We start from the raw sequence: 40,721 nt of genomic DNA, 5'->3' as shown, positions 1-40,721 counted from the left end.
CGCCAGTGCCCGCTACCCAGGGTGCACAGTCGCGCTCGTCGGCGACACGGCACTCGCCGAGCTCATACTGGCCGGAGCAGGCGGCCTCGCGACCGCACTGTTCTCACCGGATTCTTGGCGGGGTGCGGTGACGATGTTGTGTCCGGAGCAGGGCGATCCGCGGCTCCGCTCGCATGCTGCGGGTCAGGGCTTGTCGCCCACGAGAGCGATTGCGCGCGTCTCGGGAACTCCCAGCATCAGCAGGCTCGTGATCGTCGCTGCTCGGGCGCCGAGAGTCTCGTTCGACAGGTCGCTGTCCGCGATGGCGAACACGACGCCGTAGGCAACCTGGCTCAGAATGCCTGCCGGCAGGTGCTGTGCGAACACGTCGCTGTCCTGGCCCCGTTTCACAAGGTCGGCGAGGAGCTCATCGACTGGCCCGAGCAGGCCGTGGATCGCCTCGCCGTACTCGCCACGGCGCAGCGCCAACAGCACTCGGTACCGGTGTGCCACCGGCCAGACGCGGGCGATGAATTCGACCCACGTCGCGTCCGCTTCTGCGTCGGAGGCGGCGACTTCGATGAGCACGGCTGTCACCTCTGTGACGGCCCGTTCCGTGAGTGTCCGAACCAGGTCGAGGCGCGAGGGGAAATGGCCATAGACCGTGCGACGGACGACGCCGGCAGCGGAGGCGATGTCGCCCATTCCCGCGTCGGGGTTCTTCCCCAGCACATCGAGGCCGACGTTGAGGATGCGATCGCGTGTCTCGTTCATCGAGCGCGCACGGGAGGACTCGGTAGGCACAAAGCCATCATTGCACACCTCCGTGCAGCGAAGTAGGCTGCACAGTGGTGTGCAACGGAGGGTTGCGCCGTACTTCGACGCCGAAGGGAATAAGGCCATGACCGCACCGACAACCTCGGCCCTCGTCCGCCCGTTCACCGTCTCGATCGCGGATGCGGAGATCGACGACCTGCAGCAGCGACTGGCCAGAACCCGATGGCCGGACCCGGAGACGGTGGGCGACTGGTCGCAAGGGGTCCGCGTGGACAACGCCAGGTCTCTGGTCGAGTACTGGGAGCGCGGCTACGACTGGCGGCGCTTCGAGTCCGACCTCAATCGCCTCCCCCAGTTCCTGACCGAGATCGACGGGCTGGACATCCACTTCATCCACGTCAGGTCCAAGAATCCCGACGCCATGCCGCTGATCCTCACGCACGGATGGCCGGGCTCGATCGTCGAGTTCCTGAAGCTGGTCGGCCCGCTCACCGATCCGGTCTCGTTCGGAGGAGACGCCGCCGATTCATTCGACGTCGTCGTCCCGTCGCTCCCCGGGTTCGGGTTCTCCCAGAAGCCCAAGGAGACCGGGTGGAACGTGGCGCGCATCGCAAGCGCGTGGGTGGAGCTGATGAAGCGACTCGGCTACACGAGATGGGCCGCGCAGGGCGGCGACTGGGGTGCTGTCGTCACCACCGCCCTCGGGGCCATGCAGCCCGAGGGGCTGCTCGGAATCCATCTGAACACCCAGTACGCCTTTCCCGCGCAGATACCCGACACCCTGTCGCCCGCACAGCGCCACGCGGTGGAGACCCTCACCCTGTACACCGACGGTCTCGGCGGGTCGAACCACCTCCAGCGCACGAAGCCGGAGACCGTCGGATTCGCCCTGGCGGACTCTCCGGCCGGCCAGGCAGCTTGGATCTACGAGAAGTTCCAGTCCAAGACCGACAACCAAGGGCTCGCCGAGGACACCCTCAGCATGGATGACATGCTCGACGCGATATCCCTCTACTGGTTCACCAACAGCGCGGCGTCGTCCGGCCGCATCTACTGGGAGAACAGTTCGGGCACGCTCGCCGGCCCGAAGTTGGCGCTTCCGGTCGCGGTGACCGTCTTCCCGAAGGACATCCCGCTCCTGCCGCGAAGCTGGATCGAAGACACCTACAGCAATCTGATCCACTACGGCGAGGCCGACAAGGGCGGGCACTTCGCGGCCTTGGAACAGCCCGAGATTCTGGTCAGCGAAATCCGCACCGGCCTGCGCACTCTTCGTTCCTGACACCAACGCGCGAGCTCACGAGCGCGCCATGCGTGATCATGTCCCGTCCTCGTCGTCCTCCATGGCGTCCGGGTCCCGGAAGGGCCGCAGGCCCTGGCCGGGACCGCTGGCCTTGATGGTGAACAGGCAGCGGCCCAGGAAGTTGATGTGCCGGTCCTTGAGCGGGGAGAGGCGGGCGACGTCCTCGTCCTTGATGTCATGGCCCTCGGCGCGGAGCTGGACGACGGCGGCGTCCAGGTAGCACGTGTTCCACAGCACGACTGCGTTGAGGACCAGGCCGAAGGCGGCGAGCTGGTCCTCCTGGCCCTCGCGGTACGCCTGGCGGATCTGGCCGCGGCCGCCGCGGCCGATCGCGCGGGCGAGGCGGTGGCGGGACTCCTGCACGGTGAGCTGCCGGCTCATCAGTCGGCGGTAGGTGTCGTCGACCGGGTCGACCAGGGCGAGCAGGCGCATCGTCTTGTCGATGCGCCCGTACTCGGCGAACGCGGCACCCAGCGGGGTGGGGTGGCCCTCGCGGCCGAACATCCGCAGCAGGTCGCTGGATATCAGGAACGGACCCGGTCCGCGGGCGCGGGCGCGGTCCAGCCGGTGGAGCGGATCCACTCGGCCAGGTCCCAGATGGTCGGCTCGATCGCCCGCACCGCTGCGCGGTCCGACGGGTAGTCGGACGCCTTGGCGAACTCGCGGAACATCGCCTTGTCGAGGTCGTTGCCGAGGACGCTCAGTGGCAGGGCCTCGTAGCGTGACGGTAGCCCGGCTCGCGCGCCGAACGCGGCGGCGATCTGGGGGCCCGTCGACTCGTCGCCGATGACCTCTATGGCTCCGCCGGGCACGTCCGCGGCCTCGAGCAGGATCGCGGCGGCGACCTGACCGATGTCCTTGATCGCGATCATCTTCAGGGCGATGTCGTCCGGCAGCGGCAGCCTCAGCACGATCATTCCGTCCTCCAGGCTCGGCGCCATCACGGTCGCGAAGTTCTCCATGAAGGCGGTCGGGCGAACCATCGTGGCCCTCAGACCGGAAAGCTTCAGGTATTCCTCGATCCGGTGCTTCGAGTCGTGGTGCGGCACGCCCGTTTCGCGATCCGCTCCGAAGACCGAGTTGAACACGACGTGTGGCACGCGCGCCGCGGCCGCCGCATCGACGAGGGCGGTGCACTCGGACCTCCTCCTCGATCTCCTCAAGGCTGTTCGCCTCCGGGGTCATGAAGTAGAACGCATCGACCGCCTCCAGCGCGGCGACTGTTGACGCCGGATCGTCGATCCGGACGGTCGACAACTCAACGCCTCGGGCGGCCAGCGCCCGCGCCCGGTCGGACTCGGGGGTGCGGACGAGGGCCCGCACCCGCGCTCCTCGGGCCAGGAGCGCGTCGACGACCGCCCCGCCCTGCTGCCCCGTCGCGCCGAAGACCGCGATCGCGCATTTTTCCCGCGTGATCATGTCGTCACCTCTCGTTAGGACATGCCATGAACCTCGACTAGTTCATGCCGTGAACCAGATTAGTTCATGCCATGAACTTAGGCTAGACATGGGGGCGCCGAGGAGGACTGCGCGGTAGGTCAGGACGATGTGGACGCCGAGACGCCTGCTGCGTCCACGATGGCGGTGGCGAGGCGTTCGAGGTCGCGCTGGCCGTCGGCGTCGAGGCTCCCCGCGACATCGGGCAGGCGCTTGACGGTCTCGGCGAACACCGCCTCGGCGAGCACCTTCCCCGCCGGCGTCACGCCGAGCATGATGACTCGCCGGTCCTGCTCTGAACTCGCCCGGCTGACCAGGCCGCGCCGCTCGGTGCGGTCGACGAGTTGACTCAGCGCGTTCTTGGTCATGCCGAGCGAGGCGGCAAGGTACGCCATCCGCCGCGGCTCGTCCTTGACCGCGCACAGCAGAGTGGCCTGCGAGGGCGTCAGGTCGTGCTCGACGCAGATCTGGGCGTACCTGCGCTGGATCAGGACCGAGAGCCAGAAGAGCTTGTCGCCGTAGTCCACGCCCGCCGCCCCTCATCTGGTGCCCAGCCGCTAGTCTACCGACGCCGACCGGTCGGCCCGACCGTCCGACCGACAGCGAAATTCGCCTCGCCTTGCCTGGCCTGGAGCGCCGCGTGATGCCCGATGCCATGCGGGCCGATACAGGCCCGCCGCCCCGATGTCCTGTCGCAGTCTGTCTGACAGATGGTGGGGGCCCTGACCTGCTGGGTTGCCATGTTGTTTGGGAACGCCGAGGGTCGGCGTTCCCAAACAACGTGGGCTTTCACGGAAGTGCGCCGACGTAAGGGCTGCCCCGTGATTGATCTACCAGCGTCCACTCGCGCGTCAACCCATGTTGACATTGCTCAAGGTGTCAACATAGGTTGACGTCATGGGTGATCAAGTGTTACTTGCCTGCGGGGTGGCTGCCGGCCCTCTCTTCACCGTCGTATATCTCTTGGTGGGTGCCAAACGGGTGGACTACAAGCCGCTCCGCCATCCCGTCAGCTCGCTCGCCCTCGGCCGTGCGGGGTGGGCGCAGACCGCCAACTTCCTCTTCGCGGGTTTGCTGTCGTTGTTCTTCGCTGTGGGCCTGTGGCGGATCGGGCCTTCCCGCTGGGGTGCGGTGCTGATCGGCGTATGGGCGGTCGGTCTTCTGGGTGCTGGCATCTTCCGGACGGATCCGGTGCGCGGTTACCCTCCTGGCACTCCTGATCAGCTTCAGCGGAGCACTCCTGCAGGGGGTGTGCACGACCTGCTATCCCTCATCGCATTCCTCGCACTTGCCGTGGCCTGTTTCGTATTTGCGCCGTCCGACTCGCTGGGGTGGGCCGCCTACTCGATCGCCAGCGGCGTGTTCTTCGCAGCGACGATGGTGCTGGCCAGTGCCGCATTCGGCCAGAATCAACGCTTGGCGGACCTCGGCGGACTCATCCAACGCATCGCCATCACCATCGGCTGGACCTGGCTGGCTCTGCTCGCCGTTCGCGCTCTGCACGCTTAGTACTGCAACGGTCTTTGTTCTGGTGTGTGGGTAGTTCCTGGTGGTGTGTGGCCGCGTCGTTTGTAGTGGCTGATCCGGGCTTGGAACTGTCGTCTGCGGCGCCAGTGTGACCAGTGCAGGACATGGTCGATGAGGTTGGCGGGGGGGCCGGGTCAGGCGGGTGGTCAGTCGCCGGATCTCGGGGAGGGTCAGGGCGATGAGCTGGGAGGATCCGTTTCTGCTTTGTCGGTGTCGAGTGCGCGGGCTCGCAGGACGGTGAGGCAGGCGTGGGCTGCCATGGCGAGGATGATGTGGCGGGGCCAGCAGGGGTAACCGGCCTTGGGGACCAACGGAACAGCCATTAGCGCTGAGCACTTGATCTTGGTCGTTTAGCACACGTGATCGGCTCGTCGGGGGCGTTCGGCGGCAGATCCACGTTCGCTCGCCGCGGCTGGTTACGTCCGCGATATGCCCGTGGAATTTCTGACTGATGAGCAGGCGACCGCGTTCGGATCGTTCGCGGATGAGCCGACGAGACCTGAGCTGGAGCGGTTCTTCTTCCTCGATGACGAGGACCGGAAGCTGATCGCGAAGCGGCGTGGTGACCACAATCGCCTCGGCTTCGCCCTCCAGATGTGCACGGTGAGGTACATCGGGCTGTTCCTGGAGGACCCCTTGGCCGTGCCGTGGCCGGTGGTGGAGCACCTGGCCGCGCAGCTGGAGATCGAGGATGCCTCACAGATCAAGCGGTACACCGAGCGGCAGATGACAGCGTACGAGCACGCGTGGGAGATACGTGAGGCGTACGGCTATGGCCCGTACGAGGACCACGCTCAGGGCCGGAAGTTCCGGGCGTTCCTGCACGGGCGGGCGTGGACGGCACACGCCGAGGGGCCGAAGGCCCTGTTCGATCATTCGGTGGGCTGGCTGCGCCGTAACCGGGTGCTGCTGCCTGGGGTGAGCGTGCTGGCCCCGGAGGTCGCCGAGGTCCGCAGGATCGCGGAGGAATGCCAGTCGGCCCCAGCTCGCCACCACGCACGGGAAGCAAGAACCCGCCCGTCAGCTGGACTGGCTGGCAGGAAACCTGGCCAACCGCGGGACCAGACTCTTTCCCACTGCCGCTCTGGCAGTACTCCACGCGGCTCTGTGCGACACCACCACCGCCCAGCGAATGGCCGCGCTGCCCGCTGCCCCGCACCAGAAGGCGGCGGCACTGACCGCAGTGGCATCACACCTCGCCCGCGTCCCCTCCCGCCCCTGCCCCGTCCCTGACTCCATCGGCACAGACCGCTTCACCCACGCCATCCAGCACCTGGCACTGAAGGTGACCTCAGCCACCCGCCCCGACAACGAGGCGCCCATCAAGCTTCTTCGCCACGCCCTGGCTACTGCCGGCTGGCATCACGCGATCCCAGTTCTGGCTCGTCTCGCCCCTGAAGCGATTGCCGCCCTCCGAGACATCACCGTGGCACACCTCCACGCGTTGCAAGGCTTCCGAAACCGATGACCTGGCGCAGCCTGCAGGCGGTACAGCCAGAGCAACACCAAGGTTGACCACACTAAGAACGCAGCGTGGCCGGGCCCCCCACGGGCATAGGAAGCACGCATCGCCCTTCTCCTCTCGAGCCCATCCCCGCACGCGCGGGGAGCACCCGCAGCGCCGCAAGTGGCACATCCGGGACCTCGGACCATCCCCCCACGTCACGGGGAGCATGTGTACTCCGTGTCGCGGTAGCGCACGTGAGGGGACTATCCCCGCGGGCGCGGGGAGCACGTGTCGGCATCGTCGCCCAGGGCTTTGCGGCTGGGATCATGCCCGCGGGTGCGGGGAGCACTAGGTCGTGTCGTCAAAGTGTCTTACCCACATTTGTAATGAGGCGAAGGCGACGGCTGCCGTGGGTCCGAGTGGTGGGAGGCGCCGAAATGCTGATCTGGAGGACCGGCCCTGGCAGACTGCGGGCATGGAGGACACACAACTGCCCCACCGGGGCCGGGGGAACGGCACGGTTCCCGTCAGTCACGCTCCGAAAAATGAGACCACAGTGGTAGAGATCAAGGGCGGGACTCTCGCCGGTTTCTACGTCTACGGACTGATCAACACCCCTGATCGGCTCGAACAGGGCCGCATGCTCGTGACGCACAACCTCGGCGGTCACCGTGTACGGGCGATCGTGCCCAGGGAGTACACGCACCTGAAGGTGAAGAAGATGTCCAATGGTTCGCTGTTTCCCCGCTGGAAAATCGGCTTTCGCGCCGCAGGGTCGCTGCCCGAGTTGATGAAGATCGTCGAGGGCCGTCATCCAGATGTCCTCCTGTATACCGGGGAGCGCACCACATTGAAGCTGGAGGTGGGCAAGGGGTACGCAGGCTTCTCACACCGGCCACTCAATGGTGGGGAAGCGACGCCCCTGGAGGGATGTAACGGGCCTTTCCGCGGCACCGTCGAGCTTCCGGGCCCTGGCCTGATCGAGGTGGACTGCCTCGTCCGCTGGTCGGCCACCTTGCACCAGAGGGCGGTGCCAACGTGAACGGTTTAGTGGATCATGGTCTCGTGATTTATCGCCACGAACTGTCCGATGCCGAATGGCGAGGTGTCCTGGTCCACCCAGGATGCCCTTGAGCACCTGCGTCCTCGCACGCTGGATCGAGGAGTGCGGGGTCGAGAGGCGACCTTGATCGCGCGCAGCAAGCGACTCTGCCTCAGGAGCAGAGCCACAGCCTGATCCGGCGACTGCCGTGCAGCTACTGCGTCTCGCCGAACCGCGGAACATCGGCTTCGGCTGCGTCCAGGCGGAGCCGTTCGTAGCGCAACGGGTGGCGCCACACGCCGTGGTCCTGTGAAACGTCGGCGCTGAACTCCGCGACGAGGACGGGAGTGACCGGGACCGGCTCCAAGGGGGTACGGCTGTTCCAGGACGCGGTGAAGCGGACACCGGTCCACGGGTGGTCCGGGCCGGCCGCGATGAGGTGGCCGGCGAGCTCGCGGGCCGGGGCGGGTTTCAGCGGAACGGTCTTGCCCACGAGCCGTAGGCGGCCGGTGGTGTCGTAGCGGCCCAGCAGCAGAACCTGGAGGCGGTGCAGGGAGCCGGTGACGGCGCCGATGAGTGCTTCGGTGGAGTCCCTGCGGCGGACCTTGGACCAGCCGCGCACGCCCAGGCGGTAGCGATCGCGGGGTCCGTGGTCGACGGGCACAGCGTCCACGGAGGTGCCGGCCGGTACGAGGTGAACAGGGCTTCCAGAACCTCGCGGCGGCGCGCGAAGGGCTCGTCCGGGAGCTCCTGGCCGTCACTCTGCAGGACGTCGAACGCGATGAAATGGGCAGGCATCTCGGCAGCCAGGGTGCGGGCGTTGCGGCCGGCGGTCGCGCGGCGTTGCAGGGCGGTGAAGCTCAGCTGCCCGTGGTGGTCCAGGACGGCAAGCTCGCCGTCGAGGACGAGACCGTTCGGCAGGCTGCGGGCCGCGGCGGCAAGGTCGGGGAAGCGGTCCTGCACCAGTGAACCGCGTCGGGTCTGCAACAGCACCGGGTCACCCGTCTGGCCCTAGGCACTGTTTCTCGGATCATGTTCGGAGCCAGATAACGAGGGCTGCGAGTGTGACGGTGCCGAGGTAGATGTAAGCGCGCTTCTCGTAGCGGGTGGCGACGGTCCGGAAGCCCTTGAGCCGGTTGATGGCGCGTTCGATGGTGTTGCGCTTCTTGTAGCGCTCGCTGTCGAAACCGGTGGGTCGACCGCCTCGGGACCCTCGGTTCCTGCGATGTCTCTGCTGGTCGAGTCGCTCGGGAATCGTGTGCCGGATGCCGCGTCGTCGCAGGTAGCGACGGTTTCCGCGGGACGTGTAGGCCTTGTCCGCCAGGACATGATCGGGCCGGGTGCGAGGCCGGCCGACTCCGGTTCGGGACACCGAAACCTGCTCCAGCACCCGCTCGAGCTGGGGCCCGTCACCGTAGTGTCCGGGTGTCAGGACGAACGCGAGGGGCCTGCAGCGCCCGTCGGCGACGAGGTGGATCTTGGTGGTGAATCCACCGCGGGACCGTCCCAGACACTCGCCGACCTGACCACCTCCTCCAGGCGGGCTGCCAGTTTCCGCAGTACCGGATCGACCTGGTTCGTCCCCCGCCCGGCCCCCTTTTGAGGAACGGCGGCCGGGGCGGCCGTCCTGGCACCGGCCGCGTGCTGGGGGGCTCTCACGGCTGTCGAGTCCACCGACACATCCCAATCGATCGCGCCCAACGCGTCCTCGGCCGCCTGGACGCGAGACAGCAGCATCTGCCACGTTCCGTCGGCCGACCAGCGGCGATGTCGTTTATAGACCGTTTCCCACGGACCGAACCGCTCCGGCAGATCCCGCCACTGCACGCCGGTCCGCACCCGGTAGAGAACACCGTTGATGACCCGGCGATGGTCGCTCCACCGACCACCACGCGCACCACCAGGAGGCAAGAACGACTCCAGCCGATCCCACTCCGCATTCGTCAGATCATCGCGGCCCATGCACCCAGCCTGCCCCAACGCCCCACCCACGTCACGAGATCCAAACAGTGCCTAGTTCGCCGTGATGTGGAAACCGCCTTCCTTCTCTCGGGCCGGTTGTCTCGGGAGAATGTCGTCATGACGATGATCTCGACGGTCGCCGTCGCAGTCGACACCCGGAGCCGCGAGGGGTTCGCCCTGGTCGCGCTCGACGGCATGGGGGGTTCCGGGAAATCGACCATGGCGGAAGCCCTTGCCGAGTTGCACGGCGCCGTGGTGGTGCACGGTGACGACTTCTACCACCCCATGAACGCCGAGGAGCGAGCCAGGCTGAATCCTGTGCAGGGTTACCACCGTTACTTCGACTGGCAGCGGTTCCGTGACGAGGTGCTCGCCCCGCTCGCCGCCGGCCGTGATGCCGCCTACCGGCGCTACGACTGGGAGACCGGGACCCTGGCGCCGGACGAGACACACACCCGTCTCCCGCTGCGGCATCGTCGTCGTCGAGGGGGTGTACACCGCCCGGCCCGAACTCGCTGACTACTACGACCTGATGGTCTACGTCGACACTCCCCGCGAGGAATCCCTGAGGCGACTTCGCGAACACAGCCATGACCACGGCCCGATCGACTGGGAATCCCGCTGACGCCTGGCCGAAGAGCACTACCTGGCCGTGACCCGCCCTCGGGAACGAGCCCACCTGGTGGTCTCTGGGCACTGATCCGCATCTACCAGGTTCTACCGGGTCTGCCGATAGCCTTGAGGTTCTCGGGGCGTTTGACGGTCTTGCCGACGTCGTAGCGGGGCGCGGGACGACGGTTCTTGCTTCCGAGTGGCCGTCCGGGACCCGCGCCTCGAGGTTGGGGAACACGGGCGGGGCGGAGGAGGCGGGCTCGGATGTTCCGGAACCTCGGCGGACCCGGGCCGGGGTGAGGCGTTCGAGTTTGGCCGGCTTCTCCCAGGGACGGCGGAGGTCGGCGGCCAACAGCCGGGCGAGGCGGAGCTGGGTGTGCGCGACGATCAGGAGCCAGGTCCACCGGTCCGCGGCCTCGGGCGTGCGCAGTTTCGGGGTGGTCCAGCCGAGCGTCTGTTTTATGAACCTGAAAGTGTGCTCCAGGTCGAATCTGCGCAAGAACATCTGCCAGCAGCGGTCCACGTCCGCGGGGGCGGCACCGGTCTTCGAGGACCACAGCCAGACCGGGGGCGCTTCCCGCTCCTTGGAGAGGTGTTCGACCTTCAACCGGAGCAGGGTGCCCTCGACGATGGGGAGTTCACCGTCGTGCTCGAGCCAGGCCGAGCGGTGGGTCAGCCGTGGGTGGACCCGGTCCCACGCCTGAGCCTCGGCCCGGTCCGCCGAGCACGGCGCGTCCGAGCGCAGCCACGGCGACACGTCGACCGCGAGCACCAGGCATCCACCGTCGAAGCGCGGCAGGGGCATGCCGGCCAGCAGGGCCCGCAACCTGTCGACACCGATCCGGCCGCGGTTGAGAGCTCCGTACAACGCGCCGTGACCACGCGGGTGCTCGGGTATCAGCGTCAACTCCACCGGTGAGGTGACCGGCCCGTCGGCACACAGCAATGCGTCGGCGAGCTCGAACAACTCATCTCGCCGGGCGGTCAGACACTCGTAGAACTCTCCCCGGAAGCGTGACGCTTCCTGCCGGACATCGTGATGCAGCAGACTCACCCCTGGCGGCCCTGTGACGTGGTGAAACTCGTGCTCTGGTCAGCACGAAGGATCACGCCAGGGCCGCCCCTACGTCCGCTGAACCCCCTCCTGAGTAATCAAGTTCGGGGGCGCCATTCGAGGCCGGAAGAAAAAGAACAAGCTGAGAACTCGGTCTCGGAACCCCCATCAAGGGTTCCGGGACGAGTTCTGTGTGGTCGGACAGGCCCTAGCAGGTGATCGACTTGGTGGGGCCTGTCCTGCTGTCGGTGTTCTCCCCGTCGATCCACACTCGCCAGGTGTCAGTACCACTGCACTTGTTCCTCACCGCAACGTTGCCGGAGCTGTCGCCGCTGGCGTCCCAGCCGTCGCTGTTCGCGGTGACCCAGATCCCCAGTACCTTGCGCTGAATCTTGATCTTCATGTCACCGCAGCCGCTGCCGGTCCAGGCACCGTAGCCGGTGACCCAGGAATCTCCGGTGGAAACTCCGGTCTTCAGCACATTGCCGGCCTTAGGGCTGCAAGAGGCTGCGGCAGCCGGTGCCCCTCCCGCGAGGACGAGTCCCCCGGCCATGAGGCCACCAAGCACAGCGGACACAGTCTTGTTCTTGAAGTTACGCACAGCGATTCCTCCTACGAGCAGTGATGAGGTGACCCATGACACGCCCTCTGGAGATCGCCCCAGACGCACTGGCGGACCGGGTGAAGCAGACTGTAGGGAGGGCTGTCGCTGGCGGGCAATGCGCACGGTGCGCAGTTGCGGGATGGCGGCTGTTCACGGTGCACGGTCAGCGATGCGGAGTGCGTGGACGAGTTCGTGGGTGCCGGGGCCAGGTGTCTGGAGGCTGCGCTTCAGGAGCTGTTCGGCGGCGCGCAGGTGGGCGCGGACGGTGGTGCGGCTGATGCCGAGGTTGTGGGCGGTTAGCTGAGCATCGGTGTCGGCCTGGATCCAGGCCCGCAGGGTCTGGTGCACAGCGCGGTCTGTGCCGGGCCGCAGGGGTTGGAGGAAGGCGTGGGCCCAGGTGATGGCCGCTTCCGTGGACAGCAGACTGTCCACCGACGGCGCGGGCGCATGCTCGGCTGCGGCGTTGCCGTCGGGTGGCGGGAGGTCGTTGACCGACAGGGCCAGGGCGAGCTCGGCGCGGCTGCGGGGGTCTTGCAGGTTGAGGCCGAGGGCGTCTTGGACACGCCTCAGGTGGGCGGTGACGGTGTTGCGGCTGATGTCGAGCAGCCGAGCGACACCGGCGCGGGGGAAGTTCAGGGCAAGGCTGGTGATGTCGAGGGTGAGCCGGGGGGCTGTGCTGATCGGCTCGAGGAAGGCGTGGGCCCAGGCAAGGGCTTGTTGACGGGGGAGCAGTCCTGCTAGCGGTGGCTGGTCGTGGTAGTGGGCGATGCGTTCGGGCGTGTGGCGGGCGACGGCCAGGGCATGGCGGGCTTGATCATAGGCCCGCGCAGTGGCCGGTAAGGGCACGGGGGCGCCGATGCCCAGCGCGTAGCGCGGATTGTCTCGCACCAGCGCCCGCAAGGGCACGGCCAGGCCGCCGTCCACATTGTCGTTGTGCTCCACGGGCAGGAGACAGATGAGGTGATGGTCGTAGACCGGACAGCGCACCATCAAGCCGCGGCCGTGATAGCCGGACGCATCCTCGTAGGCGGCGATGAGCCTGCCGCGGTCTGCGGGCGGGCAGCGCAGCAGGTGGATACACAGACGCTCCGCGTCCAATAACGGCGGAAGGGCGCCGGCCGTCATCCGGCGAGCCAGCGTCGGTTCTCCGGCCATCAGGGCCATGAAGACTGCCAGGCGCAGCCGTGATGCCACCTGCTGGTAGCGCAGGGCGAGGTCGTCGGCCTGACTGGCTTGTCGCAACACCTCGACCAGGGCGCCTACATGAGACGCTAGCGCCAGCGCCTCACGTGTCACCGGCAGGAGACTGCCCACCACCAGCACCGGACGCGGCACGTGCCGTCCCAGCGCTTCGCACCGCACATGGAATCCGCCCCGCTGTGAGGCCGCAGCGGCCAACTGTCCGCGGGACAACTGCGTCAGCACCGGCTGGAGACCGGCAAGGATGTCCGGCGCAAGGAGGGCAGTGGACACCTCCACCTCGCCCGCGCGGTCGACCAGGGCTATCTCCGCGCCGAGCTGCCGCCCCAACCAGTCGATCAATCCCTGCGGATCAAGACTGACGTCCTGACCGCCACGAGGTCTCAGCTGACGCAACAACTCATCGAGCACCTGAGGTATCGGCACGGCTCTCCCCCGCCAGCTCATCGGCCGCCTTGCCCTAGTCAGCCGACGCGCACCCGCGGATCCTGAAGTAACCGCGGATTTTAGCGCGGTCATCCTTGAGTACCTGGTCGGCCGCTCACGCGGCGCCCGCTCCAACAGTGAAACCATCCACTACCAGGACGACGAAGGCTCCACCCGCAGGTGCACCACGCCGGTCCGCCTTGATGCTCCCACCGAAGCCCCTCCCAACCACTCCGGCTCGCCTGAACCGCTGCCCTGTAAGAGAGCGTTTTGTCCCGGCGGGTGTGTTTGATATGTCGCGCGCTAAAAGGCGGGTTGGGGCACACGCGGGGGCGTGTGAGGATCCGTCCGTGGAGTGCGATGTGTGTGGACGTGAGATGTGGCGATGGCCGACACCGCCGACAGTCTGGGAAGAGGAAATCTGGTCATGTTCCTGGTGCTACGCCTCCACCCATGTGGGTGGCGAGTGGTTCGAGGTCGCGCGGCCGCCGTACTTGCCCGTGGACATGCGTTGGGAGCGGGCCGTCGCGGACGGCCTCACCGCCGACGTCTCCCATGCTTTCGGCATCTTCGACAGGACGCTGTGCGGAATCCAGGTAGCCGGCATGTCGCCGTCGGAGTACTGGTGGCTGCCAGAGCGGGAGAACGCCTGTGGCGCCTGCCGGGATATGGCGGGTGTCATCGATGGCCGCTGGCCGCAGGCCTTGAGGGGTGAGGACGCGCGGGCCAGCGTGGCTCGGCGGCTATGAGTCCTTCCAGTTCGGAGTCGACTCTCGTGTGAGCCTGCGGCTCATCAGGTCGATCATCGCGAGGCGGATCATGGCTTCGGAGCGGTGGGGGTGAGTTTCGTAGTCGCGGGCGAGGCGGCGGTGATTCATGAGCCAGCCAAATGTCCGCTCGACAACCCAGCGCCGGGGGATGACCTTGAAGCCCTTCTGGCCAGGGTCGCGGCGGGTGACTTCGACGTCGATGCCGAGGGTGGCGCCATGGTCGATGGCTTTGGTTCGATAACCGCTGTCGGCCCATGCCTTGGTGATTCTGGGGTGGGCCTTGGCGATGCGCGAGAGCAGGTGGATCCCGCCGGCATTGTCGGAGACGCTGGCCGCGGTGACGCAGACCGCGAGGAGGAGGCCGAGGGTGTCGACGCCGATATGGCGCTTGCGGCCCGCGATCTTCTTGCCCGCGTCGATGCCCTGGCCGGTGGCCGGGACGTTGGCGGACGTCTTGATGCTCTGGGCGTCCAGGACGCATGCGCTCGGTTCGGCGTCCCGGCCAGCGGCCTCCCGGACAAGTCGGCGCAGCAGGCCGTTGAGCTGGTCAAACACGCCGTCCTTCTGCCAGGCAGCGAAGTATCCGTAGACGGTTTCCCACGGCGCGAAGTCGTGGGGAAGATAGCGCCAGGGGATCCCGGTCCGGTCCACGTACAACACCGCGTCCATGATCCGGCGCAGGTCGTGCTCGGGCGGTCGCCCGATATCCAGGCCCTTCCCTCGCCGCTCGGCCCGCCAGGCCGACACCATGGGCTCAAGCAGTTCCCATCGGGCATCGGACAGGTCACTCGGATACGGCCGCTGTCGAGACATGTTTCGATAGTTCCGTCGAGCGACATCCCGCCACAGGGCGCAAACAGGTGTGAGTGGGGGCGCCTTGGGATCAGACAGGAGCGAAGAGGCTCAAACGGACCCTCGACCGTCGTCACCCGCCACAGATGCCACGAAAGTGGCCGCCAGCCTCAACCTTCACAGGCAGTCCACTCATCCAAGAGCCCACCAAACACTCCCTCCGGGACAAAACGCTCTTTAACAGCCCGTCTTCAAACTCTCGCCACCAGCGGCCCCATGGCCGTGAAGAGAAGACGGGGATTCCGGCCCCCGGGATCGACTGAATCCTTTCCGCCGAGTCGACGGCGGAAAGGTGCACTGCCCCGTAGGGCGCCCGGAAACTCTCCGCGAAGGCCACGAGCACCGCAGGGTTAGCGGCGCAACCCCTGCCTGCAGACCGCATCATTGGCCGCCAGGCAGGGCTCGTTCAAGAAAATCGAGCGACGAGTATCCGGGCCGCGGATTTCTTGAACGGACGACGCGTCGGTGCTATTGGCCTCGCGGCACCCTCGAAGTCTTCGAGGGAGTGGAACGCCCGGTACACAGAAAGGGAGTCGGTTACCCGTGCTCCCGAACCCGCCCCTGGGCGGGGCCGGCCGCCGAGAGGATGGGCGGATGAAAGTCTACGGCAACGAGCCCGGCGAGCCCGACGTCGAGGTGCCGGGCACCGGTACGCGGCGCTGATCGGCGGACTGCTGGACGGGCAGCGCCTCGACGTCACCGGGTGGAGCGTGCAGCAGCAGCTGCACGGCGCGGCGCACATCACCGAGCCCGGCGCGTACGGGCCGGGCGGACGCGCCTACTACGAGGGACAGCCCGGCGACCCGGACCGGCTGCACTGGACCGGCGACACGCCCTGAGCCACTGTCCTCCACTGAGGAGCAAGCCCTGCAAGTGCCATCCGGACGACGCGGCCGCGGAGCTGGATGGCGGGGCCAAAACTGGCTGACTGTCATGACAGCACGCCAGAGATGGTGGCCACAGCCAAGGCGAGGAGTGTGAAGCTGGCGCAGAACGTCACGCCTGCGCGCCCAAGGGAGGTGGCGATGGCGGCACCGTCAGCGCGTGCCAGGAAGGCGGCAGCTGCTGCTGCTGCGAGCAGGGAAAGGATCAGGGCTACCGCGATGGACAAGAGGTCGCGGCCATGAGGCTGCCGACGAATTCAGGCACGGAAGCAAGAAACAGCTCGTACACGGGCATGCCGACGCACCGAGGGGCCGGACGCGCGTCGTTCTCCTTGTGTGTACGAGGGGTCGCGGTTGTGGGTCACCTTGGTCGGATAACGACGGGTCAGGGGCACGGCGTGGTGCCAGGGGTGGGGGTCGGCTCTTGTCGAACGGGCGTGTGCGGCTCAGTAGCGGGACAGAGTGGCAGACCGATTTCCAGCGCCGGACGACAGGCCGCCCGATTCTGAGCGCGATGGATATCGCGGTGATCCGTCGCTCGCTGAACGGCACGCTTACCGAACTGCAGCGTGCGATCGACCGCTTCGACGTGACCAAGGCAGCGGACCTGTTCGAGTGGGCATGGCATCAGGCCTCGCAAGCCCCGCCGCGCGAAACCCGGGAGCAACGGGCTCAGTTGAGAGATCTCAAGGATGTTCTGGGCTCTCGCCGGTGGCGGGAGGAAGAACGGCGCCTGGCCGCGCAGGAGCCGCGGCCGCGCCCGGAGACGGCCCCGCCCGCCCCGCGTCCGGGGCCCACGAAACGGCCAGCCCCCGCACAGCCTCCCGTCGTACGGCCGGGAACGGTGTGGTCCTCCGACGCACCTCGCACCCCCGCGCCGGACCCGATGCAACCCCGGTGCGGGCGACACCGCCCGCGCCGGTAACCCGTCATGCTGCGCCCATGCCTGCGCAGGGACGTCCGGCTCCTCGGGAGGGTCAGCCAGGGCATCTGGGAGCGGGACGGCTCGCGGAGCTCGCGACCGACCTACGGCCATTGCTGGAGCAGTCCGCCCGGGCCGGTGGCACCACCACGTGGGCGGTGATCCGCAAGCGCCTGCCCGCCCTTACGAGTCTGCACCGCGACGACGAGAGCGTCCTGCTGTGGCTCGTCGATGACGACCGCGACCAGAGTGAGCCGCTGCTGTCAGCTGTGGTAACAGTCGGCGACCGGCAGATGCACCCCCGGTTCCCCACCATCGCCGAACAACTCGGGGTCCCGGCCGGCCACTCTTCGACGCAACAGCGCTCCACCTGGAACTACGAGGTACTGAGAGCGCACCGGCACTGATGCCAGGCACGCGCTGAACAGGACCGGCGCTGTCCGTCTACCCGAGTGGGCCCGCAGCGGTGACGGCGATCCCAGTCACAAAGCTGGGGGCCAACAATTGCCCTGTGGCGCCGGCCCCATCTCGCATGCGAACTTCGTGAAAGTCAGCGACCTGCCGCGGTTGCGACGTCAGGCGCCCCGCCCTTGGCAGCTGCAATTCCGGGGACGAAGCGCTTGTACATCTGTTCAGGCGGCCCAGCCGATGGAGGAGACGTTGCTGTACGCGTCGTACTCGGAGCCGATGTCTTCGATGATCTGATCCCAGATCGCGTCGAGCTCCGCCAGGTCCTCCTCGAGCCAGGCATCGACCGCGCGGTCCCACACGCCGCGGACGTTGATGCTCCGGCTGGCCACGTCACGCTGATGCCTGCGCTCGACCCCGGACTGGTCGACCGGGTTGATTTCCACCCGGGTACCACGGCCCTCGTTGTTGAGCCGGTGCTTAAGGTCGGTGGCCACGTTGCGACGCCGCAGATCCCAGTACGCGGCATCCAGCCGGGTCCGGTTCGCCTTGTTCGGGGTGCGCTCCTCCGCGAGCCAGGCCATAAGGGTGCGCGGGGAGACGTGGATGCTGGCACGGTCCATGGCCTCGTATCCGGTGTCCGTCTTGGTGAGGTAGCGCAGGCGGGCGCAAAGCCCGCGGTCGCTGTCCACGGGGGAGGCGATGCCGGTGACCATGTTCTCGATCGCCGCGCCCAGCGCGTCGGCGCCCGGGACGCCGTGGGCGTTGAACATGCCCAGGTCCATCCAGCGGCCGGCCATCAGCGGGCCACCGTCCCAACCGTGTACTCACCGGACGCCTTGCCGTCACCATGCTTGATCTTCATCTGGGACACGCCTCGCCCCTCAGGGAAGACCTGCCACCAGTCACCGGTGACGTGGAGTTCGTCGGTGCCCATCATCGCGACGACATCGAGACCGGCCGTGGACGCCTTGTACGCCTTGCCCCACAGGTTCGCGTACGCCTGCGAGTGAATGATGTGCATCCAGTCGGGGCGCACCATCTCGCGGTTGTGGATCGACTCCCCCATCGTCGAGATGAACTTGCTGTACATCGCCTTGACGTACTCCAGCGTCAGCGTGTCCCGGTTCTCGATCGCCTCGTCGCGGGCGGCGGACAGCCGCTTGCGCAGCGCGTCCAGGAAGTTCTCCGTCGCGCCCGGGGTCCAGGACTCGTGGATAACCGGAGCGTCCGTCAGCCCGTACTTCGGGCCGGACAGGCGCTGGAGCAGCCGAAGCGTGCTGTTGGTGACCCACAGGGCGCCGGGCTCGTCGCGGTCGCCGATCGGGTCGGGCAGGTGCGGGTGCGCCCACTCGGCGGGGGTGATCAGGTGGACCCCGGAGCGCTTCGGCTCCACACCATCGGTGCCGGTGCTGTGCTCCAGCTTCTCGATCGGCAGCCACGTCTTCAGCGCCGACAGGTAGGCCGCGTTCACATCGAGCGCGGTGACCTTGATGTCTCTTGGGGGCGCGCAGGGAGTAGCCGGATGGTGGAACTGGGGGCGGGCCTCCCAAATCTGGTCCGGGTCCTTCTTCGACGGCTTCTTCAGGATGTCCGGGAGGGCCGGGTAGGCGGTGTAGTCGTAACGGGCGGTCGCCCGGGTCTCGTTGAACAGTGGTCCCCCGCGGCCTGGTCGGCGTCCTGGCCCCGACCCTCGATCTCCTCACCCAGACCGTGGAAGCCTGGCGGACGGTCGGCCACACCGGCCCCGCTGTCGCGTTGTGCAGCCTCGGGGCCGACGGGACATGGCGCGAATTCATTTCGCCTCAGGGAAGGCCTGTTCGATCCAGCAGGTTTTGCCCGAGCGGGCGTAGCGCGTTCCCCACCTCTGCTCCCCACCTCTGGACGAGCTGCGCGACGATGAACAGTCCGCTTCTGCCTTCGTCGTCCTCGCCGCTGGGGCGCGGGTGCGGGGAGGTGCGCCCCGTGTCCGCGACCTCGCAGAAGGGCGCGGTCGCCGATGAGGCGCACGTGAAGCGGCCCATCGGCGTATCTGACCGCATCGGTCGCCAGCTCGCAGAGGACGAGCTCGGCGAGGACGAGAGCTCTTCGAGGCCCCAGCGGTGCATGACTTCTTAAGCTTCATCCGTCGAATGTGACGTCGGTCCGGCCAGGCCGTGCAACAGCAGATCCGTGAGGGTGTCGATGACGCGTTGGTCGTCTTCGCTGCCGGGGGGCGTGCGCACAGCGTAGTTGAGGGTCACGAGCATCGCGCCCATCGCCGCCGCGATGAACTCGGGGTCGCCGGGCAGCTGGTGTCCGCGCTCGATCAGATACTCCAGATGCTCCCGGATGGTTTGTGTTTGCTCGCGCAGGTCGCGCCAGGCCCGGCCCGTGCCGGGGTCGTCGGCCACCATCGCCTGAAACAGTGCGAGCGTGACCGGGCGGTTCTGCCGCATCACCGTCCACGCGACACCGAGGTGGTCGCGCAGCTGGTCGCGGTCGGTCAGGTCGTGGTCACGGGGGTGCTCCAGGCCGACCATGCGTTCGTCGATCGCATCCTCCATCTCGGCGAGGAGCGCCTGGAGCAGCTCGTCCTTGCCGGCGAAGTGTTCGTAGAACGAGCCGGTCGAGCGTCCGGCTGCGGCGGTGATGTCGGTGATCTTCGTATTGAGGTAGCCGCGCTCGTTGAACAGCCCCCGCGCCGCGTCCAGTAGCGCGGCACGGGTCTGGGCCGCCCGGACTTTTCGACTGGCGGTACTCGCCTGCGGCATGTCGTCCTCCCTCGGCTGTTGACAGATGCCAGCGTATCGGAACAGACTTTCACTGAATCAACATTCAGTGAAACTCGATTCATGGAGGCGTCATGCGAACGATCGTGATCGGTGGCGGGATAGCCGGGCCCGCCATCGCCCTTGCACTGCAGCGCATCGGTCACGACGTGACCGTCTACGAGGCGTACGACGTTCCGCCCGAGGATGTCGGCGCCCACTTCAGCCTGGCGGTCAACGGCCTGCGCGCGCTGGAGAAGCTGGGCTGTCTACGCGAGGTACAGGCGGCCGGATACCCCATCGAACGGATGCGGTTTCACACGGGGGGCGGCCACCTCTTGGGTGACGTGCCACGCCTTCGGCGCGAAGCCGACTCGATGCGCAGCATCTCGCTCCAGCGCGGACGGCTCGTGGCAATCCTGCGCCGCGCGGCGCTCGACGCGGGCGCACAGATCGTCACCGGCGAACGCCTGGTGGGCGGGACGGAGTCAGCGGACAGCGTGGTGGCCGAATTCGCCTCCGGCCGGCGCGACACCGCCGAGCTGCTCGTGGGCGCCGACGGCGTCTGGTCAACCGTGCGCGGACTGATCGACTCGTCCGCGCCGCGCGCAGAATACGCGGGACTCTACGGGGTCTCCGGAATCGCCACCCTGACGGGTCTCGAGCCCGGCGTCTGGAACCTCGCCTACACACGCAACGGTGCCTTCGTGCACACCAGTATCGACGAAAAGACCCAGTGGTGGACGGCTCAGATCGGGGATCCGGTCAAGCCCGACCTGCGAGGCATCGACGACGAGCAGTGGCTGCGGCGCGTCACCGAGCTGTTTCCGGAGGCAATGCCGAGGGCCATCGTCGGAGCCGCGACATCGATCGTCGCGTCCGGCTACCTGAACGTCTGCGACCCGGTCGCGAAGTGGCACAGCGGACGCATGGTCCTGGTCGGCGACGCCGCCCACCCTGTCGGCGTCGGACACGGCGCATCGATGTGCATCGAGGACGCTTTGGAACTCGCGGCGGCGCTGAGCAGCACTCCGACCGTCCCAGCGGCACTGAAGGCCTACGACAAGGCACGTCGCCCGCGCATTGACAAGCTGCTCAAGCACGGGCACAACGCCCGTGAGAGCAAGCGGCCCGGCGCCGTGAAGCGACAGGTCAACGCGGCGAAGATGCGCGTACTCCTCCCGTTCTTCGAACGGGCGCAGGGATACCTGTACGACTACGAGCCGCCGTCCCTGTCCGCCGTAGGCGGATCACAGTCCGCCACGCACTAACCGGCCTGGAGGTCCGAGGCTCGCTCGTGAAGATGGACGCGGGTTGTCGACGATGGGTGGCGGCAGGGCCTCATTCACAGGGGGCAACGGCGCATGTCGAGCGTACGCGCGTGGAGTCGGATTTTCACGCCCGTTTCGATGGTGGCGTGCAACGTCCGTGACGGACACGGGGCAAAACCGTACTGACCGACCATTGACCGATCCGAACGGATGCCAACCCGGTGTGGCGCCGCATCGAGGACGATGCGGCGCCACACCCATCGAGAAGGAGAAGCAGTTGCTGAAATCGCGGGTGAGGAAGAACCTGGCCATCGGACTGGTGATCACGGCAGTCATCGCGTCGCTGTCGGTGGTTGTTGCGGACGACGGCAGCAAGGTGGAGGAGTTCAGGAAGTCGCTGATAATAGGCTTATCGGTGACGGGAGTAGTGACAGGGGGGATCTGGTTGCTGCAGCGGAGGCGTTCGGCACCGTGACCGGCCAAGTCCCCGACGGGTCCACAGTCGCACCGGCAGTCGGAGCGGGCTCGTCACGCCCGGCTCAGCGCGCAAGACCCCGATGACGCAACGGGGCCCTCGGAGTCGGTCGAGGTCCGGCACGCGGCGGGGGTCGCGGGGGGGGCGGGGAACAGGAACCGTGCGGCAGGGCTTGGGTGGTGGTCATGAAGGGCTGGCCTCCGAGCGGGAGCCGGTGGGAGGGGCCGGGGTTCAGGCGTGGTTGTCGTTCCTGCGCCGTTGGGTGGCGGGGTTGGAGACGAAGCGGACGGGACATGCACGGCGGGCGCCCACTCCTTCGAGGACGACGGCGAGCAGGAGTCCTCATCCGGCGGGGACACCGAAAACGCCTTCGCCCCTGTCCAAGCAGGGCAGGGGCGAAGGCGCCTTGTACCGCGACCGCGCGCGGAGGGCTCCACCGCTCTCAGGACGGGCGGCGAGTGGCTGCGTGGATGCCCACTGCGGTGCGCGCAGAGGCAGTAACTTGACTGACTGGCCACTCTCCTACATGCTGTAGTCATGCCCAGACCGAGGAGCGACGACAAACGCGCGGCGATCCTGGCTGCCGCCACCCTGATCATCGCCGCTCAAGGGCTGGGGGCGGCGACGGCGGCGATCGCGAAGGAGGCCGGCGTCTCGAACGGGTCGCTGTTCACCTACTTCCACACAAAAGCGGATCTGCTGAACCAGCTTTACCTGGAGCTGAAGGGGGAGATGGGGGCAGCGGCACTCGGCGGCCTGCCAGCAGCCGATGCGCGCACCCAGATGCTGCACATGTGGTCACGATGGATGGACTGGGCGACAGCCAACCCCCAGAAGCGCCGCACACTGGCGCAGCTCCAGGTATCCGACGAGATCACGGCGTCCACCCATGAGTCCGCAAGCCGGACCATGGCAGGCATCGGGGGGATTCTGGAGCGCAGCCGGGCGAACGGCCCGATGCGCGACGCCCCGGCGACTTTGGTCTTCATGCTGTGCAATGCCCTGGCCGAGGCCACTATCGACTACATCATCGGCGACCCGGATCGCGCCGACGAGCATAAGCAGTCCGGTTTCGACGCGCTCTGGCGCATGATCGGCTGACCCGCCTCACCCCTGGTCCACACCCTCGTTTCCACGCGCGCCCATTAATGACTGACTAGTCAGATCTCTAAGGAGCGTCATGCCCGACAAGGCTTACGTCATTACCGGCCCGACCTCCGGCTTCGGCCGCCGCACCGCCCTCGAACTGGCCAAGCACGGCACCGTCGTGCTGGTCGGGCGCGACGCCGCCAAGCTCAACGACGTACGCGAATGCATCGAAGGCAGGGACGGAGACGCCGTGACTGTCGTCTGCGACCTCTCGGACCTGACGAGCGTGCGACGCGCCGCCGCTCAGATCATCGAGCTCGGCCTCCCGATCACTGGCGTGCTCAACAACGCCGGCATCTTCCCCAACCGTCCCGGCACGAACGTCCTCGGCTGGGACACCGCCTACGCGACCAACCACATCGGGCCTTTCGTGTTCACGGAGACGCTCATGCCCCACCTCGAAGACGGCACGCAGGTGGTGTTCATCGTCTCCGCTGTGGAGGATCCGGAGCGCAAGCCCGCCACCATGTCCGGTTTTCGCGGCGCCCGGTACATCTCCGCCGAGGCGAGCACCCGAGGCGAGTGGAAGCCCGGCGGCTCAAAACTGCCCGGCGGAGACGCCTACGCCACATCCAAGCAGTGCAGCCTGGCAACGGTGCTCGCCTTCGCAGGCGAAACACCCCGACTGCGGTTCAACGCCATCGAGCCCGGCTTCGCCCCCGGCACGAATCTCGGCCGTGACGCCAACCTGTTCCTGCGTCTGCTGTCGAAGTACGTGCTCTCACCTCTGGCCCCACTCGTCAAGTACTGGACCACCCCCGGCGCCGCTGCTCGCATGATCACCCGGATACTCACCGACGAGTCGGACGCCACCGGCGTCTACTACGACGAGAAAGGACGTCCGATGCGGGGTTCCGCACAGGTGCACGACCCTGCGTTCAACGCGCGGGTAGTCGCCGAGACCCGTGCACTACTGGGAACAGTTTCCGCCTAAGGAATCCTTTCAGGATGCACTGCGGGCGAGCGTATGCAGTGTGCAAGTCACGGTCCCCGACGAGAACCACCGGCCCCCAGCCACAAACCCGACCCGGTGGCCCTGGCCTGCGTCCATCACTTCAAATGGCGCGCTCGTGTGCTGGACGATCTGTGCCACGGGAGGAGCGGTTCGCCTCCGGAACTGGTCCGAGCGCACCTCGGCCATACGCGCAGCGGCGGATCGACGTCGCAGCCCCCCGCCCGCCTTCCGCCACGTGACCTGCCTGCCGGCGGGAACGTGAAGCGCAGACGATCACCGCCGCCTGGCTCCCACGCGCGGCCCGCACCGTCGCGCGCCCGTGAACCGACGCGGGAAGGGCCCGGCGGAGCCACAAGGTCGTTTTCCATGTCGCGGCGTCGTGCTCCCGCACCAGGCAACCGCCAGCACCGGGGGGCCGGCGCCGCGGCCAGTGACAGTGCCCGGAACGACGGTCGGAACACAACGGCCCGCGTTGCCGTCAGAGACCGCTCCCCACCCGGGCCCGGACACAGCCCCGGGCGCGGACCCATCGGAGTCCGCCAAGCGGCTCGCCTCCGTACGAAGCGACGCCCGTCGCCTTTCCGCCGTCGCCTTCATCCCCGCAGCCGCAGCCGGGTCCATCCGAGGGTCTGCTTGAGCGGGCGGAACGTGTGTTGCAGGTCGAAGCGCCTCAGGAAGGACTGCCAGCACCGGTCGACATCCCGCGTAGCGGCGCCGGTGCCAGACCACCAGAGCCCTCGGGCACGCCCCGGGAGCTTCGTGACTACTTCAACCGTGGACGGATGCGTTGCCGTGCCCAGAGCGCCGAGACCGTGGGCACGATCGTGGGGAGTTCATCGCGGCCGGAGGCTCAGGAACCGGCCACGTTTGTGGGCGCGGTCCAGCCGGTAGCTCGGATCCACTCGACCAGGTCCAGGGTGGCCGGCTCGATCGAGCGCATCTCCGCGAGGTCCGAGGGGTTTTCCTCCGCCTTCGCGAACTCGCGGAACATCGCCTTGTCGAGGTCGTTGGGAAGCACGCTCAGCGGGAGGGCCTCGTACCGTGCCGGGAGCCCGGCGCGCACGCCGAACGCCGCGGCGATCTGGGGGCCCGTCAGCTCGTCGCCGACGAGCTCGACGGCTCCGCCGGGCGCCTCCGCGGTCTCGAGCAGGAGCGCGGCGGCGACCCGGCCGATGTCCCTGACCGAGATCATCTTCAGGGCGACGTCCTGCGGCAGCGGCAGCCTCAGCACGATCTCCCCATGCTCCAGGCTCGGTGCCATCACGCTCGCGAAGTTCTCCATGAAGGCGGTCGCGCGAACCATCGTGGCCCTCAGGCCGGACTTCCTCAGGTGCTCCTCGATCGAGTGCTTCGAGTCGTGGTGCGGCACCCCCGACTCCCGGTGCGCTCCGAAGACCGAGTTGAACACGACGTGCGGGACGCCCGCCTCGACCGCCGCGTCGACGAGCGCGGTACCGACGCGGATCTCAGCCTCGACCTCGTCGAGGCTGTTCGCCTCCGGGGTCATGAAGTAGAACCCCTCGACCGTCGCCAGCGCGGCGGTTAGCGACGCCGGGTCGTCGGCCCGGATGGCCGCCAGCTCGACGCCGCGGGCGGCCAGCGCCTGAGCCCGGTCGGACTGCGGGTTGCGGACCAAAGCTCGCACCCGCGCCTTGTGGTCCAGCAGCGCGTCGACCACCGCCCCGCCCTGTTGCCCCGTCGCGCCGAAGACTGCAATCGTGCCGGTCCCCTGTGTGCTCATCACTGCCACCCCTTCACTAGTTCATGCCGTGAACGAAACTAGTTCATGGCATGAACTGTGGCAAGGGGTGGGTGGGTGTAGCGGGACCTCACGGTGTGATGGGTTGGTTCGAGGTGGGCGAAGAGAGGTCCGAGGTGTCCACGATGGCGGTGGCCACGCGCTCGAAGTCGCGCTGGTCGTTGGCGTCGAGGTTCCTCGCGATCTCGGGCAGGCGCTTGGTGATGTCGGCGTAAACGGCCTCGGCGAGCGCCTTCCCCGTGGGCGTCGCACTGAGCATGACGACCCGTCGGTCCTGCGCCGAGCTTGCCCGGCCGACCAACTCGCGCCGCGCGGTGCGATCGACCAGCTGGCTCAATGCGTTCTTGGTCATGCCCAACGACGCGGCGAGGTCAGCCATCTGCCGCGGCTCGTTCCTGACTGCGCAGAGCAGCGTGGCCTGCGAGGGGGTCAGGTCGAACTCGGCGCAGATCTGCGCGTACTTGCGTTGAATCACAACCGAGAGCCAGAAGAGCTTGTCGCCATAGTCCACGCCGACCTCCCCGGTCCGATCACGAACGATCAGCCTACTCGTCGCGGGCCGACAGACCACGCCACTCACCAGGAGATGCACACCTCTGCGAGGCCGCCTGGCACTCCTATCCCAACCACTTTGATCGACTTGCCCTGTCCCTTCACTCTCAGTATCCGGCAAAGGTTATCGACATCCTCCACTGGCCCCCGCAGCGGGCGGATCGCAATCGATGAGTCGGATCAAGTACGGATCAGATCCAGTGAGAAAAGACCAGCTCAGCTGAAAACCCGCCCACGGAGACCCCCCACCATGTCAGCCCGCCGGCCCCAGGCTGATTCCGAGCCCCTTTCACTCGCGTGTGGCGTGTGCTCGGTCGGTCGCCGGCCACCCCGCCGCGATGTCGCCCGTCCCGGCCCCCCCCGGCCTGCTCCACAACCTCGCCGAACCACCCCAGCTCGCCGCCGCGACCGGCCGACTCACCGCCTACAGCATGATCACCGCCAACCACGACGGCACCCTAACCATCCACCGCCTTCTCCAGGCCCTCTCCCGCACCCCCGACACCGACGACCCCCACCGCACCGCCGAAGCCGTCAGCCACGCCCGCGACCAGGCCGCCGCGCTCCTCGCGGAAACCTCCCCCACCGACACCGGCCACCCCGAGACCTGGCCCCTGCTCCCGGACACCACCCGCGGCGGAACCGTCGTCGCCGCAGCTCTGTCTGCTGGTGGTGTGCCTCGGCTGACCCGGGCGTCCCTGCCGTGGGCGGGTGGCGGCACCGGCCCCGCCCAGTTATGTGGCATCCGTTTCACGAGCAGCGGTCGCGGCGTATTCGGTCGGGGTCCGGCCGTAGTACTTGCGGAAGGCGCGGGCGAAGTGCCCGCTGTCGGCGAACTGCCAGCGGGCGGCTATCTCCGTGACGGTCATGCGCCGGTGCGGTGCGACGAGCGCGCGGCATCCTTCCTCGAGGCGGCGGCGCCGGATGTAGGTGCTCAGCGGTCGGCCTTCCCTGGCGAAGGCCCGTTGGAGGGTACGCGGGGAGACGTTCAGCTCCCGGGCGAGAGCCGAGGGGGACAGAGCGGGGTCGGTGAGCCGGCGGTCGGCCAGGTCCCGCGCGGCTTGGGCCAGGGCCGGCGACAACAGGGGCTCCACGTCGTCCAGGCCGCACCCGGCGGCAGCCCGGGCCAACTCAGCCAGGGTGCTGCGGGCAGCGTCGACCCCGGCCGGCCCAAGACGGTCCAGCATCCGGCCCACCATGGCGGCGTGCGTCGTCAGCAGCCGCACCTCGGCGGTGTCGGCCGGACCGGAGGCCGGCCCACCCCGCCCGAGCCGTACCTCTGCGGCGGGCAGGACGAGTACCTGCACGACGGTGTGTGGCGCCGCGGAGAAGTGGGACAGCCTTCCCGTCTGTACCAGCAGGCGACCGGCCGGTGCCGTGTGCTCGACTCCTCCCGGTTCCTCGAACCGCCAGGTCCCCCGGTGGACGATCCACAGGCGGACGTGATCGTCGGCCCCGACCCGTCGGCCCACCGTCCGCAGGGGGGCCGCGGTCTCGAAGCGGTTGAACATCATGTCCCGCACCCGGAACCCGCGGGACCGAGCCGAGAAGCCGGACACGGTCGTCCGGCGGAAGGGCGCCAGCGCGAAGGTCTCGCCCATCCGGCTCCGCCACTCGTGTGCGAAGTCGCTGAAGGCGTTCGCGCCGCTCACGTCTGCCGAGAAAGTGCCGCTCATCGTTGTCGCGAATCTCCTGTTCGGGCTGACGCGCCGGTCCGAGACGCCGAGACCACACGCTTCATACGGTTGTTCCGGCATGCATCGAAGGTCCGACATCCGCAGTCCGGAATGTCGAAACAAGGGTAACGAGGTGGCGAATTGAGCACGCTCGCGATCGTGGGCGCAGGTCCGCAGCTGGGGCGCGCGATCGGCCGGCGATTCGCCGGCAAGGGGTTCGACGTGGCGCTGATCGCCCGCAACCCTACGACGCTGCAGGCGGTGGCCGACGATTTGTGCGACACGGGCGTGCGGGCCGAGCCGTTCCCCGCCGACGTGACCGACCGTCCCGCTCTGCACGCGGCGCTGACCGCCGCCGAGGAGCGGCTGGGGCCGATCGACGTACTTGAGTACTCGCCCGCGCCGTCCCTGGACGACTTGCGTCGGGCGCCGCTGGTCGAGGCCACGAAGGTCACCGTCGACTCGGTTCTGGCCCAGCTGGATCTCTACCTGCTCGGCGGTGTCGCGGCGGTGCAGCACGTCCTGCCCGGCATGCTGGAGCGCGGCACGGGGACGGTCCTGGTCAGCAGCGGGGCGGGGTCGGGGCCGGTGATCGCCCCGCACGTGGCGAACGTCCAGATCGCCACCGGTGGGATGCGTAACTGGATCCTCAACCTGCATGCGGCGCTCTCCGGTACCGGCGTCTACGCCGCGCACGTGGCGATCGCCGCCTTCATCGGCCAGGGGGGCCACGACTCCCAGCCTCAGACGATGGCCGACGCCTACTGGCGGCTGCACACCGAACGCACCGAAGCCGAGCTCGTCATCCAGGACCTGCCGGACGACTACCTGGAACGGGGCCTGGCGGACAAGTTCGTCGAGCCCTGAGCCGCCACGTCTTCAGGCGTTGAAAGGAGACGCCTTCCTCGCGGAGCAGGATGCGCAGGCCCTCGTGGCTGATGTCGTCGACCACCCCCTCGGCGACCAGGAAGTCCGCCAGCTTGGTCAGGCTCCAGGTCGAGAACGGCAGCTCGTGCTCGGTGGGCCTGGACTTGGCGACCTTCTTGATCTCGCGTCGTTCCGGCAGCGTGAACGTCTTCGGCCGACCGCCGGAGTACTTCGGATACAGCGAGCGAAACCGTCCGTAGTGAAGTTGTGGATCACGTCTCTGACACGGTCGTCGCTGGTGAACGACACCTCGGCGATCCTCGCCACCGGCATGCCCTGAGCTGACAGCAGAACTATCTGGGCACGCCGCCAGTCACCGCCGACCCTCGTCGCCATCGATCTCACGAACCTGCACACGTCCAGCCACGTGATCGTTCTGGCCCCGTCCGCCGCGCAGGGAAGCACCCGCGCGGCATCACGTCACGAGGCAGACGTTGTCAGCGCGCGGGTCAGTTCGGCGTCGTATTGATCGGCGTCGAAGTGAAAAGTCGGAGGGCGTTCCTCATCAACGGGCACCTGCCAGTCGGACCACTTCACGATCCTGCCGTGACGCTGCACAAACACGGACAGGTAGCCACAGCATCCGCCCGTGCACTCGGGCTCACCCAGCACTACACGTCGTCCCCCGTCGGTTGCCCAGAGGGGACCCTGGCCATCGGACGGCAATGCCTCCTCGGCAAGCGGGCCGCGGCCTCCCTCTCCGATCGCGGCTGCAACCACTTCCGCGCCATCGATCCGGAAAGACAACTGGGCAGCCCATCGGGGGCCTGGTGGCAACACACTGATCTCAAGCCGATTGAACACCCAAGCACCCTACGGGAGTACTGGCAGCCTCAGTTCCGTTCCCACGGTCGGAGGCGGGCATCTGGCCGACCATCAGGCAACGTCCGAAGGGGCGAACGTTGCCTGATGCGGCACTAGCGACAGAGCCAACTTCTGTGGAGCGGTGACGCTCAGTACTGCCGGCCTTGTCGGCAGGACGGTCGATAATGCCGGTCATGGCGCGCTCGGCCGCATCGCCGAGGTTGCACCAGAGGTGGAACCGGTCGGCGACCTGGACCGCGGTGGGCGCCGATGCTGGAGCCCTCGGCGAAGAACGGGCCACGGTCACGGCAGACGACCTCGATCCCCGGGTGATCGGCCAGCCAGTCCGCGACGGTGCCTGCCTCGCGATCCGGCAGGAGGTCCACCGGTCTGCAGGTCTCGACATCGACCAGCACAGTCCCGTACACACGGCCCTTGCGCATCGCGTACTCGTCGACGCCGACCTCACGCGGGACCTGTGGCTGGGGTTCCGGGAGGGCATCGACCAGCCGTAGGAGCGTCTTCCGGCTGGCCCTCGCACCGAAGACCGTCAGCCAGCCGCGCACCGGCACGACCGGCCAGGGCGAGGGCCGGGATGGTCGTGGCGGGGGCGCCCTGTCACGGTGACCCCGGTGCTTACCGCGGCGGGGCCGGGAACATCTACCGCTACACCGGTGATCACGCCAGTGAACCCCGGTCCGAACCCGGTGAAGAATCCCGTCGATCACCTGCCGATGATCACGCCACCGCCCACACCGACCATTGCTCACCGGCAGGAACGGCCGCAGCCGCTCCCACTCGGCGTCCGACAGATCGCCGCGTTCTCCCCACCCCATAACGGGAACAACGAGCAGATCAGGCGACAGTCACATGATCGGCCGGACAGCTCCTAGCCGGGAACCTAACGTAGGACCACCCGCTCAACCGGGACGCATGGCCCGCATCTTCACCGACGCCCGACGGGGCCGTCTCACCTCCGCTCGCGCGCACAGGACGAGGTCTCGTCACCGATCACACCGACGACCAAGCCGGCCGGAGATTCACGTGCTGGGCACGCTCCAGGTCAGCGGCATCAGCAGCACGCTCACGGCCCCAAGGTCGGGGCACTCGCCGCGCTGATCCATCTGAGCCCCGGGCTCAGCACCCAGTCGAGCAGCCGCTCGTCGGCGCCGCGACCTGAGTCGGAACGCAGTGTGAAGGCCGCCACTGCGCCCGCGCTCCCGCCCACGCGGCGGGACCTCGATCCGCTCGGGTCCACGCGGGCTGCCGTTAAGGTACGGCGGGCCGATGCATCCGTGGCTGGGCCAGGGGGTGGTGGTCGGGACCGGCCACCACCCCCACTGCTCACTGCCCGTACGCGACCAGCAGATCGGTGGCCGGCACCACCACGAGCCCGCCGCCCGCACCGAGACCGGTCAGCGGCTGGGACACGTTGTGCTCGTCGGGCTCGTCGATCGGCGCGCCGACGTCGGTGGACCAGACGGACTGACCGGTGGCGCCGTTGACCGCCCACAGCTGACCGCTCCGGGAGCCGACGTAGACATAGCCGTTGATGACGATCGGCGCCGTGCTGATCTGGCCGTCGCCCTCGAACTTCCAGCGGGTGGCCAGGGTGCGGCTGTGCCGCTCCTGGAGGACACCGTCATCGACGAAGTAGCCCTGGCGGCCGTCGAAAGCCGGCGCGGGTGACCAGCCGGTCGCCTCGTAGGTGCCGCGGACCTTCCCGTCGGCGATGTTGAGGACCGAGGGAGTCATCCCGGCGTCGTCGCGAACCCAGACACCACCGTCGGCGAGAACAGGGGTGCGCCCCCCGCCGCCGGAGCAGTCCGTCTGGTGGTGCCAGATCGGCGCGCCCGACTTGGGGTCGAAGGCGTATGTCTGCTCACAGGCGTATGAGACGTAGACGCCGTTGGCCGTGACGGCGGGCGAGCTGTTGTCCCCGTTGGCGACAGGCTGGGTCCAGATCACCGCACCAGTGGCAGCGTCCACCGCGTACAACGTGCCGCCCGAACCGGCGCCGCCCGTGTACACCACGCCGCCGGCGAAAGTGGGCGGAGAGGTGAAGGAATACTGGTCAGGCAATTTGACGGTCCAGATCTCCTTCCCAGTGGCCGGGTTGAACGCCGTCAGCACTCCGTCGTAGTTCTGGGCGTAGAGCCGGCCGCCCCCGTAGGCGAGCGCGGACCACCAGTAGGTGCCACCGAGGTCGACGGGCTCCCAGGCGTTCTCGCCCGTGGCCGCGTCAATGGCGTAGAGGGTGGTGCCGTACCCATTCGGTGAGGCGGCGGTGGCGAAGACGCGCCCGCCGGCCACGACGGGGTAGGAGACTTTCCCGCCCAGGTCGCGGGACCACTTCTGGTTGAGCGGCGGCGCGCCCACAGCGGGGTCGACGAGGCTGCCGTCGTGCCGGGCGTTGATCTGGTAGGTGGTCGAGACTCCGGCAGGCGCCGGCTGCGCGCCGACCGGCGACACGAACGCGACAACCGATAGTGCCGCACCGAACAGGCCAGCGATGGTTCTTCGAAGCTTCACTCGGACATCCCTCATCATCCGGCATCGCCATGGCGATGCGCTCAGGGCGGACCGGCCCCCGGGGTCCGGTGGCCGCTTTCAAGACCACATGATCCTCTATCGGGTCTCAACCGCCATGTCATTTGCAGTAGTTGAGACTCGTCGCGGCTGCCCTCCCCTCTTGCTCGGCACGCGGGATCCGAAGTCTCATTCGCCGGTGTGCGCTGTCCCCGCCAGGCACTGATGCCGTCGTCGAGCTCGACCGGGCCTGCCCCGGACGAGCGAGCACGCCAGCCGCGGCTAGGTGGCCGGCGAGGCCCCGGGCCGGGGCGGGTTTCAGCGGAACGGTCTTGCCCACGAGTAGTAGGCGGCCGGTTTGTGTCGTAGCGGCTCAGGAGCAGGACCTGGGGGGCGGTGCAGGGAACCCGTGACGGCGCCGATGAGTGCTCGGTGGAGTTCCTGCGGCGGACCTTGGTCCAGCCGCGCATACCCGGCCGGTAACGTCCCGTCAGGCTCTTGCCCACGACGCCTTCGAGACCGGGAACGTCGGTCCACTCGTACAGCCACTCCTCCGCGACCGCGAGGTCCGTGGTCGACGGGAACAGCGTCCACGGCGCTCCCAGCCAGTGATCGGCGAACAGCACCTCCAGGACCTCGCGGCGGCGCTCGAAGAGCTCGTCCAGCAGCTCCTGGCCGTCACTCTGCAGGACGTCGAACCAGATGCAATGAGCGGGCAGCTCGGCGGCCAGGGCGCGGGCGTTGCGGCCGGCGGTCGCGCGGCGTTGCAGGGCGTGAAGCTGAGCCGGCCGTGGTGGTCGAGGACAGCGAGCTCGCCATTGAGGACGAGATCGTTCGGGAGACCCCATTCGGCGTGGACCGCTCAACTGTCACGCGGGCCGTCGGCGAAGTGCGGCCGCTGCTCGCGGAGCGTGGATGCACCATCAGCTCCGACGTGCGGCTGCGAACCCTGGCCGACGTCGTTGACCACCTCGGCGAGACCGGGAAACGGCATCATCGACGGCACGGAGATCCGTGTCCGCCGCCCGGCCGTGGGCCACAAGGACCGGGACAAGTTCATCTCCGGCAAGAACAAGCAGAACGCCGTGAAGGCCATGGTGTCCACCGACGGGGACGACCGGCTGCTGTTCTGCAGCGCGACCCAGCCAGGAAGCTGAGCGGACATCACTCACGCCCGAGAGTTAGGGCTGGTCAAGCTCCTGGCCGAGGGGCCAGCGGTCGAGATCCTCGCCGATGCCGGATACCAGAGGCTCGGCGCTCAGACCGGCGGACGCGTCGTGCACCCCCGCACCGCAAGTTCAAGAAGAATGCCCCTGACTGGTACGAGGAGATGCATGAGCGACAGCGCAAAGCACACTCCTCCCGACGCATCCGGGTCGAGTACGGCATCGCCCGCCTGAAGAACTGTCGAGCCCTCGCCCGCCATCTCGGCCGCCGAAACCACATGGACGACACCGTCCAAGCCATCGCCGGACTGCTCTCCCATCAGCAGACCATGGACCTGATGACGGCACGGCAGATGTGATCACCAAGCCCCGCCGGGACTCGACGTCTCACAGCCAACCGTGCACGAGCTCGTAAGCTGTCAGCAAACCCTTCATCAGCCGTCATCGGATCTGACTGGATCTGCGCCGCCGCCGGGCCCCGGAAAGCCCGGGTTCATTGGACGCCCGCCGCGCCCGTCGTGATTCGTTCGTTTGACGACACGGAGGAGGGCCAGGACGTCCCGGCCGGAGCCCATCACTCTTCGCGCACCTGGTAGTTATGTGTGCGAGGAGGATCGGACCGGATTCGCGATAGCGGGCTGAGGGCTGCGACGCTTGGCAGTCACGATGGCTGGACTTGATCGAAGAGGGCGAGGGCTTCGGCAGGGTCCGGGCTCACGAGGCGTTCCAGACCGGCAGTCGTGATCTTTGCCCATCTGCCGGCCCGTGCCCACATCTGTTTCTCGAAGGCGTGGACGGCCTCGTCCAGATCTGCAGGGCCGGTGGCGATGGACTCGGCGAGTTCGGCGCCTTCCAGCATCGCAAGGTTCGCGCCCGCCCCCAGCGGGGGCATCAGGTGGGCGGCGTCGCCCAGTAGCGTCACCCCGGGGACGTGGGTCCAGGTGTGGGACACGGGCAGGACGTAGAGGGGGCGGTCGACGAAAGCGGTGCCGTGGCGGAGGAGGTCGAGGAAGGAAGCGGCCCAGCCGTCGAACAGAGCCAGCAGGCTCGATCGCACGGCCTCGACGTCGGCCAGGTCCAGGTTCGTGTGCCAGTCCAGCGGCGCGCGGAACTGGGCATACACCTTGACGTGGCCGCCGCTGCTGCGCTGGGCCACGAGAGCTCGGTTCACGCCGTACACAGCCACGGAACCGTCGCCGATCAGCCGGGCGAGGTCGGGGTGGCGGGTATCGACGTCGTCGAGGAAGGTCTCTACATAGGTGACGCCCGTGTAGTGCGGTGTCGCCGACGAGACCGCCGGGCGGATCCGGGACCAGGCGCCGTCCGCGCCGACCACGAGGTCGAACGTCTCCTGACGCCCGTCCGCGAAGTGGACCCGTACGCCATCCCGGGTCCCCGGCACCACCTGCGTCACGCCCCGGCCCCACTGGACGTCGAGAGGGCCGAGCAGCAGGTCACGGAGTTGCCCGCGGTCGATCTCGGGATTGGCCCGGTCGTCTGGACAGGGTTGCCAGTCGCGCAGGACGGTCCCGTCCGTGTCCAGGATGCGCATGGCCTGCCCCTCGGGACGGGACAGCGCCTCGAACTCCGCCAGCAGCCCCGCCTTGTCCAGCGCGAGCTGGCCCAGCCCTTCGTGCAGGTCCAGGGTGCCGCCCGGGGGGCGGGCGTCGGGGGCGGGATCGCGTTCGAGGACGGTGACGGGGTGGCCATGGCGGTGCAGGACGCGGGCGAAGGTAAGGCCGGCGGGGCCGCTCCCGATCACAGCGATACGGTGTCTCATGTCAATACACTGTATTTGTTCATTACGATGCATCGCAACAGTTCGGAGTGACCATGACCGTGTGGGACCGGCCGGAGCCGCCGACTCGCCCCGTGCCGCTCGACCGGGAGCGGATCGTCGCCGCAGCCATCGCGCTGGCCGACGAGGGCGGCCTTGCGGCGGTGTCGTTGCGCAAGGTCGCCGCCCGGCTGGAGGCCGGCCCGATGCGGCTGTACGGATATATCTCCACCAAGGAGGAGCTGTTCGACCTCATGGTGGACGAGGTCCAGGCCGAGATTCTCCCCGAGGAGCAGCCCGGTGACTGGCGGGAGGCGCTGCGCGTCCTTGCCCACCGCACCAGGCAGGCAGCCCTCCGTCACGAATGGCTGGCCGACCTGCTCGGCGGCCGGCCGGCCTTCGGCCCGAACGGCCTCGCCGTGGCCGAGTCCACCCTGTCCGCCCTCGACGGCCTCGCCGACATCGACACCGTCATGCGTGCCGTGGAGACGGTCAGCGCCTACTTCACGGGCGCGATCAGGCGCGAGATCACGAATCTGCGGGCCGAGCGCACCACGGGCCTGTCCAAGCACGACTGGCAGCGCGCCCGCGGCCCGCACCTGACGAGAATGCTGGCCACGGGCCGCTTCCCGGCGCTGACCAAGGCCGTGTACGAGGGCACGGACGTGGACGCCGAGGCATCCTTCGCAACCGGCCTGGACTGGGTCCTCGACGCCGTGGCCGTCAACCTCGCCCAGCCGCCGGTGTGACGCTCAGATCCTGCCGAATGCGAGGGAGGCCGAGGGCCGTACTGCTTTCAACGAGCATGACAGGGTCCTTCACAGAGGTGGCGGTCAGGCGGCTGTGCCGAAGCCGGAGGCGGCCGGGTCCTGGTCGTGGAGCTGGGTGAAGTCGAGGTTGGGCTTGATCCGCTTTCACGGACCTTCGAGATCTGGGGTTCAGCCCCGAAGATGTCCATCATGGAGAGCATGGGGAAGAAGAAGCCTCGCCGCCCTCGTCGTTCGTTCACGCCGGAATTCAAGGCCGAGATCGTCGGGCTGTGCAGACGAGGCGACCGTTCGGTCGGGCAGGTCGCCGAAGACTTCGAGCTCACCGAGACCGCGGTGCGGGACCGGGTGAAGCAGGCTGAGGTCGACGCGGGCGAGCACAACGGGCTGACCAGCAGTGAGCGTGAGGAGCTGGCCGGCACCTCCGCCTGGCCCAGCCGGGCTGCCGCCCGCACCGCGCTCTTCGATTTCATCGAGGGCTGGTACAACTTGCACCGATTGCACAGCAGCCTCGGCTACCTCAGCCCCGCCGGGTACGAGACCGCATGCGCAGCCTGACCACCACACCAATGGTGTCCGTCAAAGCGGAACAAGCTCAGAGAAGACCGCATTCTCCAGGAAATCCACGCCACCGGCGGCGACGTACGTCGAATTTGCGACCTCCTCGGACTCACCAGGGCCGGAGCCATGCGCTACACCGCCGGACTGGAGAATCCCGACCTGACCGGTCAGCCTATTGACGGTCACGCAATTCCCCACCCTGACAGTCGCGAGTCCTCATAGCGGCAATGGCCGTAGGGCGGTCGGGTCCGGCTGGTCGCACACGGCCGAAGTTGGTGGCCCGAAACTCCAGTGGAAGTTGCCGGGATACTGGCCTTCGGCTCGTGTCCGACAGCAACCACTGCAACATCAGCGGCCAGGTCGCCCAGCAGCAAGCGTCAGCGAGTGCCCACCGTCAACGTCATGCAGGGTGATAGTCACGCCGCAATCCTCCCACCCCCGGCACACGAACTGCCCAGCCATTCGAACTGCTCGTCCGCGCCTAATACTCCAGCCGTAGATCGTGATCTCGCCCGTTGTCGGAATGGACGCTTCGGTTGGCGGACCCGCACTCAGTCGCAAATGAGTGGCTGGCGGCGGCAGTACTGCTGCGGTTGGCCTCTGGGACGTGGAACTGCTGCCGGGTGAGACCGCAGAAAAGGTCGGCCAAGATGCCCCCGTAGGATCCGGGCATGAACAGCAAGGGGTGGGGAGCCCTCTACGGGTTGTGCTTCGCTGCCGCGCTCGGCTGGAGTGGGACCGGGCTTGTCGAGGGCGGGTGCGAGTGGCGTGCCGACGGCCAACGTTGGGGGTGTGGGGTGCCGGACGGCCACGGCTGGTATGTCTGGGTCCTCGTCATCGCGTCTCTTTCATTCCCGCCGCTGTGCTGGACGATGATCCGCACAGACGACTGGCGACCGTCGCTGGGGTTCTCCGTTGGTGCTGCGGTTGCTTTGGGGATCACGCTGTCCGCAGGCACCACCCGGGGATTCTTGACTCTGGCGGCAGTAGAGGCGGCCTTGGCTGTGGGAGTGCCGTTGATTCTTAGAGCTCGTAACAAGATCTTGTCCAAGTGTTCTGGTCGGGTGGGGCAGAGTCGGCGCTAGGAGAGCACGCGCGGGCTGAGGGCGGTAATCGAAGCTGGCCAGGACGGCTCCGTGGGTGCGCGACTTTGCCTCTGGATCATCGCCGTGGCCCGGTGGTGCCAGGGGCCAGGATGCCCCAGCGCTGAGTGTGGCCGTCTTCTGCCCTGAGGTTGCGGCGTGCGCCTGCCACGACGGTGGGCAACCGTTTGTTGATCTCAACCGTCATATGCACATGACGACGCCCCCTGCCCTCCCATCCCTCGTGCTGCGCGGCAGCAGTGCCACCGCCCGCTTCGGGGACGGACTCGACTACGTGCAGTGGGAACAGGACGGGCGCGTGACACGAATTCCGCTGGACGCCATCGAAGCGGCCCGCAGCTTCGACCGCTCGTTCGAGGTCGTGCTGACGACTGCAGAGGCCGACCGCCCTCCTGCTGTGTACGCGGTTCACGATGCCAGCGCCGCTGCCGTGACCGCGTTGTGCGCCGCCCTGCAGGCCCGCCTGCCCGAGAGAGCGGCCGAAGGACCGCGCGTCGACGGCGAAGATCTGATCACCGAAATGCCTGCTGGATACCCCCGAAGGCCCTCGAAGCGCGTGCTCGTTGTCGCCGTGATCGCGGTCTTCGCGGTGATCGATGTGGCAGTGGCGGTGCTCCGTGAGCCGGCGTGGGCGATCGCGCTGCCGTTCTTTCAGCTCTTCGCGTGCGCGGGGGCATTCATGGCTCTGACGCTGGGACGAGGCCTGTACGACGCGCTGCGCCTCCCCAAGCACGGCATCACGGTGATGGCCCAATTCGACCACTACACTGACAAAACCAAGGTGTACCGGTATGCGGACCAGGAGGGCGGGCTGCACTTCTACCGGGAGTCGGCCGGCGGGCAGCAACTGGAACTCAGTTACGACCCGCGCAACCCCAGCCGCGCCTCCGCCCGCCAGTCCCTGTACGGCCAGGTCATGATGGCGCTGATAGCAGTCGTGGGCCTCGGTATGGCCTGCGGCGGGCTTGGAGTCACCGGGTACCAGCTCTTCATCGCATTGCGTGGCTGACTCCGTACGCGCGCGTGTCGAGCACTTCTTGAACTGGTACCACCGCTCATGATCGGCACTGCTTGAGGCGTCTGAAGCAGATCAGGCTGCAGGCGAGAGAGACGAAGGCGTTGTGGAGTTCGGTGCGGCGTTCCCAGCGCACGGCGAGCCGCTTGAACTGGTGGAGCAGGGCGAAGGTCTGCTCGACGACGTAGCGGAGCTTGCCGATGCCCTTGATGTTCGGTGATCCCTTGCGGGAGATGACAGGCAGGATTCGCCGGTTCCGCAGTGCGTCGCGGTGGGCGTTGGAGTCGTAGCCCTTGTCACCGAGCACGGATTCAGGTCGGCGCCAGGGGCGGCCGGGGCGTCCTGCGACGGGCGGGATGCCGTCGACCAGGGCGAGGGTCTGGGTGACGTCGTTGACGTTGGCCGCCGTCGTGATGACCTTCAGTGGGGTGCCGCGTCCGTCGCAGATCAGATGGTGCTTGCTGTCTGTCTTCCGCCGGTCGACCGGCGACGGACCGGTGTCGGCGCCCCCCTTTTCGCGCGGATGTGAGAAGCATCCACGCAGGCCCGCGACCAGTCGAGCTCGCCGGCCGCGTTCGGCTCGGCAAGCAGGACCCGGTGCAGCCGGACGCAGGCTCCTGCCTTCTGCCACCGGTCCAGCCGCCGCCAGCACGTCTGCCCCGAACCGAAGCTCAGCTCCAACGGCAGGAGTTGCCAAGCTATGTCGTTGTAGAGGACGAACAGAATGCCCTGCAGACAGAGACGCTCCGGCACCGGCCGAGGCCCCGGCGACCGCTCCGGCCACGGCGGCAACAACGGCTCGATCAACGCCCACACCTCATCGTCCACGATCCACGGTCGAGTACCCACACCGTCACGAACGGCCGAATCGTCACACCGGTAACGCCCAACCAGCCCACATCGCCAAGATCGTGTTACGAGCTCATAAGTCGCAGACAGCTCCTGTCCTCCTTCTAGGCAGTGGAGTCGAGCGGGTTGGAGGCCATTCTGTCGGCGAGTCCCGATCGCACCGCACCGGCAGCGGAACTGCCGGGTTTGCGAGCTGCCTGGGCCTGGAAGCACGTCAGAAACTGCTCGGTGAGGTCCAGCCTGGGGTAGCGTTCCAGGACCTCGGCCCGGAAGCCGACGGAGTAGTCCTCCGCGTCCTTTCCGATGACTTCGGTCGCGGTGGCGCGGGCCAGCAAGTTTCCCTCGGGGTCAGCGGAGGCCTCCACCCACGGCCACATATGGCGGACGATCACGTCCGAGACGCGCGCGCGGCGCTCGGCAGGCCATCCGGCGCCCGCTGCGAAGACCTGGGCGACGTGGCCACCGGCCTCCTCGAACGCAACGGTGTGGCTGTCGAAGGCCGGCACCAACCCGATGTCGTGGAACAGCGCAGCAACGTAAAGGAGTTCCTCGTCGAAGGCAATGCCTTCTGCCACGCCGCGCGCGGCCGCCCACACGTAGGCACGCAGTGAATGGTTGAGCAGCGCGGGGCAATGGTAGGCGGTCGCCACCTCCAGGGCGGCGGCCGACGTCATGCTGCCGGGCATGGGGAGAGCGTCGAGCGACGTGCGGATCACGGTCGGCCTGTCTCTGTAGCGCTGTCCGGCGCGATGCGGATGATCGTTTTACCGTGCCTGCCGCGGCCGGGCGCGAAGGCCGCGGGCGCCTCGGCGAGCGAACATACCTCCCCGACCATCGGCTGAAGCCTTCCGTCCCTCACCCGCTGCACGACATCGGCGAGCCTGTCCCGGTCGGCTTCGACGACGAAGAAGACGGCCCGCCCGTCCTGGGGCTTGACCCTTGGGGGTTCGGCAACGGTGACGAGAGTGCCGCCGGCGCGTACCAGTGCGGCCGAACGGTCGAGAATCTCACCACCGATGACGTCGAACACGACGTCGACCTCTCCGGTTTCCTCCAGCCGGTCCGCCTGCAGGTCCACGAATGCGTCGGCGCCCAAGCCGAGAGCGGTGTCCCGATCGGCGGGCCGGCCGGTGGCGATCACCCGCGCTCCCACATCGCGTGCGAGTTGGACCGCGGTAGACCCGACACTGCCTGCGGAGCCGTGGATCAGGACCGTCTGCCCCGCCGTGAGCCGCCCGTGGCCGAACAGCGCCTGCCACGCGGTCAGGCCCGAGATGGGCAGCGCGGCGGCCACGGTGTAGTCGACGTCCGCCGGAAGCGGGGCAAGGTTGCGGGCCTCCACCGCGGTGTACTCGGCCAGCGATCCGTCACGGGTCCAGTCGGCAAGGCCGAAAACCCGCTGGCCGACCGTGAGGCCGGTCGTGCCGTAC

The 40,721-nt window shown here is 67.8% G+C and carries 37 protein-coding genes and 12 pseudogenes (1 of these 49 running past the window's edge); 19 read left to right on the top strand and 30 right to left on the bottom strand.

Going from position 1 to position 40,721, the window contains the following annotated elements:
• Positions 1–183: 183 nt before the first annotated feature.
• On the bottom strand, positions 184–753 hold the full coding sequence (locus ACIQM3_RS21070; RefSeq protein ID WP_401626418.1) for a TetR/AcrR family transcriptional regulator: 570 nt from the start codon (positions 751–753) through the stop codon (positions 184–186).
• Between the two features lie 127 nt (positions 754–880).
• Here ACIQM3_RS21070 and ACIQM3_RS21065 point away from each other — a divergent pair, with 127 nt between their 5' ends.
• Positions 881–2,038 (top strand): epoxide hydrolase family protein, encoded by a 1,158-nt coding sequence (locus ACIQM3_RS21065; RefSeq protein ID WP_401626415.1) that lies wholly within the window; start codon positions 881–883, stop codon positions 2,036–2,038.
• A gap of 36 nt (positions 2,039–2,074) precedes the next feature.
• On the opposite strand, the pseudogene ACIQM3_RS21060 reads toward ACIQM3_RS21065, so the two are convergent.
• The 3 genes and pseudogenes from ACIQM3_RS21060 to ACIQM3_RS21050 form a co-directional block, all read right to left on the bottom strand.
• A pseudogene (locus ACIQM3_RS21060) lies at positions 2,075–2,575 on the bottom strand (Tn3 family transposase); the annotation flags it as partial.
• A gap of 8 nt (positions 2,576–2,583) precedes the next feature.
• Positions 2,584–3,478 (bottom strand): annotated as a pseudogene (locus ACIQM3_RS21055) (NmrA/HSCARG family protein).
• Between the two features lie 119 nt (positions 3,479–3,597).
• Positions 3,598–4,023: a MarR family winged helix-turn-helix transcriptional regulator gene (locus tag ACIQM3_RS21050; protein WP_401626412.1), complete on the bottom strand. Its 426-nt coding sequence runs from the start codon at positions 4,021–4,023 to the stop codon at positions 3,598–3,600.
• Between the two features lie 370 nt (positions 4,024–4,393).
• Here ACIQM3_RS21050 and ACIQM3_RS21045 point away from each other — a divergent pair, with 370 nt between their 5' ends.
• Positions 4,394–5,005: a DUF998 domain-containing protein gene (locus ACIQM3_RS21045; protein ID WP_401626410.1), complete on the top strand. Its 612-nt coding sequence runs from the start codon at positions 4,394–4,396 to the stop codon at positions 5,003–5,005.
• Positions 5,006–5,193: 188 nt separating this feature from the next.
• Here ACIQM3_RS21045 and ACIQM3_RS21040 read toward each other — a convergent pair.
• A pseudogene (locus tag ACIQM3_RS21040) lies at positions 5,194–5,316 on the bottom strand (IS701 family transposase); the annotation flags it as partial.
• Between the two features lie 136 nt (positions 5,317–5,452).
• Between ACIQM3_RS21040 and ACIQM3_RS21035 the strand changes: the two are divergent.
• A pseudogene (locus tag ACIQM3_RS21035) lies at positions 5,453–6,031 on the top strand (DUF4158 domain-containing protein); the annotation flags it as partial.
• 914 nt (positions 6,032–6,945) lie between these two features.
• A complete protein-coding gene (locus ACIQM3_RS21030; protein ID WP_401626407.1) occupies positions 6,946–7,512 on the top strand; it encodes a hypothetical protein in 567 nt (188 codons plus the stop codon).
• Between the two features lie 214 nt (positions 7,513–7,726).
• Here the strand turns inward: ACIQM3_RS21030 and ACIQM3_RS21025 are convergent, their stop codons facing one another.
• From ACIQM3_RS21025 to ACIQM3_RS21015, 3 genes and pseudogenes are all read right to left on the bottom strand, one after another.
• Entirely contained in the window at positions 7,727–8,185 is a 459-nt protein-coding gene (locus tag ACIQM3_RS21025; protein ID WP_401626513.1) for a hypothetical protein, read from the bottom strand.
• Between the two features lie 80 nt (positions 8,186–8,265).
• Positions 8,266–8,475, bottom strand: a pseudogene (locus tag ACIQM3_RS21020) (ATP-dependent DNA ligase); the annotation flags it as partial.
• Positions 8,476–8,542: 67 nt separating this feature from the next.
• A protein-coding gene (locus tag ACIQM3_RS21015) for an IS5 family transposase (RefSeq protein ID WP_401626404.1) occupies positions 8,543–9,474 on the bottom strand; the annotation gives its coding sequence in 2 pieces (ribosomal slippage) (positions 8,543–9,096 and positions 9,096–9,474; 933 coding nt in all).
• A 117-nt stretch (positions 9,475–9,591) separates the two neighbouring features.
• On the opposite strand from ACIQM3_RS21015, the gene ACIQM3_RS21010 reads away from it, so the two are divergent.
• On the top strand, positions 9,592–9,993 hold the full coding sequence (locus ACIQM3_RS21010) for an AAA family ATPase (protein WP_401626402.1): 402 nt from the start codon (positions 9,592–9,594) through the stop codon (positions 9,991–9,993).
• A 188-nt stretch (positions 9,994–10,181) separates the two neighbouring features.
• On the opposite strand, the pseudogene ACIQM3_RS21005 reads toward ACIQM3_RS21010, so the two are convergent.
• The 3 genes and pseudogenes from ACIQM3_RS21005 to ACIQM3_RS20995 all read right to left on the bottom strand — a co-directional run bounded on the left by ACIQM3_RS21005 (position 10,182) and on the right by ACIQM3_RS20995 (position 13,370).
• Positions 10,182–11,140 (bottom strand): annotated as a pseudogene (locus ACIQM3_RS21005) (transposase).
• 208 nt (positions 11,141–11,348) lie between these two features.
• Positions 11,349–11,717, bottom strand: coding sequence for a hypothetical protein (locus ACIQM3_RS21000; RefSeq protein ID WP_401626399.1), 369 nt, complete (start codon positions 11,715–11,717; stop codon positions 11,349–11,351).
• A gap of 177 nt (positions 11,718–11,894) precedes the next feature.
• A complete protein-coding gene (locus ACIQM3_RS20995) occupies positions 11,895–13,370 on the bottom strand; it encodes a helix-turn-helix domain-containing protein (protein ID WP_401626397.1) in 1,476 nt (491 codons plus the stop codon).
• Between the two features lie 350 nt (positions 13,371–13,720).
• Here ACIQM3_RS20995 and ACIQM3_RS20990 point away from each other — a divergent pair, with 350 nt between their 5' ends.
• Positions 13,721–14,119 (top strand): hypothetical protein, encoded by a 399-nt coding sequence (locus ACIQM3_RS20990; RefSeq protein WP_401626278.1) that lies wholly within the window; start codon positions 13,721–13,723, stop codon positions 14,117–14,119.
• Here the strand turns inward: ACIQM3_RS20990 and ACIQM3_RS20985 are convergent.
• Entirely contained in the window at positions 14,114–14,953 is an 840-nt protein-coding gene (locus ACIQM3_RS20985; protein WP_401626275.1) for an IS5 family transposase, read from the bottom strand. The genes ACIQM3_RS20990 and ACIQM3_RS20985 overlap by 6 nt on opposite strands.
• A 749-nt stretch (positions 14,954–15,702) precedes the next feature.
• Between ACIQM3_RS20985 and ACIQM3_RS20980 the strand changes: the two genes are divergently transcribed.
• Together ACIQM3_RS20980 and ACIQM3_RS20975 are read left to right on the top strand one after the other, a co-directional pair.
• The gene (locus ACIQM3_RS20980) at positions 15,703–15,831 is read left to right on the top strand and encodes a hypothetical protein (RefSeq protein WP_401626394.1); all 129 of its coding nucleotides are present in this window, start codon (positions 15,703–15,705) and stop codon (positions 15,829–15,831) included.
• 987 nt (positions 15,832–16,818) lie between these two features.
• Positions 16,819–17,205 carry a hypothetical protein gene (locus ACIQM3_RS20975; RefSeq protein WP_401626391.1) on the top strand — a complete coding sequence of 129 codons (387 nt, stop codon included), beginning with the start codon at positions 16,819–16,821 and terminating at the stop codon, positions 17,203–17,205.
• Between the two features lie 225 nt (positions 17,206–17,430).
• Here the strand turns inward: ACIQM3_RS20975 and ACIQM3_RS20970 are convergent, their stop codons facing one another.
• The 4 genes and pseudogenes from ACIQM3_RS20970 to ACIQM3_RS20955 all read right to left on the bottom strand — a co-directional run bounded on the left by ACIQM3_RS20970 (position 17,431) and on the right by ACIQM3_RS20955 (position 19,959).
• Complete coding sequence (locus ACIQM3_RS20970) at positions 17,431–18,006, bottom strand: transcriptional regulator (RefSeq protein ID WP_401626388.1); 576 nt, start codon at positions 18,004–18,006, stop codon at positions 17,431–17,433.
• Positions 18,006–18,860: pseudogene (locus ACIQM3_RS20965) on the bottom strand (DNA-binding protein); the annotation flags it as partial. The gene ACIQM3_RS20970 and the pseudogene ACIQM3_RS20965, both read right to left, overlap by 1 nt.
• 141 nt (positions 18,861–19,001) lie before the next feature.
• A pseudogene (locus ACIQM3_RS20960) lies at positions 19,002–19,308 on the bottom strand (ATP-binding protein); the annotation flags it as partial.
• A 12-nt stretch (positions 19,309–19,320) separates the two neighbouring features.
• Entirely contained in the window at positions 19,321–19,959 is a 639-nt protein-coding gene (locus tag ACIQM3_RS20955; RefSeq protein WP_401626385.1) for a TetR/AcrR family transcriptional regulator, read from the bottom strand.
• Between the two features lie 92 nt (positions 19,960–20,051).
• On the opposite strand from ACIQM3_RS20955, the gene ACIQM3_RS20950 reads away from it, so the two are divergent.
• The 4 genes from ACIQM3_RS20950 to ACIQM3_RS20935 all read left to right on the top strand — a co-directional run bounded on the left by ACIQM3_RS20950 (position 20,052) and on the right by ACIQM3_RS20935 (position 23,785).
• Complete coding sequence (locus ACIQM3_RS20950) at positions 20,052–21,227, top strand: FAD-dependent oxidoreductase (protein WP_401626382.1); 1,176 nt, start codon at positions 20,052–20,054, stop codon at positions 21,225–21,227.
• A 277-nt stretch (positions 21,228–21,504) separates the two neighbouring features.
• Complete coding sequence (locus tag ACIQM3_RS20945; RefSeq protein WP_401626379.1) at positions 21,505–21,702, top strand: hypothetical protein; 198 nt, start codon at positions 21,505–21,507, stop codon at positions 21,700–21,702.
• A 537-nt stretch (positions 21,703–22,239) separates the two neighbouring features.
• Positions 22,240–22,803, top strand: a complete 564-nt coding sequence (locus ACIQM3_RS20940) for a TetR/AcrR family transcriptional regulator (protein ID WP_401626376.1) — start codon at positions 22,240–22,242, stop codon at positions 22,801–22,803.
• 79 nt (positions 22,804–22,882) lie between these two features.
• Positions 22,883–23,785: an SDR family NAD(P)-dependent oxidoreductase gene (locus ACIQM3_RS20935; protein ID WP_401626373.1), complete on the top strand. Its 903-nt coding sequence runs from the start codon at positions 22,883–22,885 to the stop codon at positions 23,783–23,785.
• Positions 23,786–24,656: 871 nt separating this feature from the next.
• Here ACIQM3_RS20935 and ACIQM3_RS20930 read toward each other — a convergent pair.
• From ACIQM3_RS20930 to ACIQM3_RS20915, 4 genes are all read right to left on the bottom strand, one after another.
• Positions 24,657–25,547, bottom strand: a complete 891-nt coding sequence (locus ACIQM3_RS20930; RefSeq protein WP_401626371.1) for an NmrA/HSCARG family protein — start codon at positions 25,545–25,547, stop codon at positions 24,657–24,659.
• 88 nt (positions 25,548–25,635) lie between these two features.
• On the bottom strand, positions 25,636–26,076 hold the full coding sequence (locus tag ACIQM3_RS20925; protein ID WP_401626368.1) for a MarR family winged helix-turn-helix transcriptional regulator: 441 nt from the start codon (positions 26,074–26,076) through the stop codon (positions 25,636–25,638).
• Between the two features lie 499 nt (positions 26,077–26,575).
• Positions 26,576–26,716, bottom strand: coding sequence for a hypothetical protein (locus ACIQM3_RS20920; protein ID WP_401626366.1), 141 nt, complete (start codon positions 26,714–26,716; stop codon positions 26,576–26,578).
• 135 nt (positions 26,717–26,851) lie between these two features.
• Positions 26,852–27,793 carry a helix-turn-helix domain-containing protein gene (locus ACIQM3_RS20915; RefSeq protein WP_401626364.1) on the bottom strand — a complete coding sequence of 314 codons (942 nt, stop codon included), beginning with the start codon at positions 27,791–27,793 and terminating at the stop codon, positions 26,852–26,854.
• 141 nt (positions 27,794–27,934) lie between these two features.
• Here ACIQM3_RS20915 and ACIQM3_RS20910 point away from each other — a divergent pair, with 141 nt between their 5' ends.
• Positions 27,935–28,660 carry an SDR family NAD(P)-dependent oxidoreductase gene (locus ACIQM3_RS20910; RefSeq protein WP_401626361.1) on the top strand — a complete coding sequence of 242 codons (726 nt, stop codon included), beginning with the start codon at positions 27,935–27,937 and terminating at the stop codon, positions 28,658–28,660.
• A 1-nt stretch (position 28,661) separates the two neighbouring features.
• Here the strand turns inward: ACIQM3_RS20910 and ACIQM3_RS20905 are convergent.
• From ACIQM3_RS20905 to ACIQM3_RS20880, 6 genes and pseudogenes are all read right to left on the bottom strand, one after another.
• Positions 28,662–29,087: pseudogene (locus ACIQM3_RS20905) on the bottom strand (helix-turn-helix domain-containing protein); the annotation flags it as partial.
• A gap of 53 nt (positions 29,088–29,140) precedes the next feature.
• Complete coding sequence (locus tag ACIQM3_RS20900) at positions 29,141–29,524, bottom strand: hypothetical protein (protein WP_401626359.1); 384 nt, start codon at positions 29,522–29,524, stop codon at positions 29,141–29,143.
• A 149-nt stretch (positions 29,525–29,673) separates the two neighbouring features.
• Positions 29,674–29,967, bottom strand: coding sequence for a hypothetical protein (locus tag ACIQM3_RS20895; protein WP_401626505.1), 294 nt, complete (start codon positions 29,965–29,967; stop codon positions 29,674–29,676).
• A gap of 234 nt (positions 29,968–30,201) precedes the next feature.
• A pseudogene (locus ACIQM3_RS20890) lies at positions 30,202–30,360 on the bottom strand (transposase); the annotation flags it as partial.
• A 508-nt stretch (positions 30,361–30,868) separates the two neighbouring features.
• Complete coding sequence (locus tag ACIQM3_RS20885; RefSeq protein ID WP_401626357.1) at positions 30,869–32,056, bottom strand: PQQ-binding-like beta-propeller repeat protein; 1,188 nt, start codon at positions 32,054–32,056, stop codon at positions 30,869–30,871.
• 41 nt (positions 32,057–32,097) lie between these two features.
• Positions 32,098–32,901, bottom strand: a complete 804-nt coding sequence (locus ACIQM3_RS20880) for a hypothetical protein (RefSeq protein ID WP_401626354.1) — start codon at positions 32,899–32,901, stop codon at positions 32,098–32,100.
• Positions 32,902–33,015: 114 nt separating this feature from the next.
• Between ACIQM3_RS20880 and ACIQM3_RS20875 the strand changes: the two genes are divergently transcribed.
• Together ACIQM3_RS20875 and ACIQM3_RS20870 are read left to right on the top strand one after the other, a co-directional pair.
• Positions 33,016–33,210 (top strand): transposase family protein, encoded by a 195-nt coding sequence (locus ACIQM3_RS20875; protein WP_401626351.1) that lies wholly within the window; start codon positions 33,016–33,018, stop codon positions 33,208–33,210.
• Between the two features lie 173 nt (positions 33,211–33,383).
• Positions 33,384–33,578 carry a hypothetical protein gene (locus ACIQM3_RS20870; RefSeq protein WP_401626349.1) on the top strand — a complete coding sequence of 65 codons (195 nt, stop codon included), beginning with the start codon at positions 33,384–33,386 and terminating at the stop codon, positions 33,576–33,578.
• A 302-nt stretch (positions 33,579–33,880) separates the two neighbouring features.
• On the opposite strand, the gene ACIQM3_RS20865 is transcribed toward ACIQM3_RS20870, so the two are convergent.
• Positions 33,881–34,999 carry an FAD-dependent oxidoreductase gene (locus ACIQM3_RS20865; protein ID WP_401626346.1) on the bottom strand — a complete coding sequence of 373 codons (1,119 nt, stop codon included), beginning with the start codon at positions 34,997–34,999 and terminating at the stop codon, positions 33,881–33,883.
• A gap of 53 nt (positions 35,000–35,052) precedes the next feature.
• On the opposite strand from ACIQM3_RS20865, the gene ACIQM3_RS20860 reads away from it, so the two are divergent.
• The 4 genes and pseudogenes from ACIQM3_RS20860 (at position 35,053) to ACIQM3_RS20845 (ending at position 38,436) form a co-directional block, all read left to right on the top strand.
• Positions 35,053–35,745: a TetR/AcrR family transcriptional regulator gene (locus tag ACIQM3_RS20860; RefSeq protein WP_401626343.1), complete on the top strand. Its 693-nt coding sequence runs from the start codon at positions 35,053–35,055 to the stop codon at positions 35,743–35,745.
• A 201-nt stretch (positions 35,746–35,946) separates the two neighbouring features.
• Positions 35,947–36,108, top strand: a pseudogene (locus ACIQM3_RS20855) (transposase); the annotation flags it as partial.
• Between the two features lie 84 nt (positions 36,109–36,192).
• A pseudogene (locus tag ACIQM3_RS20850) lies at positions 36,193–36,321 on the top strand (IS3 family transposase); the annotation flags it as partial.
• A gap of 1,299 nt (positions 36,322–37,620) precedes the next feature.
• A complete protein-coding gene (locus ACIQM3_RS20845; protein ID WP_401626341.1) occupies positions 37,621–38,436 on the top strand; it encodes a DUF3592 domain-containing protein in 816 nt (271 codons plus the stop codon).
• A 46-nt stretch (positions 38,437–38,482) separates the two neighbouring features.
• Here ACIQM3_RS20845 and ACIQM3_RS20840 read toward each other — a convergent pair.
• The 3 genes from ACIQM3_RS20840 to ACIQM3_RS20830 form a co-directional block, all read right to left on the bottom strand.
• Positions 38,483–39,291 (bottom strand): IS5 family transposase gene (locus ACIQM3_RS20840; RefSeq protein ID WP_401626338.1). Its coding sequence is split into 2 segments (ribosomal slippage): positions 38,483–38,956 and positions 38,959–39,291, totalling 807 coding nucleotides; the frame shifts between segments, so codons are not numbered across the junction.
• 104 nt (positions 39,292–39,395) lie between these two features.
• On the bottom strand, positions 39,396–39,977 hold the full coding sequence (locus ACIQM3_RS20835; RefSeq protein WP_401626336.1) for an HD domain-containing protein: 582 nt from the start codon (positions 39,975–39,977) through the stop codon (positions 39,396–39,398).
• A 26-nt stretch (positions 39,978–40,003) separates the two neighbouring features.
• A protein-coding gene (locus ACIQM3_RS20830) for an NADP-dependent oxidoreductase (protein WP_401626333.1) crosses the window boundary here: on the bottom strand, positions 40,004–40,721 show its 3' portion. It continues 227 nt past the right edge of the window; only the last 718 of its 945 coding nucleotides appear in the window; the start codon falls outside the window, past its right edge — the gene reads right to left on this strand; the stop codon is at positions 40,004–40,006.

Origin of the sequence: Streptomyces sp. NPDC091271, assembly GCF_044757505.1 — a bacterium.
GTDB lineage: Bacteria > Actinomycetota > Actinomycetes > Streptomycetales > Streptomycetaceae > Streptomyces.
This window is presented reverse-complemented; position numbering and strand designations above follow the sequence as displayed.

Coding starts and splice junctions, on each gene's coding strand:
- ACIQM3_RS20935 (WP_401626373.1), top strand. CDS start 22,883: ATGCCCGACAAGGCTTACGTCATTACCGGCCCGACCTCCGGCTTCGGC.
- ACIQM3_RS20950 (WP_401626382.1), top strand. CDS start 20,052: ATGCGAACGATCGTGATCGGTGGCGGGATAGCCGGGCCCGCCATCGCC.
- ACIQM3_RS20845 (WP_401626341.1), top strand. CDS start 37,621: ATGACGACGCCCCCTGCCCTCCCATCCCTCGTGCTGCGCGGCAGCAGT.
- ACIQM3_RS20940 (WP_401626376.1), top strand. CDS start 22,240: ATGCCCAGACCGAGGAGCGACGACAAACGCGCGGCGATCCTGGCTGCC.
- ACIQM3_RS20880 (WP_401626354.1), bottom strand. CDS start 32,901: ATGGGGTCTCCCGAACGATCTCGTCCTCAATGGCGAGCTCGCTGTCCT.
- ACIQM3_RS20985 (WP_401626275.1), bottom strand. CDS start 14,953: ATGTCTCGACAGCGGCCGTATCCGAGTGACCTGTCCGATGCCCGATGG.
- ACIQM3_RS20835 (WP_401626336.1), bottom strand. CDS start 39,977: ATGCCCGGCAGCATGACGTCGGCCGCCGCCCTGGAGGTGGCGACCGCC.
- ACIQM3_RS20970 (WP_401626388.1), bottom strand. CDS start 18,006: ATGGCCGGCCGCTGGATGGACCTGGGCATGTTCAACGCCCACGGCGTC.
- ACIQM3_RS20975 (WP_401626391.1), top strand. CDS start 16,819: ATGCCTGCGCAGGGACGTCCGGCTCCTCGGGAGGGTCAGCCAGGGCAT.
- ACIQM3_RS20915 (WP_401626364.1), bottom strand. CDS start 27,793: ATGAGCGGCACTTTCTCGGCAGACGTGAGCGGCGCGAACGCCTTCAGC.
- ACIQM3_RS20895 (WP_401626505.1), bottom strand. CDS start 29,967: ATGCGCAAGGGCCGTGTGTACGGGACTGTGCTGGTCGATGTCGAGACC.
- ACIQM3_RS20870 (WP_401626349.1), top strand. CDS start 33,384: ATGCATGAGCGACAGCGCAAAGCACACTCCTCCCGACGCATCCGGGTC.
- ACIQM3_RS20865 (WP_401626346.1), bottom strand. CDS start 34,999: ATGAGACACCGTATCGCTGTGATCGGGAGCGGCCCCGCCGGCCTTACC.
- ACIQM3_RS20930 (WP_401626371.1), bottom strand. CDS start 25,547: ATGAGCACACAGGGGACCGGCACGATTGCAGTCTTCGGCGCGACGGGG.
- ACIQM3_RS20860 (WP_401626343.1), top strand. CDS start 35,053: ATGACCGTGTGGGACCGGCCGGAGCCGCCGACTCGCCCCGTGCCGCTC.
- ACIQM3_RS21065 (WP_401626415.1), top strand. CDS start 881: ATGACCGCACCGACAACCTCGGCCCTCGTCCGCCCGTTCACCGTCTCG.
- ACIQM3_RS21030 (WP_401626407.1), top strand. CDS start 6,946: ATGGAGGACACACAACTGCCCCACCGGGGCCGGGGGAACGGCACGGTT.
- ACIQM3_RS20955 (WP_401626385.1), bottom strand. CDS start 19,959: ATGCCGCAGGCGAGTACCGCCAGTCGAAAAGTCCGGGCGGCCCAGACC.
- ACIQM3_RS21045 (WP_401626410.1), top strand. CDS start 4,394: ATGGGTGATCAAGTGTTACTTGCCTGCGGGGTGGCTGCCGGCCCTCTC.
- ACIQM3_RS21070 (WP_401626418.1), bottom strand. CDS start 753: ATGAACGAGACACGCGATCGCATCCTCAACGTCGGCCTCGATGTGCTG.
- ACIQM3_RS21010 (WP_401626402.1), top strand. CDS start 9,592: ATGACGATGATCTCGACGGTCGCCGTCGCAGTCGACACCCGGAGCCGC.